We start from the raw sequence: 57,671 nt of genomic DNA on the forward strand, positions 1-57,671 counted from the left end.
AAGACAGAGTTCATTCATGGAGAAACATTTAGAAGCCAGGCCGAACTGGACGTGGCCTTATTTGATTATGTCCACTGGTACAATAACATTCGAATTCACGGGACATTAGACTACCTTACTCCGGTCGAATACAAACAGAAGAACCTTAAAAAAGTTGTCTAATTTCGTGTTGACAATCCACCTCTTCCTCACAAACGGAACAAACCCAAGCACCTTCCACCACCAAGGCATCGACTCAAAGTGAGAAAGCCATTCCCTGTAACGCTCCCTTACCCTCTCATACTCCTCTTCCATTTCACACTTCCCATCCATCGCCTCCCGAAGCCGCCGAACCACACTCGCACAACCCGGATATTCCGCCTCATACCTCTCAAACCGATCCAGCACCCACTGCCTCTTCCCATCAAGCGCCACCAACTACTCATGAAGCAGCCGCTCACACTCCTCAAGCGACCGAACCCCATGCCCAAAGAACGCAGAACACTCCTGAATCATCCGGTCCCTTGACCCTTCAAGAAACCCACGCCCCTTTATCTTTTGAAAAATAGAGCCGCCGTCCTTATCCGAATACTGGAATCCCTCTTGTCCAGCTTTCTCTTCTTCTCTCTGCGACGGGAAATACGCCGCAAACTGAGCCTCCTCCGCCAGCCAGCGCTGCTCCAGATTCCCAGCCCACACCGGCTTGATCCGCTTGAAAGAATCCATAATGTTCGTCACTGCTTGATTGTTTGTAGAAAACGCCACCATCAAAGGAGGATCTTGAACACTGATCATAGAATTCTACTTTAGCTTAACTGTAATACGACTTCCTTCTATTCATTGCATCGGTTGACAAGTTTTTTCTATCTACACCTTCTGATGAAGTCATTGACGAATTTCCCCAAGATGACTGGAGCTGATGACTGAAGCTGATGACTAAAATGAAAATTTATTGTGCTCAAATTCCAATAAAACCCAAAATGAGACTCATAGTCCGTGGTGCGACTAGTCAATCCATATGATGCTTTGCGTATGAATACAAATAGAGAAAACGAAGAAGCACGTATTAAACAAGCATTCGGACAACGAGTTAGACAACTTAGACTAGAATTAGAGATGTCACAGGAAGAAATGGCCATTCAAGCTGGATTTGACCGTACGTACATAAGCAGTGTGGAAAGAGGAGAACGCAATCCGGCACTTACAACAATCTGTAGAATCGCCAATGGCTTAAACATCCTTCCAAATGACCTTATTTCTGAAATCAGGTACATGGATGAAAAGAAATAATGGAAACCCACTGAAGAAAGAAGTTGTGGTTCTGCCAGTCGGGCGTAAGAAGATCTGGGTTGAGGTATATGAAGCTGATGAGTTTATGGCGATGGTGGAGTTGCCGAGAGGAGTGTACAAGGTAGAAGGAGCAACTCGTGCTGAGGTGATGAATGTGCTGATGAAGGTCATTGTGGAGAATAAGCCAAGTTCTTGATAGAAGAGAACCTGACTTATTTGTGAAACTTATTATGCTCAATGTTTCACATGTTATCATGTATTTTAGTATGGAAGCGCCGGTAGATCTCGGCGCTTCCACATTTACTCTTCAACTAATCCGTCCAAATAAAGCCATTCCAGAGCATTTTTTGCCTATCTTCTGTCATTTATGAATTGTTGAGCATACGCAAGTACCGTCCCCATGTTTTTAGATAAAGGAGTGGAGAAGCGGGAATGTCCCGACACTTACAATAAACACTCCCCTATAGGAACCGCTATCAAATCAGTTTTGAGCATCATTACTATCTTTAGAGAATGCACCTATTGTCTTCTCTACATTTTTTCCCCATGTAAAATTACTCATTACAATGCTTTTACCTTTATTACCCATTGACTTTGCTAAAGCAGGTTTATTAAGTAACTTCATAAAAATTCCCGAAAGCTTTTGGTGATCATTAGGGTTAATTAAAAACCCTTCGTAATTATTACTTACTATGTCTTCCACACCTTGACCTAAACATCCAATTACTGGTTTTCCACATGCCATTGCTTCAATATATACAACGCCAAATGCTTCACTCCAACTAGGTAAAGAAAAGACATTACACCTTTCCATATAACTTTTGACCTCAAAATTACTTTTTCGTCCTATGAATTTTACATTATTGCCTAAATTTAAATTATCAACTAATTCTTTTAACCTTTCTTTTTCCGGTCCATCTCCTATAATTTGATATTCCACATTTGGATATTTACTTGCTAATTCTGCTAAAGCAAGTAAATTAGTATCAATTCCTTTTGTATGAATCAAGTTAGACACACTTAATATCACAAACTTATCGGTATTTTCTTCTAGGAAATCATTCTCTAGAAACCTTTCATTAACACCATTATGTATAACATGGAATTTTTCGTCATCAATATCCTTAAAATATTTCTTCCTTAGATAATCTAGTTTATTGGAGACTAAAAATATACCTTTAGCATCCTTGAAAGTTTGGTTCAAAGGTTGAAAGTTTCTTTCTCGTTGTATTGTAGAAGCAAAATCCTTCCCATGTATAGTCACAAAGTATGGAATATTGTAAATTCGGCTAATTTTTCTGGCTGTAACCCCATCTGGCATTGCTACGTGAGCGTGTATAATATTAATCGAATATTCATTGATTATTCTTCCCACAAACTTCTTTATACCAAAATACATTAAATCTCCTGAATAATTCTCTAAGATTAATTTAGGTAATTGAATATACCTTGGCCTATATATGTTAATACCTTCAAAAGATTCAAAAAACGGCAACTCACTGTACCTTTTCCACTTAGAATTAAAAGTTTTTATTATAGAAGGGGCAAGAGGTGTAGGAGATACAACAACGACATTGTGTCCTTGTTTTTGCAATTCTTTAACTTGTTCATGAACAAATACTCCATTTGTCTCAAAAAGGCTAGATGGGTACATATGTGATAATATTAGTATATTCAATTTAATCACTACTCTTCCATTTTAGTTTGAGCATTAATTGTTGCTGGTAATATAGCCAATATAGACCAAAATAAAAAGTTTACAGTACTAACTCCTCCAGATAAATGTGATTCAAATAATTGATGAACTAAGAAGCTAAAACACATAGAAAAGCAAACAGTTAAAATAATTTTTGAAGTGTATGAAAGTTGCTTTTTTATTTTCACAAAGCTGTTGTAGTAACTTACTAGAACGCTCACAATAAAGATTAAAAAAAACATCAACGTAACCAAACCATTACTAGCAGCTATTTGTAAATATGCATTATGTGCAGATATTTTCTCACCAATAAAATTCGTCACTTGAAAATCTCCTGGACCTACTCCAAATAAAGGATTATCTATAATTGAGCTTAAACTTTTTTCCCAAATAGTATTTCTGTAAGACAGCCCACCGTATTCAATTTTATTTCTAAACCTTTCATACGCATTTAAAAATAAATTATTAGAATTAATAAAGGGTAAAGTGGCGATGAACATGAATAATATAAGCAATAATGGCTTTAAGGATTTTGTGTTTTTTTGTAATATAACAGAAATTAATAGGGACAATGTAATAAATAACATTGCTGATCTAGAAAAAGTAGTAAGAATCGATACTATTAAATAAAGAGTGAATAATAGATACCTAATTTTCTCAAACTTATGTGAACTGCATAGATAAAGAATAAAACCAATAGGTACTCCAAACATTATTATCGATCCATAAGTATTCGGATTATCAAATACTCCAAAAGAGATTACATTTCTATATAATTGAGTTTCTTGAGTTAGTTTAGTCGCCCCAAAGTTCCATACAAATCCAAAATAACTTATTAAATGACCTATTATTGATAAAACTACTAAAGAATAAAATATAATTTTTAGGAAATGCAAGATTTTTTCTGTATTGTTTAAATATATACTTTTATTAAAAAGATAGAACGAAAAGACAGTGACTAATATACTAATGAAAATCCACAAACTATTAATGAAATCATGCCCTTTTGTAACGGATGCAAAGATACCTAATAAATACAATAATACTAGCCATTCCGGACCCTTTAATAAAGGAACACTTTTAAAATTTTCAAGCCTCCGGTTTGTAAGATAGAGGTACAAACAAAGCAAAATAAAAATATAAATATACCCTTTTAAAAAAAGTAAATAATAATCGTTAAAAAGCTTTGTATTAATCAGCATTATAGAAAAGACATTTAAATAAAACCAAATTTTAAAATTATTCTTTTTTAATGAGATTAAAAATATTATTGATGAAATAATAACTAGCGAAATCGGATAATATCCTAAGGCAACACTTAAACCCACTATGATACTTAACATAAAAAGTAGCAAAGATGTTTTCAGGTTATATGATATTAAAGACATTTATTATACCTCAATTTCATTTAGAATTCCATTGTGAACCATTAATGAATAAAGCTTTTTGTTTTTTTAATTGATCAAGTGGAAGGTTCCACCATTTAAGCGATTCTATATAAGCAATTTCACTTTCATCAAATCTGTATTTTATTAATTTTGCAGGTGTACCGCCTACAATAGCAAAAGGTGAAACGTCCTTGGTAACAACTGCTCCAGCAGCTATTATTGCTCCATTTCCGATTTTTACCCCCTGAAGTATAACCACGTTAGCTCCAATTAAAACGTCATGCCCTATCACTGGAGGAGAATGGTAATCATTCTTCCAAGTTGTGGACTCTTTAAATATATTATTCTTTCCATAAAGTTTCGGAGAAGTCGAAATATACTTAATGGGATGATCTGCCGGACCAATAATTGAAGAATATGAAATTGAACAAAAATTTCCTATATCTGCAGAAAATATTTTTGTATTTGAATTAACGTAAGTATAGTTGCCAATTGATACACCTCTTCTTAATAAAACACCCTTATTGATATTACTACCTTCTCCAATTTTTACACCTTTCCCTATTAAGTGAGACTCGATTGTTGTGTGCTTATATCTCTTTTGTAAAGTTTTAATTTTAATTGAGTTTTGAATTATATTTGGGGTAATTCTTTTTATGATTTTCAGCATATTAATATCACCTATTATTATTATTATTATTGAGGGTAATACTATAAATCCACATTCCAAATATTATGGTTAGTAGCGAACCAACGAATGAAATAACTTTTAACATGAATAATATCTCTGAAGTGAATGAAGAAACAAATACTGCTCCTAAAAATACACTTGTTTGAACTGCAGAATAATAAAAGGCCTGCTTTTGTTTTTGAAGTAATACAAAAGTCTGAGCAATTGGTGACCCGATAAAGTTAAAGAACAACCATGGGGATAAAATTTGGGCGTAGACCCCAGCCTCTGCCCACTCAATACCAAAAATAAAAGAAAAAATTTCAGAACCAAATATTGAGATGCATATAAAAATCGGAGCAGCTACCATGCTTAATTTGGTAACTATATTTAGGAGTAAGGAAGTTATGTTCTCTCCTTGGTTAATTTTCTCACTCGCTCTTTGATTATAAACTCTTGAAATGGAGAAACCTATTAGCCCCAGAGGTGCTTTTAATACGCGGATAGTAAACCCATAGAATGCTACTACACCTGCACCAAAAGAATATGATATTATTAATAACGTAACATTTATCATTGCCATATCTAAAAAGGCATGTAATGAGTTATATATAGGCATTTCTCTATATTTAATAAGATTCCTCTTGATTAAGAGCTTTGAAACTTCTTTTTTAAGTCCTCTCATAAAGCTCTTTTCCTTATTAATAAACAAGTACATTGCAGGGATGAAGAAGCTTAAAGTATATCCTATAACTAACCCTGTAGCCCCTAATCCTATTAAGCCTAATAAGACACTTGAAACCCCGTTTACTAATGATTGATTCATTCTTGATATGGCCATTTGTTTATATTTTTTTTCTCTGTTTTTAATGAAAAATAATATTTGATAACACCCATAAGAGAATACTGTAAAGGGTAATAAATAAAATAATTCACTAAAGTCGACATTAGATAACAAATCAGATATTAAGTCAACAACACTTGTTCCCATCGCTACAATTAGAGTAATAGATATTAGAATAATGAAGCTTAAAAAGACTAAATTGTACACATGCCTTTCTTTCTTAGGAAGTAATATTGCTATTTCATATCTGCCAGTAGAAATAATGGCAACCATTGAAGAAACAGATACGAAAATTGTAAATACTCCATACTCTTCTGGGGAATATATTCTAGTTACTATAGGTAGCATACCTAAAGTAATAGCCTGTGCTAAAACTGTTCCTGATAGCAAGGTAAATATATTACGCACAAAATCTCGCTTGAATACTTTTTTGAATATCAATTTTCTCATTCCTACTCAAAGCAAATTTCCCTAAATTCAAATTGTTTTTACTAAGGACTAAGTTTTTTGCTCAACTGATCCTTTTAAGTATAAGCCTTTATATTTTTTTGTTATTGTACTCCAATTAAAACTAGTTATTTTACTTGCGCATTTCCTGGATATATCAGGATAATTATCCAATATTTTAAAAACAGCATTAGTTATATCTTTAATATTATTTGGCTCAATGGGATACCCTACTTCCCCCGACCGGAAATATCCATCAATTCCTTGGTCCTTGGAGTAGATAACTGGTAGCCCCATAGATAATGCTTCTATATAGACTATTCCAAAAGTTTCATTGACAGACGGCATAATGAAAATATCACTTACTTTCATTATGCTTGATATCTTCTCTTTATTACTTATGTACCCATGAAATATAACCTGGTCAGTTATTTTGAGATCATTAGTCAGTTCTCTACAATAATTATCTAAGGGACCTTTACCTATTACATTTAACCTTACGTCATAGCCTTTATTTTTCAATTCGTAACAACTGTACAATACTGATTCAATATTTTTATTCTTATCGAGATTACCTACAAATATTAATGTCACTTTTTTATGTTTAATATATTTACCTTTTGGTGATATTTGGTTTTTGTGCCAGAAATCATCAATCCCGTTTGGGATTGTTAAACATTTCCCACTAATTTCATTCTTAATTCGTTCAGGTAATACCTTCAAGACTTTCTCTTTATAAGCTGGAGATATAAACACAATAAATGAAGCACTTAGTAGAATTTTGTACATAAAGGGTCTTAAATGAATGCAATATTTATAGAAGATATTCACATCGGTATTTCTCACATTGATAGCATAATTTATTCCATGTCTACGATATAATCTATACGCTGTCCCGCCATCACTGAAAAGTGTATGCGCATGTATAAATGAAATATTTCTTTTTGAAATTATTAAACGTTCTATTTCATGCAACTGTTTTCTAGTTTTATTAAAATAAAAAAATCTGTCATGTTTATTTAAAATATTATTATAATAGTATTTAATTGTATTATATTCAGATGGTAATTGGTTTATGCCCTCAAAACTTTCATTCTTTATTGGAATAAAAACATGCTGGTTCACCTGATCTTTTGAAAGTTCTTTAACTAAATTAGCATAAAGCGTATTACCAATGTAGTAAGAACATATATGCAAAACTTCCATCCCTAACCTCCCTAATACTTTACATCGAAGAGAATTATTCAATTAACCTATTTTGTCTTCAAAATAAAAATTATAGACTCCAGTAACTATAACCAGCCTTTTTGATTTTCTCTTTGTCTAAGATACTCTTAACATCAACAATGATCTTTTCTTTGTTTGGATGCTGACCAAACATACTGTCTAATCGTTCAGTTGTAATATTTTTGAAAATGTCATGTGCAACCGCGAACACAAGGCAATCAGCATCGTTTATCGTATCAAAAGGAACTAAATCTACCCCATACTCGCTCTTAGCATCCTTCGATTCTGCATAGGGATCAACCACAATTGGCTCAATTTCATAGTGATTAAGACGTTGAATAATATCCTCTACTTTTGAATTACGTGTATCAGGGCAGTTCTCCTTGAACGTAATACCTAAGATAGCAACTTTTGCTTGTTTAACTACCTTGTTCGCTAGAATTAATTCTTTGATAATTGCATCCGCTATAAATGCGCCCATTCCATCATTAATTTTCCTACCTGACAAGATAATTTGCGAATGATAGCCTAGTTTTTCAGCTTCGTATAAAAAATAATATGGGTCAACACCTATACAGTGTCCACCAACCAGTCCAGGTGTGAATTTTAGTGCATTCCACTTAGTATTCATTGCTTCGACAACTTCCTGTGTATCAACTCCCATACGGTCAAAAACCATTGCCAGCTCATTCATGAATGCAATGTTGATATCACGTTGGCTATTCTCAACTACCTTGGCTGCTTCAGCTACTTTGATATTACTAGCCCGATGAACCCCTACATCAATAATTAATTCATAAACTTTAGCAATTTCGGCTAAAGATTCTTGATCCACACCAGAGACAATTTTAGTTATATTCTCCAAACGATGAACTTTATCTCCGGGGTTAATACGTTCTGGGGAATAACCTACTTTAAAATCTATTCCACACTTCAGCCCTGATTCACTTTCAAGAATAGGAATACAAACGTCTTCAGTTACTCCTGGATATACAGTAGATTCATATACAACAATTGAACCTTCAGTAAGATTCCTTCCAATAGTTCTACTTACACCCTCGATAGGAGTCAGGTCTGGCGTCTTATCTGCGTTTACTGGTGTAGGAACAGCTACAACATGGAACTTTGCATCCCGAAGCTTACTTGGTTCGGAAGTGAAATCTACTGTCGTATTCCTTATTACTTGATCACCCACTTCATTGGTAGGATCTATTCCACTCTTATACTGCTCAATTTTTTGCTTACTAAGATCAAAACCAATGACATCAACCTTCTTAGCAAAAGCAACCGCTATCGGCATTCCTACGTATCCTAGTCCAACAACCGATATTTTTTCCCCTTTATTAACTAGTCTTTCGTACAGTTTCATCATCTGATAATTCCCCTCTTTCATCAACAGTCTCAAAAATATCAATCAGCTTCTTAGTCAATTTATTAAAGTCAAAGTGATGGGCAGCTTCCCTGGCATTATCCCCCATTTCAACATTCTCTCTCTCATCACTACTCGCTGTAAGTATAGCTTGAGCAATGCCTCCAGCGTTTTGTACCGGCACACTCACTCCACATTTGAATTTATCACAAATACTATAACCTGTTTTATATGTTTGCACTATACACTTCCCAGCTGCCAAATATTCAAAAAATTTATTCTGACTTTGACCATATTTGTCAAGTGATGTACTTGAATTATGAAGTATATTAATATATGATCTTTTAAGAATAGATGGTATATACTTTTTCTCCACGCGTCCTTTAAATACTACGTTACTAATATCTTCATCTTTACAGCGCTTTTGAAGTGCCTCCATCTCATCACCTGAACCATAAATCAAGAACTTTATGTCCTTATTACCTTGATTCTGAATTATCTTTGCAGCATCTAACAGCATTCCAAGGTTATTTACTTTCCTGATAGATCCGGCATATACAACATTTTTATAGTTCTTATTATCTAAATCTGCATCTGCTTTTTTATATTCTTTGCTGTTTTTATCGAATTTATCAATTACTATCCCATTACTTATATGCTTTACTTTATTAATATCTAGTTGGTTATCCCATTTTTGATCTAATATATATTCTCTGCCTCCCTCCCACGTCATAATGATAGAGTCAGCATGTTTATATATCCACTTCTCTCCTTGGTATAATACTTTCGCAATAATACTTTTTCTATTTAAAGCACCATAAGCCACAATACTTTCTGGCCAAAGATCCCTTACTTCACAGACACAAGGGACACCTAGTTTTTTTGCTACTTTTATTCCTGCAACTAAGGTAAGAGGATGTACGCTTGAAGCTAATATTAAATCCGGCTTACCATATTGTTCTGCATAATCTTTTGTTACAGAAAAAAGATTCTTATAAAATGAAAACATGTTTTTAATTCGCTTTAGTCCATTACCTATATATTGAGGTGTTTTCACAAACACAAAGGTTATTCCATTAGTCGATTCTGAAGTGAACATGTTACTACCTGTATTTATATTTTCAATTGAATTATGAACTGTAGAAGCACAAAAAATAGTAGGTTTATACCCTTGCTTAACTAAGTTTTCTGCGAACCAATAGTGCCTTCCCGCTTTATCCTTATACATGTTCGTTGCATAATGATTCCAAATCCATATATTCTTCTTCATATTCTATACTCTCCTAACCGGAACACCGACATAAACTCCTGGTTCAGATATATCCTTCACCACAACAGAACCAGCACCAACTTTTGACCATTTGGTAATGGCTATATTATTACTAACTACGCTGCCAATGCCTAACCAGGATCCTTGGCAAACCTTTACAGTACCTGCTAAATGCACACCTGGAGAGATATGAACAAAATCTTCTATAAAGTTGTCATGGTCAATTGTAGAAGAAGTGTTAACAATGCAGCTTTTCCCTATTTTAGTACAACAGTTAACTACTGCCCCTGCCATTACAGCTGTTCCATTACCTATTTTTACTTGATTTCCGATAACTGCATTAGGGTGAACTAAGACAGGAATAGACGCACCAACTGTTTCAAGCATCTCATGAATTCTTTGTCTCGTAGCATTATTGCCAATACCAATAAATATTTCGTACTCCTCTACATATGTAAATATATCTCCTGAAGTGCCAATGATGTCTAACCCCATTGATGTATAGATGTTTTTATTGTCATCTAAAAAGGAAATAACCTTCCATCTATTCATCTTCAAAGCAATATCCGCAACAACTTTACCATGACCACTAGCCCCAATTATCAGAAGTTTATCTTTCATAGTCACACTCTTTCTTTTCACTGCCTTGAAAAGCTTCCATGGTAGCAGCTGTCTCTGAATTAATTCCTTCTCTAACCAAAGCCTTCTTAATAGTTAAAAAGATAATCTTCCAGTCTGCCGCAAAGGTGACATTATCTACGTATTTTACATCTAGACTGAACTTATCTTCCCAACTGATTGCATTCCTACCGCTAATCTGAGCTAATCCAGATAACCCAGGTCTTGATTCATGTCTACGCTTTTGATGATCATTGTAAAGAGGCAAATACTGTACTAGTAATGGTCTAGGTCCCACAAGCGACATATCACCTTTCAAAATATTGAATAGCTCAGGCAGTTCATCGAGAGAAGTCGATCTAAGAAACCTCCCAAACTTGGTTAACCTAATATGATCTGGGAGTAATTCCCCTTCTTCATCTCTTTCATCCGTCATCGTTCTGAACTTATACATCATAAAGATCTTCTCATTTTGACCTGGTCTCTGTTGCTTAAATAATATAGGGCTCCCCAACTTAAATTTCACAAGAAGAGCTGTTATCGGCAGAACAGGGATAATGGTAAGCAATAGAATAGCAATCAAAGAAAGGGTGAAATCCATAGGACGTTTTACGAATTTGTTATATACACCAACTTGTTTGGGTTGCATCACTTTAACCACAATCCTTTGATGGTCTTCACAACTCTTTCCAAGTCCCCATCCGTCATTTTGGTGTCAGACGGTAAGCAAACACCATTTTCAAACAACCGTTCTGAAATGCCATCACCAACGAATTCATATCCTTCAAAATAGGGTTGTAGATGCATCGGCTTCCAAACGGGTCTGGACTCAATTCCTTCTGTCTCAAGAGCATCCATTATATCTATTGGCCTAACCTGATTACCGCTCACTGTCATAGAACTCAACCAATAGTTAGGTTCATCCCATTCGTTAACAGGCATAAACTCAACACCTTCCAGATCACTCAACTCATCCTTATAATATTCGAAAATGTACTTCTTCTTTTCTACTCTCTCTTCTAGCACCTTAAGCTGTCCTCTTCCAATTCCAGCCGCAACATTGCTCATTCTATAGTTGAATCCTAACTCGCTATGTTGGTAGTGTCTTGCTTGGTCTCTAGACTGAGTCGCCCAGAACCTCACTTTGGCAACTCTCTCTTCATTATTAGAAACGAGCATGCCACCACCAGATGTGGTTATGATCTTATTTCCATTAAAAGAAAAGATCCCATAATCCCCAAAAGAACCTGTATGTTGGCCTTTATAATATCCGCCCAGTGACTCAGCAGCATCTTCGATTACAGTAACATGATACTTACTGCATACTTTCATAATCTCATCCATATCTGCTGAAAGCCCATAGAGGTGTACGACAATCACTGCCTTTACTTCCGGGTATTTCTGAAAAGCGACTTCTAAAGCTTTCGGACACATATTCCATGTTTTATAGTCACTATCAATAAAGACAGGAACCGCATTTTGATAAATGATTGGGTTAGCAGTTGCAGAGAAAGTTAAAGATGGGCAAAACACAACATCTCCTTCTTCTACCCCAGCTGCTTTTAGTGCTAGATGAATAGCTCCTGTACCAGATGATAAAGCTGCAGCGTCTTTAGACCCGACTTTAGTTGCCAGCTCCTTTTCAAACTGATTCACATTTTCCCCTAGTGGTGCAATCCAGTTTGTATCAAATGCTTCTTGTACATATTGCATTTCATATCCCTCATCGCTCATATGAGGGGACGAAAGGAAGATCCTTTCCTTTGCTCTTGTTGTACCCATCTCCAACCTTCCTCTCATTTCTAAATATTACTTCAGTTGATTAGGAGTGAATTGGATATTTCATTTATGTTCCAACAAACTACCAATCAACCGAATTTAATTCAAAACAAAAAGAACCTCGAAAAGGCTCTAATTAACTTACAACTACAATCAAAATTCCAAAGAAAAATAAACAAAAAAAACTAGAAGGGCATTCAACCCCACCTCACGCCACACCAATGGTAACAATGTGTACCTAAGGTGATTTTACTACCCACAGCGTAGCCGAGTGCCTCCATTGATAAAGGTGAAGGAGACAATACCTTAGCAAAGTAATTCTATCTTGTTTAGAACCGCAGAGATGATGTCAACGTACCTTCTGCGGTTCTTGTGTTGCAATTAACGTTAGTTAGCTATTTCGTTATCCTCGCGCTGAAACCAATTCCCCATTAATCCCAACCAACGACTTCTGATCCGAATTCGCAAGCCCAATCGCTACCTGCTTCAGCTCATCATCACTAATATGCTCATAATGCTTCACAACCGTCTCCACATACCCCGAATCAAACCCAACCGTCTTCCCAATCAGAATCTTCGGAAAAATGGGCTCCCTATGAACCTCGTCTTCACCTAGTAACTCCTCATACATCTTCTCACCAGGACGAATGCCCGCGAACTTAATCGGAATCTCATCCTCTGTAAATCCAGAAAGATGAATCAAGTTCCGTGCCAAATCGACAATTTTAACCGGCTCTCCCATATCGAGGACGAAGATTTCACCACCTCTTGCCAGTGTCCCAGCTTGAAGCACGAGTCTTGATGCTTCTGGGATCGTCATGAAGTAGCGGGTCATGTCTTCATGAGTTACGGTGACGGGACCGCCGTTTTTGATTTGGTCTTTGAACAATGGAATGACAGAACCTCGGCTACCTAAGACGTTTCCGAATCGTACGGCGACGTATTTGGTTTGGCTTTGTTTGCTTAACGTCTGGATCACCATCTCGGCCATGCGTTTGGTCGCACCCATGATGTTCGGTGGGTTGACAGCTTTGTCGGTCGAGACGAGGACGAAGGTTTTGACGCCTGCTGCGTCAGCCGCTTCGGAGACGTTTTTCGTTCCGATGACGTTATTTTTGAATGCTTCTTTCGGATTGACTTCCATCAGCGGGACGTGTTTATGCGCCGCTGCGTGGTAGATATAAGACGGTCCGTAGTCTCGTACGACTTGGAAAATGCGGTCGCGGTCCTGGACGTCTGCGATGACCGGAATGACTTCGGTATCGATCTTCATATTGTTCAGTTCTTTATGAATATGATAAATGCTGTTTTCTCCGTGTCCGAGCAGGATCAGCTGCTTCGGTCCGAACTTGGTCAGCTGCCTGCAGATCTCTGAGCCAATCGATCCTCCGGCACCTGTGACGAGGACAGTGCGGCCTTTGATTTCAGCGTCAATCGCCTGGATGTCGAGTTCGACAGGTTCGCGACCGAGGAGGTCTTCGATTTGGACGTCGCGGATCTGGTTGACGGAGACATTACCTAGTGCGATGTCTTCAAGCATCGGGAGCGTTTGGATGTTTTGAACGACGGTTTTCGTCTGTTCGATGATGTTCTTAATCCGCTCTCTTGTGACACTCGGCATCGCAATCACGACGTGGTTGACATTGTACTCTCTCACTATGTATTCAATCTTAGTCGAACCGCCCAACACCGGAAATCCACTGATTGTTAAGTTATGTGTCTTATAGTTATCATCGACAAAACCAACAATATTTGTATAGCTTTCGGCAGAATCTTTCAATTGTCGCGCAAGCATCCTCCCTGCCGCTCCTGCACCGATAATCAAGGTGTTCTTGCGACCCTGATGGTCAGGAAGCGGCTTGGACTTTGACGTCAGCTTCAAGCCGTACGTATTGTAATATCTCCAGGCGAAGCGTACGCCTCCGATAAAGATGATGTGCAGCAGCCATGTAATGATCAAGGCGCGCTCGTATAGTTCACCGAAAGCTGCGGATTGGACGATGGCTGTGGCTGCAATAGAAAGACTGACGACGACGATGATGCCGAACAGTTCTTCCATGCTGGCGTAGCGCCACTTCTTCCGGTACATGCCGAGAACAGAAGAAAAGAAGTGGTGCCCGACAAGTAACGTAATGGCGCTGACGAGAACGGTCGTATCAAAGACGGCGAAATAGGGATTTAAGAAAAAGTGCGACATATAAATCGAGAACGATACGATAACGGAATCAATCGCAATCAACAGCATTAAACGCGTTCTGAAAGCTGCGGTCATTCGGTTCACTCTCCCTTCCTTGTTTTCTTCGCTCAATGGCTTTATTGATTTCACGCTCTAAAGCGTCCAGCTTGTCTTCTGGTGCGTCGTACTTAATGTAACGAATCGTCTTGTTGACGGATTTGGGTAACTTCCTCACATTAAAACAACCCTAGGAATTTTTTCTTCTTCACGTGCTTCGGCGGTTCCGCTGAAAGCACTTGATTGTCGACGAGGTACTCGGCGTTCTCTTGGAAATAGTAGACCATCGACCACCCGTACTTTTTCTCGATCTCTGCGTAAGCGTCCTTCATCGCAAACCCGCGACTCTTCGTGTTATGCGCATCCGATGCGATGATATGGGCAAGGTTCGCCTCGATCAGCTGGTGCGATACCTTCTGATTCTTCTTGCCGAACCTGCCAGTCAGGCTTGCGGCAGTGATTTGGGTGAAGCTTCCCTTTTTTACAAAGGAGTAAAGGATGTCTGGATCTTCTTGGATCTGCTTGTTGCGTTCCGGATGGACGATGACGGGACGGTATCCTGTGACTTGCAGGTCAAATAGCAACTGGCTCGTGTAACGGGGGACGGTATCGAAGGGAAGTTCGACGAATACGTAACTGGTGTTGTTGATGGTAAGGACGTCGTCGACTTCGATGGCTTCGAGCATGTCTCCGTTGATGCGTGTCTCCTGTCCGGGGAGGACGGTGAGATCGATCCCTGCTTTCTTGATGTGTGCGTTGAGTTCTTCGACTTTCGGCCCGATGTCTCGTTTGGTGTTTATGTAGGCGCCGTTCATATGGTGTGGTGTGGCGACGATGGTACGGATGCCTTCTTCGGTTGCCTGTCGTGCCATGTCGAGGCTGTCTTCGATGGTTTCGGCTCCGTCGTCTACACCTGGTAGTATATGACTATGAATGTCTATCAAAAGACTCACTCCTTTCATAGTTTTATAGGATATTGGCATAATTTATTGTTTAATTTTTTCCTGATTGGGTAATGGCTGTATTTAGTATATCAGTTAGTGGAAATTATTGAAACGGCTTTTTTGTGAGATTTTGTTAAAGATACGGGAATATTGCCGGAATATATATCTTACTATTTATAATGTGAAAATCATCTATAAGTAGTAGAGGTATAATTATCCCTGTAATATCAAGGGTTTTTGAAGTTTCATGAAAGTTCGTTCATTTTCTAGGCTTTTAGGCTGTGGAATTGATATGAGGTTTCTTAAAGATTTTTTAATAATTCCCTACTTCTTGTTTAGGTTATTAGTGGATATATGTATTTCTCTGCATGTTTTAGTCCCATTGTCATACCGTTATTCGGTCTAGTCGTACGCTTCGTTCTTGTGATGAGAGAAGGCTGCCCCATTTGATTCGGGGCAGCCTTATTTTTGTTTAGTTCAATTGTTCGGTGGTGGTGTCTTCTGTTTCTTGTGTTTCTTCAGATGGTTCACTTGTTTTTACGTCTTCTTTTGAAACGTCACTTTCTTCTTCTGTTTCTACGGTAGACGTATCTGTTGCTTCTTCACCAGCCCCAGCCGTTTGGTCGGTTTCTGCCTCTGGTGCTGCAGAAGATTCCAGATTGATTGTTACGGCTTTCGTTTCTACATCACCATCGTAGGAGAAGTCTAAATCAATCGTGTAAGAATGTAAGTCTCCACTGACGTTCTCTTTTTCGATCAGGATGGTGTCGTTCTCTGCGTCGATTTCCAAATACTCACTGTTGTCTGTGAATGTGTCTGGAATATCTACTGTGACTTCACTATTCTGCGTGAATCCATCTTCCACTCCGATGACAAGGTCGGTGATCTCTTCACCAGCTGTTGTACCTGCTGCGATATCGACTATCGAGAAGTATTTATCAATTTCCTGCTGTAAGGGATCGATATAGCCATCTTCGAATACGACATCGACAACGGAGCCGTCTTGGTCGAACAATACGATGTTGACCGGCTTAAGGTCTGCTGTGAGTTGAGCCTCGTAATTAATTTCTCCATATTCCATTGGTGTTACACCCAAGTCCATGTTCTCCGCTTCATCTATCGGGAGTGGTTGGGACTGCTCGACGAATGCATACCCACCGTACTCATGGAAAATAGGACTGTTGAGCTTGTTGAACGATAGAATGAGTTGAACTTTACCATCGTATTTTTCAAAGAAATAATGTGGTTCTTCCCAATACTTCTGGTCAGGCTTCTGGATGTATTCTTCGTATAGTTCGGGATAGGTGGTTTCCAGAATTTCTTTGAGCTCATTGATGAAGTTAGCGACTGCTTCTTCTTCGACTGTGCTTGTTTCTGCTTCTTCTGTTTTCACTAACATTTCAAGCGTAGAGTAGAAGTCTGCGTCGTGCTGCTGCCCTACATACTGATAATAGTAATCTTTCAGCACTTCATTTAAGGCTTGGTTCTCATTCTGCGCTTGCAAGGAGTCGACTCTCTTTTTAAGATTCTCAAGGGCTATTGTCCCTTCTGGTAGAGAATTCACTTGGCTTTCTAAATCGACTAACTTTTGTGATGGGTCCGCTTCATAAGCATTCAGTAACCCATTTTCGTAGGTCAGATCTTCAAGGGCCTGTACGAAACCAGCAATGTCAGACTGGTTATTAATGAAGTTGAAACTGTCCGCTACTCCGTTCACATAGTACACGATATATTGTTCTTCTTCCGTTGTGAGTTCGAACGGTTCAGTCAAGTCACGGATTTCAGGTGTCTCTCCAAGATCTTCGGGTTTAATGACTTGAAATTCAGAAGCCTGATGGACAGAATAACCGGTTACCTCTTCGGGTGGGTTCACGTAATACAGGATTTCGTTACCGCTCCACTCCGTTTGGTAAGAAGGTTCAATCCATTCTGCAAGCCCCACCGGAGTGGCGACGTCGTCTTCGGTTTCATCAGCATCAGTATCTGTATTATTTTGTTGGCTTTCTAGAAGAGCTTCCATATCTACAATCGCCTCTTGTAGATCAGCGTACACCTCTTGTTCATAAGATGTGAGTGTCGCTTCTTCAACAGGATACAGTAACTGTTGTAACTGAGTGATGTCTACTGCCTCAAATGAATGGTAGCCTGTATCAGAATCTTCGTTGACCAGTGTTTCATAGTGACTAACGGCAAACTTAAGCTCTTCGTTCTCAATGATGTCCTCTTGGTCATCCACAGGAATTTCGAGAGTCCCCGTAGAGTCAACTTTCAGCTGATCTCCGATTTCATTGAAGTACACGATGGCTACTTCATCGAATGTTCCATCAAGCTCGACATCCGCTTCTAAGAACCCTGATTGACCGTAAGGGATAGGTTCAGCAGTATCGATCGCCTCACTTCTTTCTTCGTCTATCATAGCAGAAGATAATGGTACGACCCGGTATGTTTTGACTTGTTCGTTTCCTTCTCCAAAGTCGACGGATAGGTGGACGTTTCCTTCTGTGATGTTATGGGTCATATCCGTCCATAGTGATAGACCTGCACCGTCTTCTTCTGATGATAGCCCAACTTCTTCAAGGGCTTCTAACAGCGATTCGAAGTTCTCATATTCATTGTAACGAGTCGCATCTTGATAGTCTGACTTGAGTTCTTCGTCTAACGTAAGACCTAAGTCTGCTGGCCAGAAGCGTTGCAGTTCACTGAATACGAGATCAAAGTCGTTCGTGTAGCTGATTTCTTTTGTTAAGAAGTATAAAGAATACTCCCTGGCAGCATTTCTTACATCTTCTAATGTAATTCCTGCCTGACCTGAAAGTTCATCTTCAATGTAGTCCGTGTACAGCCTTTCAAGATAAGAACCGCTGTAATTGGTAAGCTCAGAAGATACAAATAAGTCGTCATATGCCTTACTTAAGAATGTGCGGTCTACATAAGAACCATTCATAAGCTTCTGAACTTCTGCAAGAGTATGGGCTTCTTCTATCCAACCCCGCACTTCTTCTTTAGTAACAGTAGAAGAATCTTGGACTGCACCGATATCCTTTCTCACTTCTGATATGATTATGTCTTCTTCTTCATGGTAAACGGTATGACCATAGAATTCTTCAATGAATGTTTTAAGATCATAATCGTCCTCAGGATTTGAAAGAATTTGAGCAAAAGCAAAGTCGACATAGGCTTCTTCTGTCCATTGAAGGAATTGTTGAACCTTCAATGATTCGTTTTCGTCCATGTGCGCGGCAATTTTAGCTCTGATCACTTCATTCGGCACTTCATTGGAACGATAGCCGTAGTTCGTCAATTGTTGAATGACCTCAATACCTAGTAGGCTTGGATCCTCAGCCACTTGATTTACGAGGTCTTGATCATTCACCCTATCTATTGCCTCTTGAAGGATTTGTTCATACTGATTCTTATCGATAGCATCTCCATCATCATCAACGAATGACAGAACAGTGAAAGCTTCATTATAGGAATCCATTAAACGCTCGTTTACATTTTCGAATAAAGTATTTAACGTCTCGTAGCTTACGCTTTGGCCATCTACAATCGCTTGACCTACTTGTTCCTGGCCTTCATATCGTTTATCGCGATTAACTTCACGTAATGCCCAGCGTATCTCGTCAGGTGTCAAATCATTATCAGAGTCTTCGAATTCCACTTCGAGCTTTTGAACGTACCGATCGAATAGCTCAGGTTGAAGCTGTTGGCTCATAGGGATGAACGAAAGCTCTCTGAATTCAATCGTTTGGTTCGTATCCGCCAATTTTTCATTAATTATGGCCGTGTATTGTTCTTTCAACACATTTTCAGCATTTTCGAACTTTGTGTGAAGTTCTTGATCAGTAAGTGTCCCTTGTTCTTCCTGCATCATAATTTCTTTCATGAATGATGCTGCATCATAGTCGAAGTGACTATCCACCGCAACGCGCTGGTAGATTTCGAGTAGAATTTCATCCGTGTTCAACCACTGTTCTTGAATGATCGGAAGAATGTCTTGCTTAGCATCTAATTCATCGTAATCGTACGCTTCACGGATGTCTTCTAATGTCAAATTGTCGTTCTTTTGACTTCTGAATCGCTCGAGAAGGAGCACTCTCTCTTCTACGATAGAATTCCATGTTTCACCAATTCCTTCTAAATTAGAACCAGTATTCAAAAGGTCCTGAGTCAACGAGTCGATATTATCGTTAATGCTTGTAACGAACTGGTTGGAAACTTCTTGGTAAGGAGTCAGAAGTACAGCTTCTAAGTCTTGATAGTTCGAGATGTCTTCTTTGTTAGCCCCAAGCAGTTCGCGATACGCTTCGTCGTATTCATCCAACGTTTGTTCGTGACCGATGATTTCGCCTATTTCGTGTTCTAAATGGTCACGCTGGATAAGATTTTCTAAGGCTACATTGATAAATAAGCTCTCCATGAATTCGAGAGTGATTTCGCCATCTGACTTCTGTCTGGACAGCTCCTCATAATATTCGTCTTGTGCACTATAGTCATAGAGAGCAGGGTAAACATCTCTTAAATCATAGATCATGTCTTCGGTGATTGGGTTGTTATTCAAATCATGAATCAGGTATTCCTGAGTGATTCCAGTGAACAACTCGTTTAACTTGTCCTTCGTCAATTCTTCTACACCGACCAAAGCATCACGGTATTGGTCTTCCGCCGTACTGATGAATGGCACATCACGGAAGAATTGATCAAATATATCCCAATCGAATGTTGCAGGGTTCTCTCCCAAGTGTTTGAGCGCAAGACTCTCTCCCGACTCATACACCTCGTCCAACGCAATGCTCATATCTTCAAGGTTCGGCTCGTCTTTCTCTTCAAAGACTTCGTTCACAGCCTGTTGGTAGTATGGAAGCAGAAATTCTCTCTGACCGTATTCGTATTCCGCCCCATACCGGACATCTTCAATCCGTAACGGAGTACCTTGATCAAGAAGACGATCCTCTGCAATGGTACGAGTCGCGCTACTGATGGCAGCATTCAAGCTAGTGTGGTCATGTTCCTCATCTTCCTCAAGTTCCGCTTCAACATATGATGGATAAAACGGTTCATAAACCTCTTCATAGTGCGCTTCCAATCGGTCCATCGTATCTGCGTTCAATTGGGTCAAATCTTTCAAGATTTCCTCTGCCAAGTATCCTTTGTATTCACTATCCGCTTGATCGATGATTTCAGAAATCCGATCAACCGTAAGATCCTCTGTCTGTGCCGCTTCATTCAATTCCTCTAAAACAAATTCGACTTGCTCTTCAGGGAAATGCCTGATTTCACGAAGCTCAACGTATCCCACAGAGTCGATATCTTCTCCGATCCGACTGATCAGATCTGCAGTCCCTACTTGATTCATGACTTCAATAGCATCGGCTAGTGAATCAAATGGTCCGTATTCTTCAAAGGCCTGCAAATATGACGGATATAAGTCGTATCGGAAGTCGGAATCCATTTGGTACAACGAACCGAAAGCAGGTTTTCCACTATTGATTTCTTCAAGAGTCATCTTCCACGTTCTACCTTCGATATCTTGGTATAGAGAACGTGCCGCTTCATCTGTTAACGATCCCTTCTCAACAAGATCGATCAACCCTGCTCTAAGTTCATCAATTGCACCCTTCGGCCAGTAGTACAAATCGAATAATGCATCTAAATCTGTCAGGTTAACCTGCTGAGGGTTTTGACGAATCGCTTCAAGTTCTCTAACGGCAGCTCCTTCGAAAATACCTTGTTCTAATCGTTCTTTCGTAATTTCCCCGTTCTCAATGATCTCTTGAACGAGTTTCGCCCGCACTTCTGTAAGGGAGTAGTTCAACTCACCCGTATAGTGCTCTTCAAGATAATTGATCACGGAGTAATCAAAGTAAGGAACCATCTCGTTGATCGATTGGAGAATCAATGCTTCATTTCCAGCATTAATTTTCTCGACTTCTTCTCCAAAGTCCTCTAAATTCAGACGACCCTCTTCATTTAACTCTTCCGCCTTGGCTAAGTATTCCGGCATGAGCCCGCTGAATACAGGTGCGTACAAGTATTCTTGAAGTTTTTCAAGCGTCAAACTGCTTTGTTCCAATTGAGTATTGAGCATCTTCTCTTCTAATTCTTCTGTCACTAGATAGAAGTCATGATTAGAAAGCGGACCATTGCTACGCTTCTCTACAAGCAATTCAAGATATTCTTCCAGATTGTCTTCGTGTACGCCTCCGTGGACGAAATCAAGTTGATCTAGTGTTACTTGATTCGGATCGTTCTTCAATAGGTCATTGATTTTCTTCAACATCCTCGGCTCTTCCACATCGTGGATGGATTGCACAATGGCATTCGCATTCTCTAGCGTGAACGGATGGAAGTCATCGTACATATCGTTGAACACTTGGACATACTTGTCTTCTAACTCTGGGTATAAATAATAATTGGTCACGTCTTGAAGAAGGTCAATCGTGATTTCCTCTCCATTATTTAACAGATCTAAGCCTTCTTGATATCGAGTGTCAATCAATCGATCGAAGCTTTCTGATAAGATATCTTCTTTCCAATCACTCAATTGGTTAAAACGATCGAGGTGATCTTCATTGAAGTCATCAAGCGTTGCGCCTGCACGTTTCGCCAATTCAAGGTGAAGGTGAACGTTCAATACATCTGATGCGTAGATGCTGTTCATTTCATAGAATTCAGCCAAAAGTTGAGACGCTTCGTTGATTCTTTCTGTTGGATCCTCGATTAGAGTATCCAACTTGAACGTCACTTGCTGTAGCTTGTGAGCATTTTCTACATCGGATTTTGATAACGCATATCCACTCAAGTTCGCTATTTTCTCTTGAATTGATGTAATGGACGCCTGAATATCAAATGCATTTTCTTCTGAGATTTCATCGAGAGCCGGAAGCTCCGCAATAGCATCTTCGATTTCTGTGAGCTTCGCTTGTTGTGTCTCTAAATACTCATCCACTTTGGACTGGTGGATGTCGATTTGATCGTATCGGTCAAGCTCTGAAGTATCTATGCCTGCTTTTGTTGCGACAGATACTTTCTCATTCACAAGATCAATCATCTCTTGAGCTTGATCAAGGTTAGCGTATGTGACGCCTGTATCCATTAGAGCCGCCATCGCTCCCTCATAGTCATTGAGGATTTCTTTCTGCGTTTTCGTTGCTGCTTCATAACGTTCTTTCATCGCCGTATATCTTTCATAACCAGCTACATCCGCTTTTGCAATGGCTTTCTCCAAGGCACCTTGAATCGCAACTTCTAGAGCGTCTACAGATTCTTGATTATTTTCATAGAAATCAAGAATATCTTCGTCCTCAGCAGGGAATGTAAATGTACGAAGGGCTTCTTCTGCCTCATCTTTTGCTGTCTTTTGAGCCTCGAATTTCTCATCATAGTCGCCGTTAGCTGTCTGGAACACTACATAAGCCGCTTCGTCTTGAAGAGGATAATTGATTGATTCCAGCTGACTTACGAATTCGGCAGCCTGGTCGAGCTGTGATTTGATTTCTGCAAGGTTCGCATACGTCACTTCAGGGAAATCTTGATCAAGCTGTTCCAATGCCGTGTCGCGTTTTGTTTCATAAGTCGTCACAGCATCCGCCAGGGCTTCCAATGATTCGGTCGATTCATAGTCATCTTCAGCAAGGCCTTGCTGTTCGGCGATCTCCAAGCTCTGATTCAATTTCGAAACGAGTGTCTTCGCTTCTTCGTATTCCCCGTACTCGACAGGTGTATCAATAGCGTCTACACTCTCAAGATTTTTATTGATTGATTCGATTAATTCTTCGCGGTCTTTCTCGACTTCATCGATAAAGCTGCGCAGTTTCTTGCTTTGTTCCAGTCCTTCTTCTACTTCTTCACCCAGCGCTTCTAATTGTTCGATGGCTTCGTCGTAGGCAGAAAGTGCTTCTTGTACCGTTGTGTAGTCTTCCAAGGTTGGTTCTTCGACCTCGTTGATCGTGTCTAGCGCTGTACGGAAAGCTTCTTGTGCAGTTGCAAGATCTTCCTGGAACGTTTCAATCATGGTCGTAAGCTGGTCCAGCTTCTCTGTATTCGGAAGCTCTTGTTGTGTAAGGCCTGTTTCAAGCGCTTCTGCTACAAGGTTTTGCAGACTTTCCTGGCTGTTCTCTGCTTCTTTAACATTCTCAGTTGTAAGCACTTCCGGCAATTCGTAAGACTCAAGCGCTTCAGCTAAGTCGTTATAAGCTGCATGCTGATTCAAGAGCTGGATCATTTTCGCTTGTGTCGTATCGATGGCATCCTGCTCGCCTGAAACGTCGACCCCTGCCTGAATGGCTTCATATAGAGCGCTCTTCACTTCTTTGAAGACAGGATAATCGTCGTTGAAGGTTGCGAACGTCACATCTGTTGGCAGCTTCGCAAACGCCGCTTCCCACTCATCTTCTGCCGTCGTGAAGGCTGTTTGCAATGCTACAATACGATCCTCTGCAGCTTGAAGTCGTTCACTTCGATTTACGTTTTCAAACGGAACATCATTTTCATCGAGTGTTGCCTTCGCTTCACGAATGACGTCGATATACCCTTGAACGAGGCTGATCTCTTCATAGTCGATAAAGCTTGCATCAGCCGGAATGTTTCGTAGGTTGTCTTCCGCTGTCTCGATCGCTTCGATCACTTCAGCTAATGAGAACTCGGCCGCTGTGAGGGCTTCCAGATAATCGGTTTCCCCTTCAACGAAGTCCACGTCTGTCGCACCAAACGATTTCGCTGTGTTCACAGCATTTCTCGCTTCTTCGATATCCGCAAGGTTTTCATACGTAACTGGTGTAGGTAGAGACTTGATTTTGTCGATGGCCAACGAGATGCGGTTCGACTTAACGGAATCGAGCTTTGTTTGGGTTTCTTCATCAGCTGCTGTTACTGTTGTTCCTTCTTCCGCTTCCACCGTTCCGATTTGGTCGGCTGCTGATCCACCCAGCTTCAAGTTGCCGCTTGTTTTGACTTTCCCCACTGCACCGTTGACAGTCAGTGTAGAGTCGCCGCTTACATCCACTTCAGCTTCTTTGAATCCGTCTCCTTCAATCGTCACTTCAGAGGAACCGTCAGATTTCACTTCCACTTTTTCAACAGCGGCATTTTCATCAGCCTCTACAGAACCGCTGCCTGATAGGACCACTGTACCGATTCCGGAGAAGTTGCCGTTACCTGATTGGAGCTTGACTGGTGAGCTCGCATCAGCACTTTCAACGTTGATATCTCTTGCTGTAAATCCTTGATTCGCCGTAATGGTCGTCGGTTTCTTCGCTGCGATGGATGTGTTGCTCAAATCCCCTTCGAAAATCGTCTCCGTTTCATCGGATGGTGAAGAAGGATCAAGGGTTACGGTTGTCAGGTTGTTGCCACCATTTGATAGAATACGCGTCCCGTTCGAGTCGGTAACCGTCGTATTGTTAGAAGAAACATTTGCAAACGTTGTGGTAGCCTCGGCACCCGATGCGACAATGATTTCGTCTGCGTTCACATTCGTGACGTCTACCGAACCGTTATCACCCGGGTCAAGCGTCAGTGTTCCATTGATGTCGACATTTTGAATGGTTGCCGCCTCACCGCTGATATCACCTTTCAGCGTTACGTCGCCGTTGATGATGGCGTTGTTCCCTGGTGTAGCTGCTCCATACGTTTCACCGGCTGAAATATTCACGAGAATATCAGATTCGATTGTAATGTTATCTTCGAATGGGTTCGTTGAGACTTCAAGCGTATTACCAGGTGTCTCGGTGACTACTGCCGCTTCGCTGTAATTGCCATCTGCATCCACAACATAGACAGCTGCTGTGTATTCGTCAGCATCCAAGTCTTCTGCCAAGTATGTCGTTGTATCGATGTCTTCGATCGTCTCAAGCGTGGCGTTCTCATCGTTTTTGCTTGTGTTGTCACCTTTGTTGATGTAAATCTCATAACGGTCAAAGAATTCTTCTGTGGAGGCATCCCATGTGAAGGTCAGTTCACGATAGTCTGCTGTTGCAGAAAGATTGTCTACAGCATCAACCGTTGCTTCAGGCTCTTCAGGGTCAGGGGAATCCGTATCCTCTGAATCGTCCAAATCATCGTCAGAGTCCGTATCGTCATCATCTGAGTCACTGTTGCCGCTTCCAGATGAACCTCCGCTGCTTGTGTTGGAGTCAGAGTCGCCTGCGTCCTCTTCGCTGTCACTGCTATCTACTTCTTCTAAGTCCAGAGAGTCCGATGCTTCAACGCCTTCGATCCACTCTTCTTGGCTCTCTTCCAATTCGGTAAGGTCGAGTCCTTCTTTCGTCGTCAGTTCACCAACTGATGTGTCTTCTCCTACCTGTAGAGCAGATGCTGAATCGAAGTGAAGGTTTTCGATGTCTCCTTCCAGACTCACATTCAGGACGCTTGATCCTTTTTGCGTCAAGGTTGTAATATCTGCTTCTCCCAGTAGATTAAGAGATTGATCCGTGTTCACTTCAACACTCGGGAAATTCCCGTCGAGGCTCAAGTTTGATACCTTTCCAGAAACCTGTAGGCTCTCAAGTGATGCTTCATCACTTTTCGTCACTTTACTGGAGGTTGTCACATCAAGGGATTGGATGCTTGTCCCTTCTTCTATGCTAAGGCTGCCGTTATTCGACGCGAAGGTGGTTTGTTTCCAGTCACTGTCATAAACAGCGAGAGTCTGACTGCTTGGAAGGTCGAGGGTTGTATCCCCTTCGACATCTACCTTCACGAACGTCGTCTGAGTCGATGGTTCTGCGTTCATGAGCTCAACGGTCTCAGCGTCCTCTCCGACAAATAGGTCTCCTTCTACCGTGACGTTCTCGAGTCGGGTAACGGAAGGATTTACACGGACGTGACCTGAAACGGTCATCGGCTCCTCACTGGTGAAATCATCGGTTATGTACAACTCATTGATTGCTGTGATGGTGTCACCAGTCGTTTCGAATTTGAATTGGCTGGATTTCAGAAGCGCTTCATTTTGTAAAAGCGGTTTCAGTTCTTCTGCCAGTTTGTATTCGGTTCCGTTGATTAGTAGACGGTCGTTGTGTACGCGCTGTACGGCTTTCATGGTATCCGTCGTATTCAGTGAACGGGATAGGAAGGCTGCGAACTGACCACGATTGACGGGCTCATCCGGACGGAAGGTGTCATCTCCGTAACCACGGATGATTCCTTTTGCGTAAAGGGCCATGACGTCTTGGCGGTGAGAGGATGCGATGTCTTCGTGATCGGACATCTCTTCTACAGTCGTGTTGTTGTTCGACAACTGGAAGGTTCGAGCTAATACAGAAGCTAGTTCCTGACGTGTGATCGTGTCACTCGGGTGGAAGTTGCCTTCATGGTCTCCTAGGAAGATGCCGTGGTCGTATGTGGCAAGTACTTCTTTATAGAAACGTCCTTGATCACTGACATCTTGGAATGGATTGTCGGTACTCGTTGGTGTAAGTTCGAGCGCACGCGCGAGGAGGGCTGCGGTCTGCTCTCGGGAAAGTTGTTCAGACGGTTTGAATTCTCCGTCTTCGTATCCGTTAATGATTCCATTCGCGGATAAGTATTGAATGGCATCGTAACTGAAATATTGATCTGATACATCTGTAAATTGCTGCTCGTCGGCATGAACCGGGGTCGCCGCGACGGCAGCTGCTGCGGTAGTAAGGGTTAGTGCTGTGACCTTACTACTGTTGTTCTTTTTCTGCAATATCCATCACTCCTACTAAAGTATTAAAGGCCTATCCGAAGATAGACCATTAATAACATTACCATAGTTGGGTTATATTTCAATAAAATCCAAGTTAAAGATTTTTTTATAACATTTTCTATCATTTGTTATCATGTCAGGTGTGTTGATTGATGACCACCGCCATAGTAAGGTATGAGCGCGCACATCGGATGGATTTCATCATTTCTAAAACTTTTCAACTATATAAAAAAATCCCGCTGTCTGAATGGACAGCGAGACTGTTTATTAACTATTGCCATAATAGTAATAATAGTTGTTTGCTTTTACTTCACGGTCGTTCAAGACGGCGCCAAGGATGTTGGCTTTGGCTTGAACAAGCAGCTCTTTCGCTTTTACGGCTGCTTCATTTTCCGTCTGCTTGCTGCGTACCACAAGCAAAGCACCGTCTACTGAAGTAGAGAGAACTTGCGAGTCGGTAACGGCAAGAACAGGTGGTGAGTCGAAGATGACCATGTCATACTGCTGCTTCGCTTCCAGGATGAACTTCGCCATGCCTTTTGAGCCGAGGAGCTCGGATGGATTCGGTGGAATCGGTCCGCTGCTGACAAGGTCCAGGTTATCGATTCCACTGTCTTGTGTAATCGTTGATAGGCGCTGGCTTGTTGAGAGGTATGTGCTGAGTCCCAAAGTGTTATCCAAACGGAATGTGTAGTGAATCGTCGGCTTACGCAGATCGGCGTCGACGAGCAGTACTTTTTTTCCTTGCTGGGCGAAGACGACGGCAAGGTTCGCTGTCGTGATCGACTTCCCCTCTGAAGGGCCTGCAGAGGTGACCATCATAGACGTCAACTTTTCATCGACCGAAGCGAATTCAAGGTTGGTTCGAATGGTCCTATATTGCTCTGAAATCGGTGACTTCGGGTTGTCGTTGGCAATCAGCGTTCTTGCTTGTGACTGAATGGCCGGCTTCTTCTTTCTAAGAACCAATCGACTCCCTCCTTACTGTAGTTGTCTTTGTTTGTCTCGCGTTCATTTGGGCTTGTTCGACATCGTCTTGGCTGATGGTCGATACGACACCCATGACGGGAAGGCCGAGCACTTCTTCGATATCTTGCTCTGACTTGATCGAGTTGTCCAGGTATTCCAGTAAGAAAGCAAGTCCTACACCTGCCATCAGTCCGACTATAAGTGCAATCGCGATGTTAAGTGGGAGGTTCGGGCTTACGGGTGACGGGTTCTCACCAAGCTGGGCCGGTGAAAGAATCCGGACGTTATCGACATTCATAAGCGTCGGGATTTCTTCTTGGAACGTTTCCACCGTCGTGTTGGCAATTTCTACAGCGAGGACAGGGTCCGCGTCTGTAACCGTAACGTCCACGACTTGGGATTGATTGGCGTTAGACACTGAGATCTGATTCGCAAGTGAGCTGGATGAACGGTCAAGCTGCAGTTCCTCCACTACACTGTCTAGAATCGCAGGGCTTTTGATAATAACGTTGTATGTATTGATCAGTTCCACATTCGTACGTATGTCGTTGATATCATAGGCAGCCGCTGATTGTTGTTGATCAGGAGACTGATTGACTATGAATTGAGTCGATGATTGATAAGTAGGTGTCAGTACAAAAAACGTGATGAGACCACTGATGATAGCTGCCCCCGCAGCAAAGCCAATGATCATAAGAATTCGCTTCTTCAGGACATCAAAGATCTCCTTCAGCGATATGGTTTCTTCCATAGATGGGAATACCTCTCTTTCCTGTCGAAATTTAAAAAAGATAGTCACATTATATCATAGAGAAACAACCTGCATAGAACATATGTCGATTTTTTTAGTAGGGATTTACAATTCAATCTATCGAACTATCGATTTGTGGAGGCTCGAACTTGTACCCAATGCCTCTAACAGTCTGGATAATTTCAGGATTTGAGTTGTCATCCTCGATCTTTTTACGCAAATTGCTGAGGTGTACCATCACAGTGCGGGTATCCCCGAAATCATCCGCTCCCCATATGGATTCGAATAACGTCTGTACAGTGACCGGCTCTCCTTGATAACGAGCAAGTTTCAACAGAATCAGGAACTCTTTAGATGAGAGCATGATCTGCTCATTGCCCTTGGTGACGGTCTGATTCTCGATATCTAGACGGAACCCGTCGAATTCAAGAACAGCGTTTGTCGATGGTTGCTGAACATGCCTCATATACACTTGTGTGCACGGCTTATCCTGGAAAATGACAGGTGTCGGTGCGACAAAGACTTCGATTATTCGGGACGGAAGCTCCACTTTGATTCTAGTCGGCTCCATCCCCTCGAGCTTGTCACTCTGTTTCATCCTTTTCTGAATAAGGGGTTGATCGTCCTCATGTATGTAAGCGAACATGTTTTCACCTAAGAGTTGCTGTTTCTCCAGATCAAGCATCTTCAGACAGGCGTCGTTGGCAAAGAGGATTTCCCCTTGGTGGTGGATGATGACAGGATCCTTCATTTGCTCCAGGCTCTGCTGGATCATCAGATCTCTCTGCCCTTCAGCATAGAGCACCCAGCTCGTAGAACCGTCTACTTCTACTCTTTCACATGATGTTTCTGCTAAGGCGTGTACGCCCTCTTTTGTGACATATCCTATCTTTAATTTCGACCATTCTTTATTATTATTAAATAATTGAGTAAATTCATCCCCAAATAGGTCGGCGGGGGTTCTTTTTATCAACTCTTCGTTATCGTAGCCAAAGACGAGTTCTGAAGCTTTATTGACCTCTATGATGTTGCCTTCTGTATCTAGAAGGAGGATTGGATCTTTACTCCACTTCCAAAGCTTTTGAAATAGATATTTGTATTCTGTTGGTCGCATAGCTTCGCCTCCAAATAATAGATTGTTCGTATACGTATACTATACTATTTTCGAGAGAATTTCTTTAGTAGTTAATATTCATATTGTTTTTTTCTAATATTTATAATCTGAGAATTTCGTATTGGTAAATAAAATTAGGGTGATGGGTTTTATGGCTGAGTAAGAAGAGAACACCGCATACAGCATCCAGTTTGTTCGTGTATTAACGATTTGGAAAGTTGAATTCAGAGGGTGGGCTCTTCGAAACGGTGATTATATCCTTTTTATCTACGTTTCTTATGGCGCTTTATTTCAAAACGTCGATAATATGCTTTTTATCTACGTTTCCTATGGCGCTTTCTCTCAAAACGTCGATAATATGCTTTTTATCTACGTTTCCTATGGCGCTTTCTCTCAAAACGTCGATGATATGCTTTTTATCAATCCTTCAGTTACAATTCGAGATGTCTGTAGACAGAAAAAGCGATTGGCATAGGCCAACCGCTCATTTTTCGATGATCCCCATGCTCTTCAGCAGGGTCTTGGAATCGGCACTAAGGTTATTCAGTGCTTCTTGCTTCATGAATAATTCTTTTTTATTTTTGGCCATCAGCTTTAAGCCTCGAACGTCGAAGCGTTTGGCATAGACGTTGACGGCGTAAATGTCGCTCATTTCCTGTCTTGTCAGGGGTTGTTCGCCCTTGTTTCTCTTCTCTATGAAGAAGTTGACCAGCTCTCGTGCATTGCCTTTCATCAAATGCTTTTGATCTTCGAGTTCATCTAAATTTTCTTCGATGTACGTCCTTGCTGTCACAAGGTCCATTTCATCGACAGATTTATTGATTTTCGTAATGACTTCACTCAGCTGCACACGCTTCATCCTCTGCTCTTTTCTCTTATATCGGTCAGTCTGCACGTTATTGCAAGCATTCCCGCAAGTTTTTGTCCATTTTGTGACGCTTCTTATTTTTTTCTTTTTTTTTACTCTGCAAATGTACGTTCAACTATTGTAATTGTTCTGAATATTTCATAAAATCAATCGTAATACAAAATTAAAGGGAGAGATATCACATGTCTAACATGAGTACGCTATATAACGTCTGCCCTGTCTGCCACGGTTCTGGAAAATATGAAGAATATGATGATAGTAAAGCGAATATGATTGTCGATCACTACGAGCGAACGGATTTTGCTCGAGGAAACGATGCCTGGAAGATGGCGTTTGAAGAGACGAAGTTCGAGAAGGAATGTGCGAGCTGCCGCGGAAATGGAAGTGTGTTGAATGAGGAAGGTCAGCGCATGTATCAGGAATTGAAAAAGCACGCTTAAAATAGAGAAGGGATGACGTTGAGTCATCCCTTTTGTTTATTCGGTCGGAAAGTCTGTCAGAATCTCAATGATTCCGGTCGAGGCATCCACTTCGTAATAGGTGGAAAAATCCTGGAACAGGTGAACCTCAGTTGTGTACGAAACGCCTTGATAATCTTTTACTTCTTTATGATAAGACTTCAAATGCTTCACTCGGCTTGGGAGTAGGTTCTCCAAATACTCTTTTGACTGTTTCATCGTCAAATCCAGTTGCACATCTTTACTGAAATACGCTGTCGTAACACCGTCGAGCTTCCAGCGCCCCTCTTCGTGCTTCAATTCGATCCAGTCGATCCCTCCATAGGTTTCTCCCGTATCGGGAACGAAGGTTTGTACAATCGCCCGGTCTTTGAAATTCTCAAGCACCGTTGATTTGATTTCGAATTGCCAGTCTTTATTGAAAAGCTTCTGTCCACAATCGAGACAGGCATTTTGGTAAGCCTGCTTGATGACCGGCTTCAACCTGTCTGTCACATAGGGATCGAGGTTGTGCTCCACTTGATTATAGGTCCATCCCTTTTCTAACCCACTGTAGATCATGTTGCGGACTTTATCCTGTAGATATCTTGCTTTCACATGGATTTTCCGCTGCGTCAGTGGTTTTTGTGAATGGAATGTAGCGAATTCAGTGTCTAATACATATTTCGCTTCCAAGTCCCTTTGGAATAATTCACTATAGACTCGTTGAACGTACGTATTGTCGCTTTGGTGGTAGAAACGGCTTCTTTCATTTTCAAGGCCGTCCTTTGCTGCACTGAACTGCACCCTTTTCACCACACCGTTGACCACTGCAAAATAATAATCCGTTGTGAATCGCTCATTGATCATCTGAGTGACGACGAACAGACGGTCATCGATTTTACGGAACTGCCAATCTACATTGACGTCTTCATTTTGATAAAAGACCGGCATGCCTTCTTCTAAAATGGGGAGATTGACCACTCTCTTCAATCCGTTTGCTTCTTGGACGCCTAGTGCAAACTTCGCTTCGAATGATTGATCCGACCACTTCGTCGAATCTGTCTTTTCAGGAAGCGGCTGATCGGCTAGAAGGTGCATGTTCACTTCTCCGCCTCTCAAATCTTCTACTTTGATTTCTTTCATCGATTGATAATCAGAGGACCATTCTGGGTGACCGACGGAAAAGACCTTCGAGGCTCTCGATTGTGCCCAGACTCCGTCTAAACTTTTCACCCTATAGCCGACTTGTAACTCGTAAATCCCCTCTTCGTAGGGACCATTTGACGGGGTCACTTTGACTTGTTTCTTATTATCTCCGTACTCGACCTTTACGGTTTTCCATCCTCCATTGAACTGATCGACTTTGACGGCTTCTTTGACGGAGTCAAGGTCTACAGGGGTATTGAATGTGATGGTCCACACTTTATCGGGAGAAACCGCCGTCTCTGCTTGAACGGACGGTGCGAGTATGAGTAGAAAGACGAATAATAATGAGAACAAACTTTTCTTCACGTACACTTCCTCCTATGTATATTCATGATGTCAACGGCGACCATTATATCATAGGTGGCAAGTAAGTCTGATTTCCTATTTTTTCTGAGGGGTTGGATGTTTTGAAGAGTAGCCTGTTTTTCGGATCAGCTGCATGGGGATGGAAGAGGTTCGAAATCAGGCAGCTGAGCTTGATTCGATTTCGCCGGCTTTCGTAAGAGGGATGAAAACTAGGCTTTGCAGGGGCTTCGTTCTAAGAGCCTATGTTAAAAGGAATCTTTGCGTTATGCACTTTTCTACTTCGTTCGTGACATTATTTTTCATTAATATATAAAAGGATGCCATATTCATATGACATCCTCCTTCTATCTATTCTCTTGTTACATTCGCTACGTTTTCACCGTCTTTGACAGCTTGGACGTTGACAGAGCTGTCTGGATATTCTTCCTTCAGCTGGTCCGCGTATTTATTGGCAAGCTCTTCTGCTCGCTCGTTGTTGACAGATGCTTCTAGGATCATGGTGCCGATGGCTTTTCCTTCTTCTGTGTAAACAGAGCCGTTGATGACACCGTCTTCTTCAAGGACTTGGCCTGTCAGTTCGGTGTTTTCATTTTCGTTCGGCTGGCGTTCCTGCTCGGATGCTGGTTCATCTTCGCCGCCTGAACAGGCTACTAATAGGGATGCTAGTAGTGTAAATGTAAGTATAAGTAGTTTCTTCATAGTAAATGCCTCCTTGATTCATCCATAATATAACAGATACCCGCGTTCAACAATCGACCAAACCTACTAATTATTTGGTGGGGTTTGGCCTCTCCCTATTAGGATAAGTCGTTTGAGAGGATGATTGGTTACAGCATGGGAGGGAAAAGAGTCGTGAGAGTGATAATCTCGACTGTTTTGGATGAATTTTTCATGAAAGTGGCTGTGATGATGGGTGTCACCGCTCTTTCAGCTGTTTTTTCGTTTGAAAAGGTCGTGAGTTTCTCTCTCACGTCGATTTCCAAATCATTTATGCAAAACAATTGATTATTTTTCCAATAGAAGGCATAATGGTATTGTGAAGTATTTCACATAATCTTGTTTTGGAGGGTTTCTCATGACGATGAAGAAAAATGTGAACCGTGTAGCGTTGATTGGTGCTGGTTCTGTCGGAAGCAGCTATGCGTTTGCTTTGTTAAATCAGGCGATTGCTGAGGAGCTTGTCATTATTGACTTGAACGAGGATAAGGCGATGGGCGATGCGATGGACTTGAATCACGGGAAGGTATTTGCGCCTAGTCCGACGAAGACGTGGTACGGCAATTATGAGGACTGTAAGGATGCGGATATCGTCTGCATCAGTGCGGGGGCGAATCAGAAGCCTGGAGAAACGCGCCTGGATCTCGTCCAGAAGAACTTGGCGATTTTTGAGTCCATCGTTTCCAGCGTCATGGAGAGCGGCTTCAACGGCATTTTCTTAGTTGCGACAAACCCTGTAGATATATTGACGTATGCGACGTGGAAGTTCAGCGGGCTGCCGAAGGAGCGCGTCATCGGCAGTGGGACGATTCTCGATTCCGGACGATTCCGCTTCCTGCTCGGTGAGTACTTTGATGTGGCGCCCGGCAATGTTCATGCCAACATCATCGGTGAACACGGCGACACGGAGCTTCCTGTGTGGAGTCACGCCACAATCGGCGGTGTGCCGATTTCTGAGATGATCGAGCGTTACCCTGAATATAAGAGCGAAGATTTGGATGAGATTTTTACCAACGTGCGGGACGCCGCCTATCAGATCATCGAGAAAAAAGGCGCGACCTACTACGGCATTGCGATGGGCATGGCCCGGATTACGAGGGCGATCCTTTATAATGAGAACAGCATTTTGACGGTAAGTGCCTATCTGGACGGCGAATACGGAGCGGATGATGTGTACATCGGCGTGCCGGCTGTATTGAATCGTGAGGGCATCCGGAATGTTGTCGAGGTCAGCTTGAATGAGAAGGAACAGGAGCAATTTGATCATAGCGCTCGGGTGTTGAAGGATGTATTGAAGAAAGCGGAATGGTAGTCTGTGGTTAGGGAAATGCAATACAAGAGCAACATCCAGCCATTTCTGAGTTTTTCCTAACGACTAAATACTAAATACCATTAATACAGAAAAGGATGACTCCACTTGGAAGTCATCCTTTTTCTATGCATGCCGTCTGCTTTACGAATTTATTGCACGTCTTCTGTTGTTCTTGGTGCTAGCTTGTAGGCGCCGAAGCTGTAGACGACGACTCCCGTGATGGATTCGTAGGATTCGCCGATGGCTACGGAACCGTCGATCAATTCGTTGTCTACGATGAAGGACGTTTGCTGGCTGTCTTCTGCACCGAATTCACCGTATCCTGCATCACCTGTGACAGAAACGTCTGTGATTTGGACAAGCATTCCTTCATGTTCTTCGTTCAATTGATCGGCTGTGATCTCTTTCGGTTCTGGTATCGTATCTTCTTTGATGATGGAGATGTTCGCTGCGTCTTCCACTTCTACTTGATCCAGACCATTGAACGATCCTTTCGTGCCCTGAACCTCGATGACGTCACCAGGCTCGCCAGCGAATTCCCCTGACCAGTCGCGTACGACGATGCCGGCCGTCTCATCCTGGACGTATAGGTTCTTGCCGTCTACTGCTGTGATCGTTCCACTGATGATGACGTCTGCGTCATTTTCGAGCACTCGCGCCTCAGCAATTGAAAGCTGACCGACTTCTTTGACGACGGTCACGTCAAATGTCTTCGTTGCGCGTTCTTTTCCTTTTTTCAAAGTAGCTGTAAGTGTCACGGTTTCGTCCTCGGCATCTGCGGATGGGCGGGTCACGGTGCCGTCTTTGTCGATGACTTTCGAGTTGCTCGACTTCCACGAGATCTTCACGCCGTCTGTTCCTTCTTCAGGAAGCTTCAGGTTCCTCGTGACAGCCGTCGTGTCGTCGCCACCGGAGAAGCCGAGTGTCAGTGACTCTTTGTTCACTTCGACTGCTTCTTCTTTAGAAAGGGGATCGAAGCCGAAGTCGATTTTCGCAAGCAACGGGTCGTGGTCACTTGCTTGACCTTCGACTTGAGAAAACTCCGCATTGATATGAACGATGTCGATGGCTGTGGACGCGGCCAGCTCGTTATTGACGAGAATGTGATCGAGGGCCTGGGAGTTGCCTTGGAACACATACGTGTACTGCTCGTCCATCGGCAGGCTGTCGACTTTGTTCGTCAGGACGTCCCCTTTCAAAATATCGAGTGTTTCTGAGAATTGGAAATCGTTCAAGTCACCCATGACGACGACATTGGCATCAGGGTCCTGGGTCATGATATCGTCCACGAAACCATTGACGACCTCCGCGATTTTGTGACGCTGGACTTCGGAACCTCTCTCAGCTGGCTGACGCAGGCCGTAAAGGGCATCATCGCCACCTTTTGAGTTGAAATGGTTCGCGACTACGATGACGTCTTCGCCTTGGAACGTGAATTCTGCTGCCAGCGGAATTCGGGAGTCTTCAAACGCCTCGTTTGTTGGTGCGATACGACCAGGGTTCAATGTAAGGTCGTCGTTCTCATATCCGACCGCTTCCTCGGAACCGCCTTTCGGTGCAGCATCCTTCAAGCTGACGCGGTCCGGGTTGTAAAGGAATCCGACGCGGATGTTCCCGCCCGGCTGGCCGCCCTCCTCGTTATTGACCGGCTCGATTTCTACGTATTCATACGTCGGTCCGCCTGTCTGCTCGATGGCGTCGATCAACACTTGCGCGCTTTCGTCGGCCGCCGTTACGCCGCTGTCATTTGCGCCATCGTTGTCCTGCACTTCCACGAGGCTGATGATATCCGGCTTTTTCAAGTTCTGTGTGATCGTCTCGGCGATGCGGTTCGCTTTTTCACCAGCATCGTCAGGTGAGAAGTTCTCGACGTTGTAGGTCGCGACGTTCAGCTTGTGCGACTCGCCCGTAAGTTCGGTCGTTTCCGGCTCGTATTTGTTCTGTTTCAACTCAGGAAGTTCTTCGGTCGCAATCAGCTGGAAGTTGCTGTAGTCGTAATCCATGATTCCAGTGATGTCACCTTTGAACTTGTCGCCGACGGTTGCCGGGAAGGTGGCCGTGCTCGCGTAGTCCTCGACATCGATAATCAAGCGCTCAGGGTTGTAATCGTCCGGCGTAAGCAGCAAACCGCCTGATTGCGTGCGGTCTTCTTTCACCTTACCTGGAACGACCGTAATCTCGTCGTAGTTGATTGGACCGACGACGGTCGGCTTCGGTACTTCGACGCGCATGCCTTCTAAGCTCTCATAAAAGTCGATCGCGTCCTCTTCTGCATCGAATGATTCCAGTCCGTCATTGTCGATGAACTCAATTGGCTGCTTGCGATCTTTGCCAAGCTCCGTAGTATCCGGCAGGTCCGCTGTGCCTGTGACGGTCACATCGGATGCCGCGATTTGGGTCGTCGTCAATTCGAATTCTGTGCTCATGTATGACGGAAGCGAAGGCTTGCGTTCTTCGACGAGCCCCGTGACTTCTACGACGCTGCCGACTTCAGGGGTCTCATCCGTTTTTACAAAAACGCCTTCTGATGTGTTGATGTTTCCGTCTTCGTCGGTGGCGTGGATGTAAAAGCCTTTCGGGAAGTACTGCTTGTCTAATAGATGCGTGACGATTCCTTCGACAGGGCCGACCGTTTCGCCTTCAAAAGGAGAGAAGTGGCTTTCTCCCTGGATGTCGTGTGGCTGAAGCAGGTCGCTTCCTGCGAAGTCAGCAGGTAGGTCTTGGATACTCGCTAGTTCCTCTTTTGTGAAGTGAAATGCTTCATCGTCCGCCATGTCTTCAAGAAGTTCCAGCGGGTCGGTCGGCATGTTGGTGAAGAGTTGGTTGATGTAGTCTTCATAGTCTACGACGACTTGTTCATTCAATTGCACTCCGGCAATCTTACGGTCTAGTATGTAGTTGCGTAGCTCTTTGTCTCCCCACGGAAGCATGGCATAAGCAAAGTCTTCCATGGTAACCCGGACCATCCCTGAATCCGTTTGCAAAATAACAGAAGAAATCGCGACTTCTTCGGCTTGAACCGTGTCGGCTGCAACGGGTGTTGCTGCAAGGGTCGATACTAAAGCGGCTGACGCCATCACTTTCACAGGTAATTTAGCCATTACTTTTCTCTCCTTTTAGTAGGTTGATAGCTTGTTGGTGAAACAAGCCTCACTATCACCCATCGTACCAGATTATTCGAGGAAATGATTGTAAATATTCTATAAGTTTTAATAATAGTAAAAAAGCTCCATGAAAGATTTCATAGAGCTTCAAACCGTTTATATCCTGTAGCTTTGTACGCTTTTGAAACGCCTAAGACCGCTGATAACATGCTATGGACTTAATCCTCTACTTCGACTTCCGCTTCGCCTTCATGTCCTTTGCGAAAGAGGACCGTCCACTGGTCTTTACTTTCGTCATACTTCACTTTCTTAACCGATAGTGGATCGCCTTGACGGTCTACTTTCTCGATACCTTGTCGAATTGCTTCAGATGTGGTCAGATCAGCCGCCTCCGGTTTTTCGTCTGGTAAAATCTCTGCTTCCAGTGCATAAGATTGTCCTGGGAATGACTCTTGGACCATATTATAGGCCACCTCTACACGGTCCCCGACTTTCATTCCTTCAGGCATGTTGCCGAACCAAGTCATATCTACGAGCGCTTCGCCATCCTGACTGATCGACGTCACATAACCCGTCACTCCATTCGGCTCTCTGACGTTGATGGCAAGCGGCACCTCTGCGATGCTGTTCAACCATTCGAGTTCTTCTTCGTCCGCGTGTGTCCATGCTTCAAGACGGAAAACCTGACCAAGGTTACAGTTTCCTACACGTGTGATTTTATCGCCTGTCAAAGAATCCTCGCTAAAGATTTCATCTGCTATTCGGTCTTGCATCTTTCTCATTTCCTTTTCTGAGAAACCAGCATCTTTCGCTTCTTCATCCCCCTCATCCGGACAGCCCTCAATCAAATTCGGAAAATCTTCTATCGTCTTTGGCTGCTCATCTATTTTCCCGATGTCTGGTGTCGCTTGACTAAAGGCGCCACACCCTGTCAAAACAAGCAAGACCAATCCCCCAATCTATGCAAATCTCATTCACGACCTCCCCTTTCTATCCTCATTAGTCGTCTGAAAAGGAAATGAGTTACAAAGGGTTCAAGAAAATCTCGTAAACAAAAAAGGATGACTCTGTATAAGAGTCACCCTTTTGTATAGTAAGCGGGACAGAGTGCCTGTCCTTCTTATTTCGTCCACTCGGTGTGGAATGTGCCTTCTTTGTCGATGCGCTGATATGTGTGGGCACCGAAGTAGTCGCGCTGGGCTTGCAGCAGGTTCGCTGGAAGCTTCGCTGTGCGATAGCTGTCGTAGTAAGCAAGAGCGCTTGATAGAGCGGGTACGGGAACGCCGTTTGCAATCGCAAGCGTCAGCGTTTCACGCAGGTCTTGCTGGTAGTTGTGCACGATGTTCTTGAAGTAGTCATCAAGCAGCAAGTTGTCGATGTCCGGCGTGCGGTCGTATGCAGCTTTGATGTCGTTCAGGAACTGGGCACGGATGATGCAGCCGCCGCGGAAGATGGATGCGATGTTTCCGTATTGAAGTTCCCATCCTTTTTCTTCGCTCATCGCCTGCATTTGGGCGAATCCTTGTGCGTACGAGCAGATTTTGCTCATGTAAAGGGCTTTACGGATCGATTCGATGACCGCTTCTTTATCGCCTTCGAACGTCACTTCTGGTCCCTGCAGCTTCTCGCTTGCCTTCACGCGCTCTTCTTTCATAGCAGAAATGAAGCGTGCGAAAACGGATTCTGTGATGATCGGAAGTGGTGTACCAAGCTCAAGTGCGTTGATGCTTGTCCATTTCCCTGTTCCTTTTTGTCCCGCTGTATCGAGGATCACTTCAACAAGTGGCTTGCCTGTTTCTTCGTCCACTTTTGTGAAGATATCTGCTGTAATTTCGATTAAGTAACTGTTGAGCTCGCCTTCATTCCACTCTTTGAAGACTTGGTGCAGCTCCTCAGCTGATAAGCCTAGAACGTTTTTCATGATGAAGTACGCTTCACAGATCAGCTGCATGTCGCCGTACTCGATGCCGTTGTGCACCATTTTCACGTAGTGGCCGGCACCGCCGAGGCCGATGTGCGTGCTGCATGGCTCGCCGTCGACTTTTGCCGAGATGGCGTCAAAAATCGGCTGAACTTCTTTGTAAGCTTCTTTCGGTCCGCCAGGCATGATGGATGGGCCGGTACGCGCGCCTTCTTCTCCGCCTGAGAATCCAGTTCCGATGAAGTGGATGCCCGTTTCCTTCAGCTCTTCTGCACGGCGTTCTGTATCCACGTAATACGTGTTTCCGCCGTCGATCAGGATGTCACCTTCTTCAAGATGCGGGACAAGCGACTGAATGACTTTGTCCGTTACGTCCCCTGCTTTAACCATCATCAAGATTTTTCTCGGAGCCTCAAGCGAGTCGATGAACTCCTCTACGCTATAGGCACCCTTGATGTTTTTACCTTCGTTTTCTTTTACAAGTTCGTCGACACGGTCCGTCCAGTAGTCATGAATCGCTACAGAGTAACCGCTGTCTTCCATGTTAAGGGCAAGATTGGCGCCCATTACGCCGAGGCCAATCACACCCATGCTTTGTTTTGTCATTAAAAAATCGCCCCTCTCCTCTTAGTTCCAATTGAATCCGTCACGACGCACGAGTTCGTGAGATGCTTCTGGTCCGGTTGAACCGGCTGCATACGTATGAAGCGGTACTTCGTTTCCTGCGAAGGCGTCGAGAATCGGTTGTACCCATTCCCATGATAATTCAACTTCATGCCAGTGTGCAAAAAAGGTCGAGTCACCGATCATGCCGTCATACAATAATCGTTCATAGGCTTCCGGCTGTTGGTCAGCGTTTTTCGAGAACCCGATGTACGTTGGTTCGAACTTGTCGCTCGAGTGGTTGGCCACGTTTACGCGCAGCGAAACACTCTCGTTCGGGTTGATTTCAATAATCAGAAGATTGGAAACGATCCCAACATCCTTCGTTGCTTCACTGTCTTCTTTGAACTCGATCACGATGCGAGTCGCCTTCTCGTTCATCCGTTTTCCTGTGCGGATATAGAACGGAATGCCGTTCCAGTGCTCGTTGTTGATGCACAGTTTTGCCGCAAAGAAGGTGTCATTGTGTGACTCTTCTTTGACGCCGTCTTCCTCCTGGTATCCTTTTACAGATTCACCGGATACGACACCTGGCGTGTACTGTCCGCGGATGATGTTGTTCTCCAAGTCCTGTTCGCTGACCGGGCTGATGGATTCCATGATTTCACGCTTCTTCTTCTGGATCTGTGTGGAAGAAAGCTTCTGTTCATGGTGAACCGCCGTCATCATCACTAATTGTAACAAATGGTTCTGCACCATATCACGGATCGCTCCGGCTTTGTCATAATACGACGCACGAGAACCGACTCCGACCGTTTCACTTGCGGTAATCTGTACGTTCGAAATTTGAGAGTGATCCCATAAGGCCTGCAGGATCGGGTTCGGTCGAATCAGGGATTCGATGTTTTGGACCATCGGTTTTCCAAGGTAATGGTCGATACGGTAAATTTCATCTTCTTCAAATACTTCCTGCAATGTTGCATTCAGTTCACGAGCAGATTCAAGATCTGTTCCGAACGGCTTCTCGACGATTAGACGACGCCATCCGTTCGTGCGGCTGATGCCACTCGCGTCCAATTCGTTCACGATGCTGTTGATCAAGCGTGGTGCGACTGACAGGTAGAACAGACGGTTGTCCGGAATACCGAGCTCCGCTTCCCGCTCTTCCATGAACTTACGCAATTCCACGTAAGATTCTTCTTTCATCGCGTCGAAGATAAAGTAACGGAATTTATCAAGGAAGTCCTGCAGATTATCGTTCTGCACATCTCTTCTTGAGAATTGGTGAAGAGCATCTTCAATTTGTCCTTGAAGGTCTTCGCTGGATAGAGGGGTGCGTCCAAGTCCGATGACAGACATCGACTGAGGCATCTTCCCGTCTAAGTATAGATTATATAAAGCAGGATAAATTTTGCGTTTCGCTAAATCTCCTGTTGCGCCAAACAAAACAAAGGTCATGTTCTCCATGGATTTCTTTCGCGCAGCACTTTCTACATTCAAAGGTTTCATGGTTATTGTGTACCTCCTGTTTGTACAGATGTTAGGTCCTTTCTTAGTATAAACGATACATTTTTAATATGTAAGTAATCAGTTTATTTCTGTAAAGATAAATGTGAGAAGAACCTGTTTTTACTAGTTAATGGTATTTTTTTCTAAGTAAGTCGTGGGTTGGGGTGTGTTTTCTGTGGATGGGTTTGGTAAAACGGTTGTGAGACGACTTCTCAAGACCATTTTGAGGCTGTGTTCGCTCGTCGGGCTGGGCTATGCGCGTTCGGGGTCAGACTATGCGCGACCGAGACCTGACTATGCGCGCTCGAGGGCAGTCTATGCGCGACCGAGACCTGACTATGCGCGCTCGAGGGCAGTCTATGCGCGTTCAGGACGACCTCTTCCGATTGCGCGACAAAATAAAAAGGAAGCCCCGCTGAACAGGACTTCCCGTTGATCTACCTGATAATCGCACTGATCCCGACTATCTTTCCCTTCACATTCCGATGAGGATACATCGAGATGACAGCATTTCTCCATTCGCCGTCTTTCGTCTTCCGGACCGTCGTATACGATTTGATGAACTGACCGTTCAGTACGTCTTGTAGGAGTGCCTGATGTTCTTGTTCCAAGTGGTCTGGAACGAACGGGAGGTGCCTGTCGTGCAGTTCGTCGTCGCTCCAACCGAATTTTTCTTCGAAGGCCGTATTCACTCCGAGCACGTGTCCTTCCGGGGACAGTACGAGAAAAGCATCTGTCTTCTCTTTCATTAATGACTCATAGATCTCTTTCCTTTGCTTCCGTTCTTTGCACGTCACCGAAACGATGTAGGTGCATATCCCTTTTTGATTGAACAAAGGCTTCCAGACGGTACGGCCGGCTAGGACTCCACTGTCTCGTTCCACTTCGCAGGATTTTCTCGTGAATTCCGCTTTGTCGCAGTTCTCTGTCCAGCAGCCTGCTTCGTCTTCTGGAAGGATTTCATTCAATGCCTTCCGATGCCAGGTCTGTTGCATGCGGAGCTTTTCTAAAGCTGCTTTATTCACGAATTCGAAACAATACGTTTCTTTTTCTTTTTTCATGATAAAAATGAAGTCTGTTACGCCGTCCATGAGGTCCTTTAGAAACGTTGGATCATCGCCCATTGATGTGTGGAAGAAATCAATGATTCTCTGCATAGTTGGTCCCTCTATTCATCCCTGATATTTTCTCTTTCTCCCCCTGATTAAGATTCAGTCTATTGGAAGGTTCGGAAATCGTCTAGCTCTATCGGACGCTTTAAACAGGCTGTACTCTGAGGATAGAGACGGTTATCTTCCCATTCAGGCATTCGACCCTACTTTTTGAGATACTTTCTCGTTCAGCGGGAGAGAAATCCAGAATGTGCTGCCTTCGTCAGGCGAACTCGTCACCCCATAGTTTCCTCCCATCCGGTCGAGTGCATGCTTGACAATGCTCAAGCCGAGTCCGGTTCCATGCACGTCAGTGGTCGGAATACGATAGAAGGGTTCGAAAATAAGGTTTTGATACGACTGCTCGATGCCTTTTCCTTCGTCCTTGATGGAAATCGCCACGCTGTCGTCAACACAATGTGTCGTCACATATACATGTCCGTAAGGCTTGTTGTATTTGATCGCATTATCTAGCAGGTTCACAATCACTTGTTTTAAAAAAAGGCGGTCTCCTAGTATGTAGTCAGGTTGATGCCCCATCGTCATGTGTATGCCTATATGTTGCTTCTGGGCGTCCGGCGTGACGATATCGATGGCTCCGTTCAGCGTTTCGGTCAAGTCCACCGGCTCTTTCCGGATGTCCACTTGCTGATATTCGAGCCTCGAAACGTCGAGTACTTCCCCAATCATCTGCTGCAGGTGTTCACCCGCCTCAAGGATCTTCTTCACTTTCTGTACTTCGTCATGACCGATTGCTTCTTTTCGCTCATAGTTATCGACTACAAGCTCGCTGTAGCCGATGATGCTGTTCAGCGGTGTCCGTAGTTCATGACTCATTCGTGAAAGGACTTCCGATTTCGCCTTGTTCTCTTCTCGTACGGTCGCGATCGTTTTTCTTAACTCCGTATTGGCTTCCTCGAGCTGCAGGGTCTGCGTAATATCGGAGGTCACATCGGAGAACGTGACGACGACACCCGTGAATTCATCATGCAAGTAGAGAGGAGAGGCGGTGATCGAGAGCCATTGGATCTCCCTTTTACTCCTCCTGATTCCTAAAATCTCGTTTGCTTGCACTGTACCCGTTCTGATTGCTTTTACACTTGGAATGTCAGAATTCAGGACGGGCTCTCCCCTTTCTGTAACGAAATCCCAGCCTATATCAAACGGATTGACCTGATAGACTTCAGAAAAGGAAACACCCAATAATTCCGCGGCTCGGCTGTTCGCTTCGATCGTCCTTCCCTCCAAGTCGTGGACGAACAGACCTTCTGAAAAAGCAGAGAGGATCTGCTCCTGCAGATGCGCCTTTGAAAGCACTTCTTTTCTCGCCACCTCAAGCTCGGTTTGATCTTGTATATGCATAATCATGGACGTCGCAGAGATTGGAATGTGCGTCACGATGACCATAAGCTTGTGGTCCTGAATCTTCATTTCCGTCCGGTAGCGCAGCCTCTCACCTCGCATAGACTTCAAAATACACTCCTCCACTTCGTCCTGCTCGATGAACAACGAAGTGATTTTCTCCGGCAGCGCTATCCTCTGCCTTCCCATCATTTTGAGAAACGGAATGTTGGCATGAACGATCTCACCTTTCCCATTCACCATGCACAGCATATTCGGACTGCTGTGAAACAGCGAATGGTAATGTTCTTTATGTATCCTGCTTTGCCCCAGCGCCTTATGCTTCCCGTAATACGCGAGTCCAAGGACTGCCATCAACATACCTAGGAAAACGAGAACGGTTGTGTTACTGATCCATAAATCCACCTCACGCACTGGAACGTCACTTTCCACATAGTATACAAACGCTTCTATCCCCACCACTTGTAAAAAGGACATGATGGCCCCGACAGCTACTGCATCGATTAGAAAAGGGCTGGCATATGTAAAGAATTCGCCCTTCCACTCCTTCGCATAGCGCAGCATTCCATAGGAAAAGAGGAGACAGACAGCAAAAGCGAGTAAGGCCTGGCCGTAACCGATGTACATGTGCACATCAGACCGAATGATCAGCAGTCCACTGAAGTGAACAGCAAGGAAACCCAAACTTAAAATAACCGCTCCTGCATTCACCCCCATATTAGACCTTTCCCAATACCGCAAACCGTAATAAAGAAGGAGAGAAAAGGCAGAAACAAGTATTAACGACAGCAGACTATCGAAAAAATCATTTGTAAAAATGGAAGAAAACGATACCTGGAACAAGCCCCTCGCTTGTAAGACATCAATGACCCAAACCCCTGTTGCAAAGGATAGAATCGCGCCATAACGATAGCGACGTGCCTTGTCTGCCTTGTGTAATAAATACAGCGTCAAAGCACTGAACAATATATTGCATACAATAATACTTACGATGAACTCCACTCTGTAGAGTTCAGGCCACACACTCATATTTCCTCCTCCGTTCTTTTTCTCTAAAAACCATTCCACCGCAAAACAAAGGCATGCAAAAGTAAACCGATCGCACCTCTGCCCTCGGATTCAGTCAAATGAAAGAGTTGAGTAAGCACCTCTCTATGTGCTAAATTCGTCGACCATTAATAAACTAAACACCCCGATCGGAGTATACCTTATATCGTCCTCTTGATCTTTTGCTTAAGCGCTTCAATACGCTGTTTCGAGATTGGAGCCGTTTTGTCGTAACCTGAGAAGTATCCGAGATAAGACTTCCCTGAAATCTTAATGGATGTCAGATGATGAACATTAAGGAGACACGAACGATGAGATTGGAAGAAGTAATCATTGAGCTGCTTGCTGAAATGCTCCAGCGTATCTACCGTTTCATACACTTGATGAAGAGTGTGGATATACAGCTTCCGCCCGATTTTCTCAACAAATAAAATGTCCTTCAATCGGATGAAATAGATCTCACGGCCGAACTTCACTTCTACCTTATGGTTCAACTGCTCCTCTCCCGTATAAAACTTCAAGATCCTTTTCGACTTCTCCAACGCCGTGAAAACCCTCTTCTTCTGAATCGGTTTCACAAGATAGTCCACCGCCTCCATATCAAACGCCTCAATCGCGTACTCATCATATGCCGTCACGAAAATGAAAAACAGCTTGCTGTAGACTTCAAGACACTCCTTGACCGCCTCGACTCCACTCTTCCCCGGCATGTTGATGTCGACCATAAGCAAATCCGGCTCAAGTTCCATCACCACAGGCAGCAGTTCATCCCCGCTCTTCACCTCACCGATCACCCGAAACCCACTATGTAAATCAACGAATTCCCGCAAAATTTCCCGAGCTTCATCATGGTCTTCCGCAATCAATACGTCATAGACCTCCTTCACTCTCATCACCTCCGTAGTTGAATTCTTAAGATGCGTTCATGGTAAATAAAGGGTGTGGATGAACCTTATTTGAATAATTACACACAATTAGAGTCACTATACACAAGTGTACAAAAATACAGTCCTTTTTTGGGAAGCAAGTCCCTAAAAGTCGACTTCACCTACACGAATTGGTCATTTTGTTTCAGTAAACTTTTCTAAGAGCACAAAGAGAAAGCCCTACGATGAGTTTTCTCTTCATAGAACTTATTCCTTCCTTTATGGTCATTACATTTAATCTTATGGCTCTCAAGTCTCTTTCCCTTTTATGGTCCGCACTCAAACCGCTTTTACAAAATATTTTAAAGCAGTGGGGCACAGACGCGTTACATTATGTGTGTGTCCTTCTTTGTGACAGTTGGATTGGGACTGCCAGATGCGGTTGATGCTGCTGTGAGTCCTGATCTTTTTTATCGGGACTGACAGGACCGCGTAGCCGGGCTCCTTGTCCCGATCATTTTTTAATGGGACTACATTCACTCCACCCGCGGATTAAGTCCGTATAATTGTGTAAAAAGAATAAGTCATCACCATTCCGACCACAATGTTTTTACCGCTAAAAACTTGTGAAGGAGAAATGATGATGACTCAAATTCAGTTTAACCTAAATATGGAAAAGTTAAAAGAATCCATTCTTAATTCTGATATGGAATCAGTGATGAAGTCTGTAGCCGTCTTGGTTCTAAATGAATATATGGAAAAAGAGCGTGACGATCACTTAGAGGTTTCACCATACGAACGCAGTGGGGAGCGTAAAGATTACCGAAATGGTTATTATGATCGGGGACTATTACTTCAAATCGGACGGGTTCAGTTGCGGGTCCCACGCACAAGGAGTGGTGAATTTTCTACATCCCTTTTTGAGAAATATCAGCGGTGTGACCAGGCTTTTACGATCGCTATGTTAGAAATGGTTGTTCAGGGCGTGTCTACGCGCAAAGTCAAGAATATCGTTCAAGAGCTTTGTGGTACCAAGGTTTCTAAATCGTTCGTCTCATCTTTGACTGAGAAACTAGATCCGGTCGCACGGAAGTGGGCACAGCGACCGTTAAACACTGAATACTATCCTTATGTGTTCGTGGACGCGATGTATATCAAAGTTCGAGAACACCATAAAGTCGTATCCAAAGCCGTCTACATTGCGACTGCCATCAACAGCCAGAATAAACGGGAAGTATTGGGGATGAAAGTCGATCATGAAGAGAGTTATGAAGCGTGGAAAGCTTTCTTTGAAGACTTGAAAGGCAGGGGACTCCAATCTCCGAAACTTATTATTTCAGACGCTCACGCAGGGTTAAAAAAAGCGATTCAAAAGGCTTTTATCGGCACGGCCTGGCAACGCTGCACCGTCCACTTCAAGAAGAACCTCATCCATTCGATGCCGAAGAAAAACCAGGAAGAATTCAGACGTGACTTGAAGAGTATATTCAATGCCAACACACCTGAGAGTGCAAGGGAATTTAAAGAGAAATTCATCTCGAAGTATCAAGACAACCCAAAACTTGATAAAACGATTCAGAAACTAGAAGAAGGATTTGATGATGCGATTCAATACCTAAGCGAACCGGATCCTTACCACTTGTACATCCATTCAACGAATTCATTAGAACGCGTTAATCAGGAAGTAAGAAAGCGAGAAAGGGTGATCCGCATCTTCCCTAACACGCAATCAGCCTTCCGACTATTAGGAGCTGTGCTCATGGGATATGCCGAAGAGATCAGCGAAAGACGACCGCTTATACGAGCGAAAGGTTATACGGGTAGCGACAAGGCGGCGAAGTGATTTTAGGGGAGGGAAGGGCCCTTCCCTCCCCTAAAATCACAACCACCTCTAGCTTTAATAGGTAAAAATACTGTGGATAGGAATTTACACAAGATTAAGGACTTGACTCACCCGCGCCGCTCGCTGTCCCAATTATCTCTTATTGGGACTACATGCACTTCAACAGCGCCGCTCACTGTCCCGATTATCTTTTATTGGGACTACATCCACTTCAACAGCGCCGCTCGCTGTCCCGATTATCTTTTATTGGGACTACATCCACTTCAACAGGGCCGCTCACTGTCCCGATTATTTTTTATTGGGACTACATTCACTGCATCTGCGGTGGCTCTGTCCCATTACTCCCTTGCCGAAGAACAGAATCGATCAATCCAATGCTTCCTTGAATCCAGATCGCTCGATCCGTTCCTCTTCTTACCAGATAAGAAAAAAGCCTTGAGGACTTCCCCTCAAGGCTTTCATAATTACCCTCCCTGTGGCAAGTAGCCATCAAGGAATAGTGTTAATTCTTTTTTCTTCACTGCGTAATCCTTCTCGGCCTGCTTCAAGCTGAGCTGTTGGTTCTGGATGCTCAGGCGGGAGTCTTCGAGCTGAGATGGTGTGATCATGCCATTGTTCAGAAGAGCTTCTGTTTTTTCATAAAGTGCTTGTGCTTTTTCGACGTTCGACTCGTAGCTCTTGATTTGAGTGTCCAACGTTTTCAGCTGCTCGGCGTATTGGTTCAACAGCAGTTCTAGAGCGTTCTCCTGCTGTTGAAGGCGGATGCGAGCGTTTTGGAGTTCGACTTTGTAGTATTCTTCAAGTTCCTGCTCTGCTACATTTCGATCACTGATGGCATCGTCGTAACGATCTTCTGCATCCTCTAGTTGATCATCCAAAGTGGAGAGCTGTCCTACAAGCTTATCAATTTGAGCTTGAGCCTCTTGTTTTGTACGCGGACCTTGACTAGAGTCTGTTCCAGCATCAGGAGGAAGGGTTTCTGGTAAAACTTCCTTCACTTCAGCCAACTCTTCAATTTGATTTTCAATCTGAGCAATCTGGTCTTCCAGATTCTCTATTTGTTTTCTCATATCAGATCCACCGAGAACAGTTAGGTTGTCGACTTGGCTCACGATATCTTCATACACCGCCACTTGCTTTTTCAAAGTGTCGAGGGATGCATGATTCTTTATCATCGATTCATAAGTTGAGACATTGTAGAGTTCTTCCGGCACCACACCAGGATCCGGAATATCCTCAAGCGTAATCGGAGTATCCAGCGGCTGGTTCAACTTCTGGTTCACTTGGAACTGGCTGAGCTTCACGCCCTGCTGGGCATTCTCTAGCGAGACATTTGCGTTCGTGACGTTCATCTCAGACTGAATGACGTCCATCTCTGACGCTACGCCGTTTTTCCGCTCCACTTTGACGATTTCAAGCTCATCCAGTGCTTTTCCCAGGTTCGCTTTGCTGATCTGTTTGTTCTGCTCGGCTGTCCAGTAGTTCCAAAGCGTCGTGTAGGCCGACAGTTCAGCGGCTTTTTCCTGTTGGAAGTTGCTGTTCTGGTTCTGGACGTCTTGGATTTCACTCAACTCATCAGAAAAGTTGGACTGATAGGCTTGAGAATCACTGTCGATTTCAGGCAGGTCGTTTTGGATCTGGCTGCCGAGGTCGTTCTCTTCGATTTCCTCCGCCGCTTCGTTAAAAGACCAGGACTCGATCCCATCTGCTGCAACGAAGCCGACTGGAATGGAAGCCGTCGCAAGGGCTATGATCATCAGACGATTTCTTTTCTTCAATTGGTGGTTTCACTCCTATGTAGGAAGCAGGACCGAGGCCCTGCTCCGAATTTATTCTGTTACTTCTTCATTCCTCTTTTTCTTCTTTCCTTTTCGGTTGAAAAGGTTCACGATCCGGCGGGACAGCCCGTCGAATAACGTGTAGACGACTGGAATAAGCACTAATGTGAAGATACTTGAGATGCTTAGACCGAAGATGATGGTGATGGCCATCGGCTGCTGGGCTTCGGTTCCCTGCCCGATTCCGAGCGCAAGCGGCACCATACCGAGAACGGTCGTCAGCGTCGTCATCAGGATCGGACGCAGACGGCTTCGACCCGCTTCGATGATCGCTTCTGTACGATCATACCCGCGGCTTCTCAAAATATTGATGTAGTCGACAAGCACGATGGCGTTGTTGACGACAATACCGGCGAGCATGATCACCCCTATGAAGGCTGGAATACTGAGCGGCTGACCTGTGATGTACAGACCACCGAATACCCCGACCGCCGTCGTCGGCATCGAGAACATGATGACGAACGGATATAGGAAGTTCTCAAACTGCACAGCCATCACTGCATACACAAGGAAAATCGAGAAGACGAGCGCCAGGGCAAGATCGCCGAAGGATTCCGCCATGTCTTCCACCTGACCACCCATGGAATAGGAATAGCCATCCGGGAAGTTCAAGTTGTCGAGACGCTGTTCGATATCCTGCGTGACACTTCCGAGGTCACGTCCAGACAATCCACTTGTGACGTTGACCTGCTTCTCCGAATTCTCACGGACGAGCGTCGTCGGTCCTTGAACCTGTTCAAGCTCCGCAACCGTCGCGAGTGGAATGAGCGATCCGTCACTCGTTTGGATTTGCATCGTTTCAAGATCGCTGATCGTGTCTTTTGATTCTTCTGGTAAAACAATTCGGACGTCCAGCTCTTCGCCATCGGTACGATAACGTGTCGCTAACTGACCGCTGAACGCTGCCCGCACATCGGACATGATCTGCTGGTAGGTCAGACCGTACTGCGTCGCCTTGTCACGGTCGACCTGCACCTGGATTTCCGGGCGTCCGCCTTCAGCTGAGCTCTCCGGGTTTTCCACGCCTTCGATATCAGAAATCATGACCACGACTTGGTCGGCCAGTTCAGTCAGGACGTCGTAGTCTTCCCCGTTCAGCTGAATGGAGACAGGATCCCCGCCACCGATTCCCCCTGTAAGAGCTCCGACGGTAATTTCAGCGCCAACGATGTCCTGCACTTTCGTCCGCAGTTCGCTGACCACTTCGGTTGTCGTGATTTCACGTTCACCTGGTGGAACGAGCTGGATCGTATAGCTTGCCGAGTTGGATGACGTGGACAAGCCACCGTCTCCTCCGCCACCGACCGTCAGCTGGTTCGAGGCGATGACACTTTGATAGTCTGCTAGTTTTTCATCGATCTGCATCGTTACGTCTTCGGTATTTTCGAGTGATGTTCCTTCCTGCGTCGACACCGAAATCGAAATCTGACCCTGGTCGGACGACGGAATGAAGGCACTTCCGATAAACGGAATAAGGAATAGACTTCCCGCCACCGCTGCAATCGAGATGAAGATGGTCGACTTCCGGTGGTTGAGCGCCCACTTCAAGATACTTGCATAGAAATTCTTGATTCGATCAAGCAGTCGGTCGAACCAGTATCTGCGGCCATTTTCCTTCATCATTTTTGTTAACAGCTTCGAGGACAGCATCGGGATCAATGTCACCGATACGATCAGGGATGCAATGAGGGCAAAACAGATCGTCAGCGCGAGCGGCGTGAACAGCTCGGACGCAATTCCCTCAACGAACACGATCGGTGCGAATACGACAAGCGTCGTCGTCGTGGATGCAATAACGGCGGGTGCTAATTCGGATGCACCCTCGATCGCCGCTTCCTTCAGCTTGTATCCCTGCTGCCTGTAGTACACGATGTTCTCGAGTATTACGATGGCACTGTCGACGATCATCCCGATCCCGAGGGCAAGTCCACCCATCGTCAGGACGTTCAGCGTGTTGCCCGTAAAGTACATCAGGGCGAACGTACTGATGATCGCGATTGGAATCGAAATCCCGATGACAATCGTTGCACGGACACTCTTCAGGAAGAGCAGGAGAACGATGACGGAGAAAATACCTCCGAAGATGATGTTCATAACAACCGAGCTGATCGACTGTTTAATGAAGTCAGCCGTATCAAGCACGACATTCATCTCGACTCCCTCAGGAAGCTCGCCTTGAATTTCATCCATTGCGCTTCTCACATTGTCGGACACCTCTACCGTGTTTCCGTCCGACTGTTTCAAGACAGAAAGAACGAGGGCTTCTTCGCCGTCGACTTTCGTAATGGTGCTTTGCTCTTTAAACGTATCCTCAACAAAGGCGATATCGCCTACCTTAAGCTGAGCGCCAGCCGGTGTCACGATATTCGTGTCTCGAACATCGTCTACAGACTGAAATTCACCTTGCACACGAATTTGGAGATCCTGGTCCCCTTTTTCAATCACACCTGCAGAGGCAGACTGGTTGGCGCCGTTAATCGCCTGGGCAAGGGACGAGCGCGTCAGGCCGTATTGAGCCAGCTTGCCCGGCTCGACTTCGACTTGCACCTCACGCGTCTGTCCACCCTGCGTATTGACGGAGCCGACGCCGCCTTGACGTTCCAGCATCGGAACGACTTCATCTTCGGCGATCGCTTCAAGCTGTGACAAGTCCGCTCCCTTCAGGCCGAGGGTAATGACCGGCGTCTGTTGGGGGTCGAACCTGAGAATGCTTGGGTCCGCTGCATCTTCAGGCAGCGCTCCAGAAACTTGGTCCACATTCTCCCGGACTTTCAGAAGCGCATTATCTAAATCGGTACCGCTTTTGAAAAACATAAGAATGAGGGACGATCCAAGCTGAGACTGCGACTGGATCGTGTCGATTCCTTCGACTGTACTGATGGCGGATTCGATCGGTTCACTGACTAATCGTTCGACTTCCTGTGGTGCTGCATTGTCATAGTTGGTTGCGACAACCGCAACCGGTAGATCAATTTCCGGATAAAGGTCGATGTTCAGCCCTCTGAAGGAGACAAAACCGAGAGCGAGAATCGCGAGCACAATCATCGTTACCCCTACCGGGCGTTTGACGGACGTTTCAACGAGTTTCAATTAATTCTCCTCCTCGATGAGCTGCACTTTATTCCCGTCATCAAGGGTAATTTGACCTTTCGTCACGACCTGATCTCCTTCAGCAAGGTCACCCGAAACAGCTGTTACATCAGACTGCGCTTCAAGCACTTGAACCGTCTTACGTACCGCAATATTCTCTTCATCTACTACGTAAACGAACGCCTCTGTTGAATTTTCGACAACAGCGGAGGTCGGTACGAGAAGCGTCTGTTCAAGCGTCGTTTCCGGCATATTGATCGTCAAAAGCATACCGGGTTTGATTTTCTCTTCATCATTCGAAATGACGGCTTCAATTGGATAAAGTCCCGTGTCATTGGTCACAGGCGAAATGTAGGACACGCTCGCCGTGAACGATTCCCCTAAAGGATCAACATTGACCGAGTAGTCACCTCCACTTTGGAACAATGGAAGCTTCTCTGCATTGACACTGATTTCCGCTTTGATCGGGCTGACATCCACAACCTGAGCAACGGCCTGTGTGTTGGAAACCGGATCGCCGATTTCTACATCTACCGAGACCACTTGCCCGCTTACATTCGACGTAATCGCTGCATCATTTAGCGCGTCATGAGCCTGTGCAAGCTGCGTTTGGGCCTGACGAAGCGACACTTTCGCCTGCTCGACTCCGATTTGAGCTGAATCAAGCTGCTGCTGGGCCTGTTGAACCCCGATTTCCGCCTGGTCTACAGAGTTCTGTGACGAAGATCCGCCAGATTCTGAGCTGTTTTTCGCCGATTGCAGGGCGTTCTCCGCCTGTTTTACACGGACTTGAGCATTTTCGAGCTCCTGCTCAGAAACCGCTCCTGCGTCGAACAATTCCTGCGTACGCTCAAGAGACTTCTTCGCTTGGTCCAGTTCGATTTGAGCATTCTCTACGTTGACTGACGAACTCGAGCTGTTACTGTTCCCTTGAATTTTCGCTGCCTCTAGCTGCTTCTTCGCATTCGCAAGCCCCTGTTGAGCCTGCTGACGCTGATTGACCGCTGAGTCTACACTCTTCTGAGCCGACTCTACAGAAAGCTGCTGCAATTCAACGTTATCCTGGGCTGAGCCTGCATCAACACGGCCAATCACCTGACCCTGCTTGACGTAGTCGCCTTTCTGGATTTCCAATGCCACGAGTTCACCCGATGTATTGGGAACGATACCCGCCTGCTGGTTGGCAATCGCGCGTCCATTGATCTGCTGTTCAAGCGTCAAATCGCCACGCGTCACTTCTCCCACTTCTACAGGTGTTACGGTCTCCTCTTCTTCCCCGTCCGCTGACTGAGCAGCCTGCGAACAAGCACCAAGGACCATAAGAATCACAATAAGTCCACTTATCTTTATGAAATTCTTCACTCTATTTTCTCCCCCTACTCTTTCTTTTCTCTCACATCAATCCGCATCTCATGGCGGATCATCTCTACTTCATGCTGGAACTCCGGCTGATCAGCAAATGGCGTCAGCATTCCCTTGAACAGCACAAGTTTCGGCTGCTCCTCGAGAATCTCTTCTTCCATAAACCCAATCGCCTCCATCAGCTCCTGATTCTTCTCGTCGGATAAGTCTAAATCCCCAAGCTTATCGCGCATTCTCATCAGCATTTCCTGAACCATCTTACTCTGATTCTTTTTATACTCCACAGGGAAATGCGTCACAATCATCTCTTCCGTGATTTGAGGAGCATGCTCCTCCTCCATCATTCCTGCCACAGCATCCATCGTCCGTCTTACAATAAACTTCGACAACTTGTGTAAGTCCAAGTCCAAATCGTCAATGATCAACCACTTCATGTAGCTTTGGATAAAGCCCTCCAACAAAATCGCGGCATCAATCGATTTACTATGTAAAGCGTCCCCATAGATACTCATTAAGCTGCTGCGCGCCCACCTGAAGCTGTGCTGCTTAATCTCCAGGAAAAACTGACTATTCGTATCATGCATTTTGACATTCTCCTGCATGTGCATGATGATGAATTCCTTATTCGACACCAATCCACTCAAGAGAACCTCAAGCTGCGTCGCCAGCATATCCTCAGGTGCCAGATTCTGCTTTTTGACCTCGTTGACCTGATCCATCAATCCGTAATAGTAATATTGGTGGATCTGCATGATCAAGTCTTCCTTCGAGTCAAAATGAAGATAGAATCCTCCCTTCGACACGCCACTCTGATCCGCAATCTGCTGAATCGAGGTCTTATGAAAGCCGTTCTTCGCAAACAGTTTCATTCCGTTCTCGATGAGTCTACGTTTCTTCTCATTCAAATGTTTCACTTCCTTACGATTTACTGCTGTATCTATCTAAGCTGACTAGCTGAATTTCGAGGTGACTGTACGGTCAGTACACTGAGGACTATACTAGATTAAGAGGAATATTGCAACTTCATAACGGATTATTTACGATGTTGTCACAACTTGCAAAACGGGTGCAAACCGGTGACGGTTCTCTTGTTTCATGCTGGTGAAACATGGGGGACGGTTCTGCTGTTTCACTACGCCGGATTGTGCACAAAAAAGGATTCCCACGCAAGAGTTTTTCTTACGTGGGAATCCGATCATTCAAGCTTATTCCGTTTTCTGCAGGAACTTGTTCGTGCCGTCTGACAGTCTAGGTGACTGAGATAGTCGATTTCGAACTTGATCACTTAAGTCATCCATCTCTTCAATGAATTTCTCACTGGAAGCGATAATTCGTTCCGATGACTCTTCTGTCGTCTTCAAGGCTGCGAATACATTGTCGAATGATTCCTGAAGAGCTTCCATCGAAATCGCCGGATTCTCCATCAGCTTCGTCGTATTCTCCGTGTTTTCCTTTAAACTGCGCGAGTTCGAAAGCAACAGTTCTTCTGTCGCTTTGTTGACTCCATTGACCGTATCAATGACCTGCTTCTGATTATTCAAGGCAAGCTGGATGGCAGCTGAGACGGTAATGATGTTCTTCGTGAGCGTGACGGCATTACGGATCGATTCTTTCAGTTTCTCATTGTTGTTCTTAATGATATCAACAGAGGACATGCTCTGGTTCAAGACAACCTTCATCTGCGTCATATTTCTCGTACGCGTAATGATCTTCTCTTTTGCTTCTGTGAGAAGAGCCGTATCATACTGCCCTTCCCTTTCTTTTTCCTTGAGAAGATCGAACAGTTTCTTGCCTAGATATATCTGTTTTTCCAGCTCATACACACGCTTCTGTGCGTTCTCTTTGATGAGCTGCAGCTCAACGCTGTCTTCTTCCAGCTTGTCCTTGCCCGCCAGCAGGCTACGAATGATGACTTCGATTTTGCCATCGATGGTTTCGTATTTCTTCATATAACGTTCAATCGGCTTTGTTTTGCTTAGTTTATAGAAGAACTTTTGAACGCCGTTGCCTTGTGTACGTTTCGGATCCAGATCAGAGACGACTCGTTCAAGCTCATTCAGTGTTTGAGGAATATCATTGTTACTTTTACTCATCAAGTCGTTGACTGGCCGTTTCATCGTCTCCATGGCTTGTCCGGCATCATGCTGTTCTTTTTCCCCTAAGTCCGACAGTTCCTTCAACAGATGAGAGACGGAAGGGTCATTCGAAGATTCAAGCCTATCCGCATATTCTTCTGCTTCTTTGTTCAAACGGTCGATGTCTTCTTCCCTGATCAGCGAAACATCCACATTCTCCTGGCTCACTTCAACGTCCTTACTTTTATCGGTCGAGCTCATAGTATCTTACTCCTTTCCGATCACGCGTTGCTTTAGTCCGAATTGTTGTATTTAGACGATATAATCCCTTTCTTCTTCTCAAAGCTCTGGGAGTGACTCTCCTCTTCTTTTCTTTCCAGTTTCTCAATAAATAACCGTAAATCTTCTATGGCCTTCAGCAGGTCGTCCTTCTTTTCTTCCTTATTAATAGAAGAAAGACTTTCGAATGACTCGATAAAAGAAGGAACATCACGGTCTACCATTGTCTCTAATGAGAACTTCTCCTCGATATCCAATTCTTCTATTCGCTTATACTGCTTTGCGGTTCGTTCTTTTAAATCAATCCATTTCTCTTGGAGGTCAGGGTGTCTCTCTAAATACGGGAACTCCCAGCTATTAAACTCTTCTGCGATGAGTGTGTCTTCATGATGATCCGTTGTCGATTGTTCTTTTTTACTGCCATACTCTATATACGAGTTAAGGTACGCAAAAAGTTTCATCGAAAATTCACTGAATGTATCTCTTAACGCTTTTCTACGAGCAAATTCTTCTTTC

Annotated in this window: 42 protein-coding genes (1 of these 42 running past the window's edge); 7 read left to right on the forward strand and 35 right to left on the reverse strand. The window is 43.9% G+C overall.

Annotated elements, in window-relative coordinates:
- Positions 1-162: IS3 family transposase (locus LCM20_RS10025; protein ID WP_225195724.1), on the forward strand; the 162-nt coding region annotated here is incomplete at its 5' end.
- Here LCM20_RS10025 and LCM20_RS10030 read toward each other — a convergent pair.
- On the reverse strand, positions 106-387 hold the full coding sequence (locus LCM20_RS10030; protein ID WP_225195742.1) for a hypothetical protein: 282 nt from the start codon (positions 385-387) through the stop codon (positions 106-108). The two genes, LCM20_RS10025 and LCM20_RS10030, sit on opposite strands and share 57 nt — an antisense overlap.
- A gap of 30 nt (positions 388-417) precedes the next feature.
- Positions 418-774, reverse strand: a complete 357-nt coding sequence (locus LCM20_RS10035; protein ID WP_225195324.1) for a hypothetical protein — start codon at positions 772-774, stop codon at positions 418-420.
- Positions 775-1,011: 237 nt separating this feature from the next.
- On the opposite strand from LCM20_RS10035, the gene LCM20_RS10040 reads away from it, so the two are divergent.
- A complete protein-coding gene (locus LCM20_RS10040; protein ID WP_225195325.1) occupies positions 1,012-1,269 on the forward strand; it encodes a helix-turn-helix domain-containing protein in 258 nt (85 codons plus the stop codon).
- A complete protein-coding gene (locus tag LCM20_RS10045; RefSeq protein ID WP_225195326.1) occupies positions 1,256-1,465 on the forward strand; it encodes a hypothetical protein in 210 nt (69 codons plus the stop codon). Before LCM20_RS10040 ends, LCM20_RS10045 begins: the two co-directional genes overlap by 14 nt.
- Before the next feature lie 285 nt (positions 1,466-1,750).
- Here LCM20_RS10045 and LCM20_RS10050 read toward each other — a convergent pair whose 3' ends face one another.
- The 18 genes from LCM20_RS10050 to LCM20_RS10135 form a co-directional block, all read right to left on the reverse strand.
- Positions 1,751-2,956 carry a glycosyltransferase gene (locus LCM20_RS10050; protein WP_225195327.1) on the reverse strand — a complete coding sequence of 402 codons (1,206 nt, stop codon included), beginning with the start codon at positions 2,954-2,956 and terminating at the stop codon, positions 1,751-1,753.
- Positions 2,956-4,353 carry an O-antigen ligase family protein gene (locus LCM20_RS10055; protein WP_225195328.1) on the reverse strand — a complete coding sequence of 466 codons (1,398 nt, stop codon included), beginning with the start codon at positions 4,351-4,353 and terminating at the stop codon, positions 2,956-2,958. The genes LCM20_RS10050 and LCM20_RS10055 overlap by 1 nt, the downstream gene beginning before the upstream one ends.
- 16 nt (positions 4,354-4,369) lie before the next feature.
- The gene (locus LCM20_RS10060; RefSeq protein WP_225195329.1) at positions 4,370-5,023 is read right to left on the reverse strand and encodes a CatB-related O-acetyltransferase; all 654 of its coding nucleotides are present in this window, start codon (positions 5,021-5,023) and stop codon (positions 4,370-4,372) included.
- A gap of 7 nt (positions 5,024-5,030) precedes the next feature.
- A complete protein-coding gene (locus tag LCM20_RS10065) occupies positions 5,031-6,317 on the reverse strand; it encodes a lipopolysaccharide biosynthesis protein (protein ID WP_225195330.1) in 1,287 nt (428 codons plus the stop codon).
- Positions 6,318-6,365: 48 nt separating this feature from the next.
- Complete coding sequence (locus LCM20_RS10070; protein WP_225195331.1) at positions 6,366-7,520, reverse strand: glycosyltransferase family 4 protein; 1,155 nt, start codon at positions 7,518-7,520, stop codon at positions 6,366-6,368.
- Between the two features lie 70 nt (positions 7,521-7,590).
- Entirely contained in the window at positions 7,591-8,910 is a 1,320-nt protein-coding gene (locus tag LCM20_RS10075) for a nucleotide sugar dehydrogenase (protein ID WP_225195725.1), read from the reverse strand.
- On the reverse strand, positions 8,885-10,180 hold the full coding sequence (locus LCM20_RS10080; protein ID WP_225195332.1) for a glycosyltransferase family 4 protein: 1,296 nt from the start codon (positions 10,178-10,180) through the stop codon (positions 8,885-8,887). The genes LCM20_RS10075 and LCM20_RS10080 overlap by 26 nt, the downstream gene beginning before the upstream one ends.
- Before the next feature lie 3 nt (positions 10,181-10,183).
- A complete protein-coding gene (locus LCM20_RS10085; RefSeq protein WP_225195333.1) occupies positions 10,184-10,801 on the reverse strand; it encodes an acetyltransferase in 618 nt (205 codons plus the stop codon).
- On the reverse strand, positions 10,791-11,447 hold the full coding sequence (locus LCM20_RS10090; protein ID WP_225195726.1) for a sugar transferase: 657 nt from the start codon (positions 11,445-11,447) through the stop codon (positions 10,791-10,793). The genes LCM20_RS10085 and LCM20_RS10090 overlap by 11 nt, the downstream gene beginning before the upstream one ends.
- Positions 11,447-12,580 (reverse strand): DegT/DnrJ/EryC1/StrS family aminotransferase, encoded by a 1,134-nt coding sequence (locus LCM20_RS10095; RefSeq protein ID WP_225195334.1) that lies wholly within the window; start codon positions 12,578-12,580, stop codon positions 11,447-11,449. The genes LCM20_RS10090 and LCM20_RS10095 overlap by 1 nt, the downstream gene beginning before the upstream one ends.
- A gap of 400 nt (positions 12,581-12,980) precedes the next feature.
- Positions 12,981-14,849 carry a polysaccharide biosynthesis protein gene (locus LCM20_RS10100; protein WP_225195335.1) on the reverse strand — a complete coding sequence of 623 codons (1,869 nt, stop codon included), beginning with the start codon at positions 14,847-14,849 and terminating at the stop codon, positions 12,981-12,983.
- Positions 14,803-14,988, reverse strand: a complete 186-nt coding sequence (locus tag LCM20_RS10105; protein ID WP_225195336.1) for a hypothetical protein — start codon at positions 14,986-14,988, stop codon at positions 14,803-14,805. The genes LCM20_RS10100 and LCM20_RS10105 overlap by 47 nt, the downstream gene beginning before the upstream one ends.
- 1 nt (position 14,989) lies before the next feature.
- Positions 14,990-15,763 (reverse strand): tyrosine-protein phosphatase, encoded by a 774-nt coding sequence (locus LCM20_RS10110; RefSeq protein WP_318247312.1) that lies wholly within the window; start codon positions 15,761-15,763, stop codon positions 14,990-14,992.
- Between the two features lie 463 nt (positions 15,764-16,226).
- Positions 16,227-27,422 (reverse strand): S-layer homology domain-containing protein, encoded by an 11,196-nt coding sequence (locus LCM20_RS10115; RefSeq protein ID WP_225195338.1) that lies wholly within the window; start codon positions 27,420-27,422, stop codon positions 16,227-16,229.
- 267 nt (positions 27,423-27,689) lie between these two features.
- On the reverse strand, positions 27,690-28,391 hold the full coding sequence (locus tag LCM20_RS10120) for a CpsD/CapB family tyrosine-protein kinase (RefSeq protein WP_225195339.1): 702 nt from the start codon (positions 28,389-28,391) through the stop codon (positions 27,690-27,692).
- Positions 28,381-29,142 (reverse strand): YveK family protein, encoded by a 762-nt coding sequence (locus LCM20_RS10125; RefSeq protein WP_225195340.1) that lies wholly within the window; start codon positions 29,140-29,142, stop codon positions 28,381-28,383. Before LCM20_RS10125 ends, LCM20_RS10120 begins: the two co-directional genes overlap by 11 nt.
- 112 nt (positions 29,143-29,254) lie before the next feature.
- Positions 29,255-30,256 carry a winged helix-turn-helix domain-containing protein gene (locus tag LCM20_RS10130; protein ID WP_225195341.1) on the reverse strand — a complete coding sequence of 334 codons (1,002 nt, stop codon included), beginning with the start codon at positions 30,254-30,256 and terminating at the stop codon, positions 29,255-29,257.
- Positions 30,257-30,740: 484 nt separating this feature from the next.
- Positions 30,741-31,151 (reverse strand): hypothetical protein, encoded by a 411-nt coding sequence (locus LCM20_RS10135; RefSeq protein ID WP_225195342.1) that lies wholly within the window; start codon positions 31,149-31,151, stop codon positions 30,741-30,743.
- A gap of 155 nt (positions 31,152-31,306) precedes the next feature.
- Between LCM20_RS10135 and LCM20_RS10140 the strand changes: the two genes are divergently transcribed.
- Positions 31,307-31,564 carry a hypothetical protein gene (locus tag LCM20_RS10140; protein WP_225195343.1) on the forward strand — a complete coding sequence of 86 codons (258 nt, stop codon included), beginning with the start codon at positions 31,307-31,309 and terminating at the stop codon, positions 31,562-31,564.
- Between the two features lie 36 nt (positions 31,565-31,600).
- On the opposite strand, the gene LCM20_RS10145 is transcribed toward LCM20_RS10140, so the two are convergent.
- Together LCM20_RS10145 and LCM20_RS10150 are read right to left on the reverse strand one after the other, a co-directional pair.
- On the reverse strand, positions 31,601-33,076 hold the full coding sequence (locus tag LCM20_RS10145) for an Ig-like domain-containing protein (protein WP_225195344.1): 1,476 nt from the start codon (positions 33,074-33,076) through the stop codon (positions 31,601-31,603).
- Positions 33,077-33,424: 348 nt separating this feature from the next.
- The gene (locus tag LCM20_RS10150) at positions 33,425-33,775 is read right to left on the reverse strand and encodes a hypothetical protein (RefSeq protein WP_225195345.1); all 351 of its coding nucleotides are present in this window, start codon (positions 33,773-33,775) and stop codon (positions 33,425-33,427) included.
- A gap of 153 nt (positions 33,776-33,928) precedes the next feature.
- On the opposite strand from LCM20_RS10150, the gene LCM20_RS10155 reads away from it, so the two are divergent.
- On the forward strand, positions 33,929-34,081 hold the full coding sequence (locus LCM20_RS10155) for a hypothetical protein (protein ID WP_225195346.1): 153 nt from the start codon (positions 33,929-33,931) through the stop codon (positions 34,079-34,081).
- A 76-nt stretch (positions 34,082-34,157) separates the two neighbouring features.
- Positions 34,158-35,105: an L-lactate dehydrogenase gene (locus LCM20_RS10160; RefSeq protein ID WP_225195727.1), complete on the forward strand. Its 948-nt coding sequence runs from the start codon at positions 34,158-34,160 to the stop codon at positions 35,103-35,105.
- A gap of 149 nt (positions 35,106-35,254) precedes the next feature.
- Here LCM20_RS10160 and LCM20_RS10165 read toward each other — a convergent pair whose 3' ends face one another.
- The 7 genes from LCM20_RS10165 to LCM20_RS10195 form a co-directional block, all read right to left on the reverse strand.
- A complete protein-coding gene (locus tag LCM20_RS10165; protein ID WP_225195347.1) occupies positions 35,255-38,206 on the reverse strand; it encodes an immunoglobulin-like domain-containing protein in 2,952 nt (983 codons plus the stop codon).
- Between the two features lie 221 nt (positions 38,207-38,427).
- On the reverse strand, positions 38,428-39,153 hold the full coding sequence (locus LCM20_RS10170; protein ID WP_225195348.1) for a hypothetical protein: 726 nt from the start codon (positions 39,151-39,153) through the stop codon (positions 38,428-38,430).
- A 176-nt stretch (positions 39,154-39,329) separates the two neighbouring features.
- The gene (gene gndA, locus LCM20_RS10175; protein WP_225195349.1) at positions 39,330-40,736 is read right to left on the reverse strand and encodes an NADP-dependent phosphogluconate dehydrogenase; all 1,407 of its coding nucleotides are present in this window, start codon (positions 40,734-40,736) and stop codon (positions 39,330-39,332) included.
- 21 nt (positions 40,737-40,757) lie between these two features.
- On the reverse strand, positions 40,758-42,200 hold the full coding sequence (zwf, locus tag LCM20_RS10180) for a glucose-6-phosphate dehydrogenase (protein WP_225195728.1): 1,443 nt from the start codon (positions 42,198-42,200) through the stop codon (positions 40,758-40,760).
- A 479-nt stretch (positions 42,201-42,679) separates the two neighbouring features.
- On the reverse strand, positions 42,680-43,399 hold the full coding sequence (locus LCM20_RS10185; protein WP_225195350.1) for a PAS domain-containing protein: 720 nt from the start codon (positions 43,397-43,399) through the stop codon (positions 42,680-42,682).
- Positions 43,400-43,543: 144 nt separating this feature from the next.
- Positions 43,544-45,784 carry a PAS domain-containing sensor histidine kinase gene (locus LCM20_RS10190; protein ID WP_225195351.1) on the reverse strand — a complete coding sequence of 747 codons (2,241 nt, stop codon included), beginning with the start codon at positions 45,782-45,784 and terminating at the stop codon, positions 43,544-43,546.
- Positions 45,785-45,963: 179 nt separating this feature from the next.
- Positions 45,964-46,689, reverse strand: a complete 726-nt coding sequence (locus LCM20_RS10195; protein ID WP_225195352.1) for a LytR/AlgR family response regulator transcription factor — start codon at positions 46,687-46,689, stop codon at positions 45,964-45,966.
- Between the two features lie 622 nt (positions 46,690-47,311).
- Here LCM20_RS10195 and LCM20_RS10200 point away from each other — a divergent pair.
- Complete coding sequence (locus LCM20_RS10200; RefSeq protein WP_225195353.1) at positions 47,312-48,511, forward strand: IS256 family transposase; 1,200 nt, start codon at positions 47,312-47,314, stop codon at positions 48,509-48,511.
- Between the two features lie 464 nt (positions 48,512-48,975).
- On the opposite strand, the gene LCM20_RS10205 is transcribed toward LCM20_RS10200, so the two are convergent.
- The 6 genes from LCM20_RS10205 to LCM20_RS10230 form a co-directional block, all read right to left on the reverse strand.
- Complete coding sequence (locus LCM20_RS10205) at positions 48,976-50,289, reverse strand: TolC family protein (RefSeq protein ID WP_225195354.1); 1,314 nt, start codon at positions 50,287-50,289, stop codon at positions 48,976-48,978.
- Between the two features lie 51 nt (positions 50,290-50,340).
- A complete protein-coding gene (locus LCM20_RS10210) occupies positions 50,341-53,439 on the reverse strand; it encodes an efflux RND transporter permease subunit (protein WP_225195355.1) in 3,099 nt (1,032 codons plus the stop codon).
- Complete coding sequence (locus LCM20_RS10215; protein WP_225195356.1) at positions 53,440-54,801, reverse strand: efflux RND transporter periplasmic adaptor subunit; 1,362 nt, start codon at positions 54,799-54,801, stop codon at positions 53,440-53,442.
- Between the two features lie 14 nt (positions 54,802-54,815).
- Positions 54,816-55,706 carry a TetR/AcrR family transcriptional regulator gene (locus tag LCM20_RS10220; RefSeq protein WP_225195357.1) on the reverse strand — a complete coding sequence of 297 codons (891 nt, stop codon included), beginning with the start codon at positions 55,704-55,706 and terminating at the stop codon, positions 54,816-54,818.
- A gap of 300 nt (positions 55,707-56,006) precedes the next feature.
- Positions 56,007-57,137, reverse strand: coding sequence for a toxic anion resistance protein (locus LCM20_RS10225; RefSeq protein WP_225195358.1), 1,131 nt, complete (start codon positions 57,135-57,137; stop codon positions 56,007-56,009).
- Between the two features lie 32 nt (positions 57,138-57,169).
- Positions 57,170-57,671: the 3' portion of a hypothetical protein gene (locus LCM20_RS10230; RefSeq protein WP_225195359.1), read on the reverse strand. The gene runs 239 nt beyond the window's last position; 502 of the gene's 741 nt are visible here — the last part of the coding sequence; its start codon lies beyond the right edge, outside the window; its stop codon occupies positions 57,170-57,172.

Source organism: Halobacillus litoralis, from assembly GCF_020171725.1.
GTDB classification, from domain to species: domain Bacteria; phylum Bacillota; class Bacilli; order Bacillales; family Halobacillaceae; genus Halobacillus; species Halobacillus litoralis_F.

Coding starts and splice junctions, on each gene's coding strand:
- LCM20_RS10055 (WP_225195328.1), bottom strand. CDS start 4,353: ATGTCTTTAATATCATATAACCTGAAAACATCTTTGCTACTTTTTATG.
- LCM20_RS10070 (WP_225195331.1), bottom strand. CDS start 7,520: ATGGAAGTTTTGCATATATGTTCTTACTACATTGGTAATACGCTTTAT.
- LCM20_RS10095 (WP_225195334.1), bottom strand. CDS start 12,580: ATGGGTACAACAAGAGCAAAGGAAAGGATCTTCCTTTCGTCCCCTCAT.
- LCM20_RS10085 (WP_225195333.1), bottom strand. CDS start 10,801: ATGAAAGATAAACTTCTGATAATTGGGGCTAGTGGTCATGGTAAAGTT.
- LCM20_RS10200 (WP_225195353.1), top strand. CDS start 47,312: ATGACTCAAATTCAGTTTAACCTAAATATGGAAAAGTTAAAAGAATCC.
- LCM20_RS10035 (WP_225195324.1), bottom strand. CDS start 774: ATGATCAGTGTTCAAGATCCTCCTTTGATGGTGGCGTTTTCTACAAAC.
- LCM20_RS10190 (WP_225195351.1), bottom strand. CDS start 45,784: ATGAGTGTGTGGCCTGAACTCTACAGAGTGGAGTTCATCGTAAGTATT.
- LCM20_RS10225 (WP_225195358.1), bottom strand. CDS start 57,137: ATGAGCTCGACCGATAAAAGTAAGGACGTTGAAGTGAGCCAGGAGAAT.
- LCM20_RS10090 (WP_225195726.1), bottom strand. CDS start 11,447: ATGCAACCCAAACAAGTTGGTGTATATAACAAATTCGTAAAACGTCCT.
- LCM20_RS10125 (WP_225195340.1), bottom strand. CDS start 29,142: ATGGAAGAAACCATATCGCTGAAGGAGATCTTTGATGTCCTGAAGAAG.
- LCM20_RS10160 (WP_225195727.1), top strand. CDS start 34,158: ATGAAGAAAAATGTGAACCGTGTAGCGTTGATTGGTGCTGGTTCTGTC.
- LCM20_RS10150 (WP_225195345.1), bottom strand. CDS start 33,775: ATGAAGAAACTACTTATACTTACATTTACACTACTAGCATCCCTATTA.
- LCM20_RS10080 (WP_225195332.1), bottom strand. CDS start 10,180: ATGAAGAAGAATATATGGATTTGGAATCATTATGCAACGAACATGTAT.
- LCM20_RS10040 (WP_225195325.1), top strand. CDS start 1,012: ATGAATACAAATAGAGAAAACGAAGAAGCACGTATTAAACAAGCATTC.
- gndA (WP_225195349.1), bottom strand. CDS start 40,736: ATGACAAAACAAAGCATGGGTGTGATTGGCCTCGGCGTAATGGGCGCC.
- LCM20_RS10140 (WP_225195343.1), top strand. CDS start 31,307: ATGTCTAACATGAGTACGCTATATAACGTCTGCCCTGTCTGCCACGGT.
- LCM20_RS10165 (WP_225195347.1), bottom strand. CDS start 38,206: ATGGCTAAATTACCTGTGAAAGTGATGGCGTCAGCCGCTTTAGTATCG.
- LCM20_RS10045 (WP_225195326.1), top strand. CDS start 1,256: ATGAAAAGAAATAATGGAAACCCACTGAAGAAAGAAGTTGTGGTTCTG.
- LCM20_RS10075 (WP_225195725.1), bottom strand. CDS start 8,910: ATGAAACTGTACGAAAGACTAGTTAATAAAGGGGAAAAAATATCGGTT.
- zwf (WP_225195728.1), bottom strand. CDS start 42,200: ATGGAGAACATGACCTTTGTTTTGTTTGGCGCAACAGGAGATTTAGCG.
- LCM20_RS10130 (WP_225195341.1), bottom strand. CDS start 30,256: ATGCGACCAACAGAATACAAATATCTATTTCAAAAGCTTTGGAAGTGG.
- LCM20_RS10100 (WP_225195335.1), bottom strand. CDS start 14,849: ATGACCGCAGCTTTCAGAACGCGTTTAATGCTGTTGATTGCGATTGAT.
- LCM20_RS10185 (WP_225195350.1), bottom strand. CDS start 43,399: ATGCAGAGAATCATTGATTTCTTCCACACATCAATGGGCGATGATCCA.
- LCM20_RS10060 (WP_225195329.1), bottom strand. CDS start 5,023: ATGCTGAAAATCATAAAAAGAATTACCCCAAATATAATTCAAAACTCA.
- LCM20_RS10065 (WP_225195330.1), bottom strand. CDS start 6,317: ATGAGAAAATTGATATTCAAAAAAGTATTCAAGCGAGATTTTGTGCGT.